The 55,165-nt window shown below is 43.0% G+C and carries 64 protein-coding genes, 4 tRNA genes and 3 pseudogenes (2 of these 71 cut by a window edge); 23 read left to right on the forward strand and 48 right to left on the reverse strand.

The features are described from left to right. From walK to dnaB, 9 genes are all read right to left on the reverse strand, one after another. Positions 1-1,698 carry the 5' portion of a cell wall metabolism sensor histidine kinase WalK gene (gene walK, locus ACQXR1_RS15170; RefSeq protein ID WP_014666092.1) on the reverse strand. Its footprint begins 138 nt before the window's first position, so 1,698 of the gene's 1,836 nt are visible here — the first part of the coding sequence; its start codon is at positions 1,696-1,698; its stop codon lies beyond the left edge, outside the window. Positions 1,699-1,705: 7 nt separating this feature from the next. Further along, a complete protein-coding gene (gene walR / locus ACQXR1_RS15175) occupies positions 1,706-2,413 on the reverse strand; it encodes a cell wall metabolism DNA-binding response regulator WalR (RefSeq protein ID WP_003244363.1) in 708 nt (235 codons plus the stop codon). Positions 2,414-2,796: 383 nt separating this feature from the next. Further along, a tRNA-Phe gene (locus ACQXR1_RS15180) sits at positions 2,797-2,869 on the reverse strand. 35 nt (positions 2,870-2,904) lie between these two features. Then, positions 2,905-2,981, reverse strand: a tRNA-Asp gene (locus ACQXR1_RS15185). Positions 2,982-3,062: 81 nt separating this feature from the next. Continuing rightward, a tRNA-Glu gene (locus tag ACQXR1_RS15190) sits at positions 3,063-3,134 on the reverse strand. Between the two features lie 9 nt (positions 3,135-3,143). Further along, positions 3,144-3,219 (reverse strand) — tRNA-Lys (locus ACQXR1_RS15195). A 224-nt stretch (positions 3,220-3,443) separates the two neighbouring features. Beyond that, positions 3,444-4,736 carry an adenylosuccinate synthase gene (gene purA / locus ACQXR1_RS15200; RefSeq protein ID WP_014666093.1) on the reverse strand — a complete coding sequence of 431 codons (1,293 nt, stop codon included), beginning with the start codon at positions 4,734-4,736 and terminating at the stop codon, positions 3,444-3,446. 205 nt (positions 4,737-4,941) lie between these two features. Then, a complete protein-coding gene (locus tag ACQXR1_RS15205) occupies positions 4,942-5,361 on the reverse strand; it encodes a VOC family protein (RefSeq protein WP_304592354.1) in 420 nt (139 codons plus the stop codon). Between the two features lie 120 nt (positions 5,362-5,481). Next, complete coding sequence (gene dnaB, locus ACQXR1_RS15210) at positions 5,482-6,846, reverse strand: replicative DNA helicase (RefSeq protein ID WP_003226923.1); 1,365 nt, start codon at positions 6,844-6,846, stop codon at positions 5,482-5,484. 169 nt (positions 6,847-7,015) lie between these two features. On the opposite strand from dnaB, the gene ACQXR1_RS15215 reads away from it, so the two are divergent. Next, positions 7,016-7,216 carry a DUF2188 domain-containing protein gene (locus tag ACQXR1_RS15215; RefSeq protein WP_014666095.1) on the forward strand — a complete coding sequence of 67 codons (201 nt, stop codon included), beginning with the start codon at positions 7,016-7,018 and terminating at the stop codon, positions 7,214-7,216. A gap of 47 nt (positions 7,217-7,263) precedes the next feature. On the opposite strand, the gene ACQXR1_RS15220 is transcribed toward ACQXR1_RS15215, so the two are convergent. Next, entirely contained in the window at positions 7,264-7,467 is a 204-nt protein-coding gene (locus ACQXR1_RS15220; RefSeq protein ID WP_014666096.1) for a hypothetical protein, read from the reverse strand. 120 nt (positions 7,468-7,587) lie between these two features. Between ACQXR1_RS15220 and ACQXR1_RS15225 the strand changes: the two genes are divergently transcribed. The 3 genes from ACQXR1_RS15225 (at position 7,588) to ACQXR1_RS15235 (ending at position 11,178) form a co-directional block, all read left to right on the forward strand. Continuing rightward, positions 7,588-7,728, forward strand: coding sequence for a YycC family protein (locus ACQXR1_RS15225; protein WP_003242786.1), 141 nt, complete (start codon positions 7,588-7,590; stop codon positions 7,726-7,728). 72 nt (positions 7,729-7,800) lie between these two features. Continuing rightward, complete coding sequence (locus ACQXR1_RS15230) at positions 7,801-9,009, forward strand: CynX/NimT family MFS transporter (protein WP_147772774.1); 1,209 nt, start codon at positions 7,801-7,803, stop codon at positions 9,007-9,009. 105 nt (positions 9,010-9,114) lie between these two features. Next, positions 9,115-11,178, forward strand: a complete 2,064-nt coding sequence (locus ACQXR1_RS15235; protein ID WP_430772432.1) for a glycosyltransferase family 39 protein — start codon at positions 9,115-9,117, stop codon at positions 11,176-11,178. A 36-nt stretch (positions 11,179-11,214) separates the two neighbouring features. Here ACQXR1_RS15235 and rplI read toward each other — a convergent pair whose 3' ends face one another. The 4 genes from rplI to ACQXR1_RS15255 form a co-directional block, all read right to left on the reverse strand. Continuing rightward, positions 11,215-11,664 (reverse strand): 50S ribosomal protein L9, encoded by a 450-nt coding sequence (gene rplI, locus ACQXR1_RS15240; RefSeq protein WP_003226915.1) that lies wholly within the window; start codon positions 11,662-11,664, stop codon positions 11,215-11,217. After that, a complete protein-coding gene (gdpP, locus tag ACQXR1_RS15245; protein WP_040081167.1) occupies positions 11,661-13,640 on the reverse strand; it encodes a cyclic-di-AMP phosphodiesterase GdpP in 1,980 nt (659 codons plus the stop codon). The genes rplI and gdpP overlap by 4 nt, the downstream gene beginning before the upstream one ends. 36 nt (positions 13,641-13,676) lie before the next feature. After that, a complete protein-coding gene (locus tag ACQXR1_RS15250; protein WP_282373873.1) occupies positions 13,677-14,606 on the reverse strand; it encodes a YybS family protein in 930 nt (309 codons plus the stop codon). Between the two features lie 225 nt (positions 14,607-14,831). Continuing rightward, the gene (locus ACQXR1_RS15255; protein ID WP_014666103.1) at positions 14,832-14,981 is read right to left on the reverse strand and encodes a hypothetical protein; all 150 of its coding nucleotides are present in this window, start codon (positions 14,979-14,981) and stop codon (positions 14,832-14,834) included. A 145-nt stretch (positions 14,982-15,126) separates the two neighbouring features. On the opposite strand from ACQXR1_RS15255, the gene cotF reads away from it, so the two are divergent. Next, positions 15,127-15,609, forward strand: coding sequence for a spore coat protein CotF (gene cotF / locus ACQXR1_RS15260; RefSeq protein WP_071581807.1), 483 nt, complete (start codon positions 15,127-15,129; stop codon positions 15,607-15,609). A gap of 28 nt (positions 15,610-15,637) precedes the next feature. Here the strand turns inward: cotF and hypR are convergent, their stop codons facing one another. Then, positions 15,638-16,015, reverse strand: a complete 378-nt coding sequence (hypR, locus tag ACQXR1_RS15265) for a transcriptional regulator HypR (RefSeq protein ID WP_069838303.1) — start codon at positions 16,013-16,015, stop codon at positions 15,638-15,640. 204 nt (positions 16,016-16,219) lie between these two features. Between hypR and ACQXR1_RS15270 the strand changes: the two genes are divergently transcribed. Continuing rightward, a complete protein-coding gene (locus ACQXR1_RS15270) occupies positions 16,220-17,149 on the forward strand; it encodes a manganese-dependent inorganic pyrophosphatase (RefSeq protein ID WP_151257451.1) in 930 nt (309 codons plus the stop codon). Positions 17,150-17,181: 32 nt separating this feature from the next. Here ACQXR1_RS15270 and ACQXR1_RS15275 read toward each other — a convergent pair whose 3' ends face one another. Next, positions 17,182-17,628, reverse strand: coding sequence for a DUF6376 family protein (locus tag ACQXR1_RS15275; RefSeq protein WP_069838302.1), 447 nt, complete (start codon positions 17,626-17,628; stop codon positions 17,182-17,184). 11 nt (positions 17,629-17,639) lie between these two features. Then, positions 17,640-17,960: a hypothetical protein gene (locus ACQXR1_RS15280; RefSeq protein ID WP_069838301.1), complete on the reverse strand. Its 321-nt coding sequence runs from the start codon at positions 17,958-17,960 to the stop codon at positions 17,640-17,642. A 100-nt stretch (positions 17,961-18,060) separates the two neighbouring features. On the opposite strand from ACQXR1_RS15280, the gene ACQXR1_RS15285 reads away from it, so the two are divergent. Next, entirely contained in the window at positions 18,061-19,368 is a 1,308-nt protein-coding gene (locus ACQXR1_RS15285; RefSeq protein ID WP_243571761.1) for an MFS transporter, read from the forward strand. A 38-nt stretch (positions 19,369-19,406) separates the two neighbouring features. On the opposite strand, the gene ACQXR1_RS15290 is transcribed toward ACQXR1_RS15285, so the two are convergent. The 7 genes from ACQXR1_RS15290 to ACQXR1_RS15320 all read right to left on the reverse strand — a co-directional run bounded on the left by ACQXR1_RS15290 (position 19,407) and on the right by ACQXR1_RS15320 (position 22,045). Continuing rightward, positions 19,407-19,754 carry a hypothetical protein gene (locus ACQXR1_RS15290; protein ID WP_014666110.1) on the reverse strand — a complete coding sequence of 116 codons (348 nt, stop codon included), beginning with the start codon at positions 19,752-19,754 and terminating at the stop codon, positions 19,407-19,409. A 1-nt stretch (position 19,755) separates the two neighbouring features. Continuing rightward, a complete protein-coding gene (locus ACQXR1_RS15295) occupies positions 19,756-20,100 on the reverse strand; it encodes a hypothetical protein (RefSeq protein WP_071581811.1) in 345 nt (114 codons plus the stop codon). A 15-nt stretch (positions 20,101-20,115) separates the two neighbouring features. Further along, the gene (locus ACQXR1_RS15300; protein WP_071581812.1) at positions 20,116-20,301 is read right to left on the reverse strand and encodes a hypothetical protein; all 186 of its coding nucleotides are present in this window, start codon (positions 20,299-20,301) and stop codon (positions 20,116-20,118) included. Continuing rightward, complete coding sequence (locus ACQXR1_RS15305; RefSeq protein ID WP_069838298.1) at positions 20,301-20,693, reverse strand: Hsp20/alpha crystallin family protein; 393 nt, start codon at positions 20,691-20,693, stop codon at positions 20,301-20,303. The genes ACQXR1_RS15300 and ACQXR1_RS15305 overlap by 1 nt, the downstream gene beginning before the upstream one ends. A gap of 97 nt (positions 20,694-20,790) precedes the next feature. Next, complete coding sequence (locus ACQXR1_RS15310) at positions 20,791-21,036, reverse strand: hypothetical protein (RefSeq protein ID WP_014666114.1); 246 nt, start codon at positions 21,034-21,036, stop codon at positions 20,791-20,793. A 35-nt stretch (positions 21,037-21,071) separates the two neighbouring features. Beyond that, on the reverse strand, positions 21,072-21,542 hold the full coding sequence (locus ACQXR1_RS15315) for a hypothetical protein (protein ID WP_040081157.1): 471 nt from the start codon (positions 21,540-21,542) through the stop codon (positions 21,072-21,074). Positions 21,543-21,655: 113 nt separating this feature from the next. Further along, a complete protein-coding gene (locus ACQXR1_RS15320; protein ID WP_040081156.1) occupies positions 21,656-22,045 on the reverse strand; it encodes a YybH family protein in 390 nt (129 codons plus the stop codon). 146 nt (positions 22,046-22,191) lie between these two features. Between ACQXR1_RS15320 and ACQXR1_RS15325 the strand changes: the two genes are divergently transcribed. After that, positions 22,192-23,031, forward strand: coding sequence for a pentapeptide repeat-containing protein (locus ACQXR1_RS15325; RefSeq protein WP_069838297.1), 840 nt, complete (start codon positions 22,192-22,194; stop codon positions 23,029-23,031). 35 nt (positions 23,032-23,066) lie between these two features. On the opposite strand, the gene ACQXR1_RS15330 is transcribed toward ACQXR1_RS15325, so the two are convergent. Beyond that, positions 23,067-24,281, reverse strand: coding sequence for an MFS transporter (locus ACQXR1_RS15330; protein WP_430772433.1), 1,215 nt, complete (start codon positions 24,279-24,281; stop codon positions 23,067-23,069). Positions 24,282-24,467: 186 nt separating this feature from the next. Between ACQXR1_RS15330 and ACQXR1_RS15335 the strand changes: the two genes are divergently transcribed. From ACQXR1_RS15335 to ACQXR1_RS15345, 3 genes are all read left to right on the forward strand, one after another. After that, a complete protein-coding gene (locus ACQXR1_RS15335; RefSeq protein WP_014666119.1) occupies positions 24,468-25,346 on the forward strand; it encodes a LysR family transcriptional regulator in 879 nt (292 codons plus the stop codon). Between the two features lie 14 nt (positions 25,347-25,360). Beyond that, positions 25,361-25,804, forward strand: coding sequence for a GNAT family N-acetyltransferase (locus ACQXR1_RS15340; protein ID WP_430772434.1), 444 nt, complete (start codon positions 25,361-25,363; stop codon positions 25,802-25,804). A gap of 82 nt (positions 25,805-25,886) precedes the next feature. Next, positions 25,887-26,366 (forward strand): DUF2798 domain-containing protein, encoded by a 480-nt coding sequence (locus ACQXR1_RS15345; protein WP_069150704.1) that lies wholly within the window; start codon positions 25,887-25,889, stop codon positions 26,364-26,366. Between the two features lie 36 nt (positions 26,367-26,402). Here ACQXR1_RS15345 and ACQXR1_RS15350 read toward each other — a convergent pair. From ACQXR1_RS15350 to ACQXR1_RS15360, 3 genes and pseudogenes are all read right to left on the reverse strand, one after another. After that, positions 26,403-26,531: pseudogene (locus ACQXR1_RS15350) on the reverse strand (LysR family transcriptional regulator); the annotation flags it as partial. Positions 26,532-26,547: 16 nt separating this feature from the next. Further along, positions 26,548-27,210, reverse strand: a complete 663-nt coding sequence (locus ACQXR1_RS15355; protein WP_040081149.1) for an MBL fold metallo-hydrolase — start codon at positions 27,208-27,210, stop codon at positions 26,548-26,550. A 166-nt stretch (positions 27,211-27,376) separates the two neighbouring features. Next, the gene (locus ACQXR1_RS15360; protein WP_040081147.1) at positions 27,377-27,829 is read right to left on the reverse strand and encodes a MarR family transcriptional regulator; all 453 of its coding nucleotides are present in this window, start codon (positions 27,827-27,829) and stop codon (positions 27,377-27,379) included. A gap of 117 nt (positions 27,830-27,946) precedes the next feature. Here ACQXR1_RS15360 and ACQXR1_RS15365 point away from each other — a divergent pair, with 117 nt between their 5' ends. Together ACQXR1_RS15365 and ACQXR1_RS15370 are read left to right on the forward strand one after the other, a co-directional pair. After that, on the forward strand, positions 27,947-28,393 hold the full coding sequence (locus tag ACQXR1_RS15365; RefSeq protein WP_103031346.1) for a GNAT family N-acetyltransferase: 447 nt from the start codon (positions 27,947-27,949) through the stop codon (positions 28,391-28,393). Beyond that, positions 28,390-28,995 (forward strand): YczE/YyaS/YitT family protein, encoded by a 606-nt coding sequence (locus ACQXR1_RS15370; RefSeq protein ID WP_069838294.1) that lies wholly within the window; start codon positions 28,390-28,392, stop codon positions 28,993-28,995. The genes ACQXR1_RS15365 and ACQXR1_RS15370 overlap by 4 nt, the downstream gene beginning before the upstream one ends. Positions 28,996-29,090: 95 nt before the next feature. Here the strand turns inward: ACQXR1_RS15370 and satA are convergent, their stop codons facing one another. Further along, positions 29,091-29,612 (reverse strand): streptothricin N-acetyltransferase SatA, encoded by a 522-nt coding sequence (gene satA / locus ACQXR1_RS15375; protein WP_069838293.1) that lies wholly within the window; start codon positions 29,610-29,612, stop codon positions 29,091-29,093. Between the two features lie 406 nt (positions 29,613-30,018). Between satA and ACQXR1_RS15380 the strand changes: the two genes are divergently transcribed. From ACQXR1_RS15380 to ACQXR1_RS15390, 3 genes and pseudogenes are all read left to right on the forward strand, one after another. Then, positions 30,019-30,375: an MmcQ/YjbR family DNA-binding protein gene (locus ACQXR1_RS15380; RefSeq protein ID WP_014666127.1), complete on the forward strand. Its 357-nt coding sequence runs from the start codon at positions 30,019-30,021 to the stop codon at positions 30,373-30,375. 159 nt (positions 30,376-30,534) lie between these two features. Then, positions 30,535-31,101, forward strand: a complete 567-nt coding sequence (locus ACQXR1_RS15385) for a dihydrofolate reductase family protein (RefSeq protein ID WP_071581818.1) — start codon at positions 30,535-30,537, stop codon at positions 31,099-31,101. A gap of 276 nt (positions 31,102-31,377) precedes the next feature. Further along, positions 31,378-31,598: pseudogene (locus tag ACQXR1_RS15390) on the forward strand (DUF255 domain-containing protein). Positions 31,599-31,620: 22 nt separating this feature from the next. Here ACQXR1_RS15390 and tet(L) read toward each other — a convergent pair. After that, positions 31,621-32,997 (reverse strand): tetracycline efflux MFS transporter Tet(L), encoded by a 1,377-nt coding sequence (gene tet(L), locus ACQXR1_RS15395; protein WP_430772435.1) that lies wholly within the window; start codon positions 32,995-32,997, stop codon positions 31,621-31,623. A 33-nt stretch (positions 32,998-33,030) separates the two neighbouring features. Beyond that, the gene (locus ACQXR1_RS15400) at positions 33,031-33,093 is read right to left on the reverse strand and encodes a tetracycline resistance efflux system leader peptide (RefSeq protein ID WP_350249318.1); all 63 of its coding nucleotides are present in this window, start codon (positions 33,091-33,093) and stop codon (positions 33,031-33,033) included. Between the two features lie 243 nt (positions 33,094-33,336). Here ACQXR1_RS15400 and ACQXR1_RS15405 point away from each other — a divergent pair. From ACQXR1_RS15405 to ACQXR1_RS15420, 4 genes and pseudogenes are all read left to right on the forward strand, one after another. Beyond that, positions 33,337-33,502: pseudogene (locus ACQXR1_RS15405) on the forward strand (DUF255 domain-containing protein); the annotation flags it as partial. A gap of 215 nt (positions 33,503-33,717) precedes the next feature. After that, positions 33,718-34,131 carry a MerR family transcriptional regulator gene (locus ACQXR1_RS15410; RefSeq protein ID WP_429765818.1) on the forward strand — a complete coding sequence of 138 codons (414 nt, stop codon included), beginning with the start codon at positions 33,718-33,720 and terminating at the stop codon, positions 34,129-34,131. Further along, positions 34,128-35,045 (forward strand): DMT family transporter, encoded by a 918-nt coding sequence (locus ACQXR1_RS15415; RefSeq protein WP_430772436.1) that lies wholly within the window; start codon positions 34,128-34,130, stop codon positions 35,043-35,045. The genes ACQXR1_RS15410 and ACQXR1_RS15415 overlap by 4 nt, the downstream gene beginning before the upstream one ends. Positions 35,046-35,116: 71 nt before the next feature. Next, complete coding sequence (locus tag ACQXR1_RS15420) at positions 35,117-37,186, forward strand: thioredoxin domain-containing protein (RefSeq protein WP_430772437.1); 2,070 nt, start codon at positions 35,117-35,119, stop codon at positions 37,184-37,186. On the opposite strand, the gene ACQXR1_RS15425 is transcribed toward ACQXR1_RS15420, so the two are convergent. Continuing rightward, positions 37,183-38,082, reverse strand: a complete 900-nt coding sequence (locus ACQXR1_RS15425) for a lysostaphin resistance A-like protein (RefSeq protein WP_430772438.1) — start codon at positions 38,080-38,082, stop codon at positions 37,183-37,185. The genes ACQXR1_RS15420 and ACQXR1_RS15425 overlap by 4 nt on opposite strands. 227 nt (positions 38,083-38,309) lie before the next feature. Between ACQXR1_RS15425 and ACQXR1_RS15430 the strand changes: the two genes are divergently transcribed. After that, positions 38,310-39,665: an MFS transporter gene (locus ACQXR1_RS15430; RefSeq protein WP_430772439.1), complete on the forward strand. Its 1,356-nt coding sequence runs from the start codon at positions 38,310-38,312 to the stop codon at positions 39,663-39,665. 33 nt (positions 39,666-39,698) lie between these two features. Here the strand turns inward: ACQXR1_RS15430 and ACQXR1_RS15435 are convergent, their stop codons facing one another. The 11 genes from ACQXR1_RS15435 to ACQXR1_RS15485 all read right to left on the reverse strand — a co-directional run bounded on the left by ACQXR1_RS15435 (position 39,699) and on the right by ACQXR1_RS15485 (position 48,358). After that, positions 39,699-40,253, reverse strand: a complete 555-nt coding sequence (locus tag ACQXR1_RS15435) for a sugar O-acetyltransferase (RefSeq protein WP_430772440.1) — start codon at positions 40,251-40,253, stop codon at positions 39,699-39,701. A 17-nt stretch (positions 40,254-40,270) separates the two neighbouring features. Continuing rightward, positions 40,271-40,651, reverse strand: a complete 381-nt coding sequence (locus ACQXR1_RS15440) for a VOC family protein (RefSeq protein WP_306289267.1) — start codon at positions 40,649-40,651, stop codon at positions 40,271-40,273. Positions 40,652-40,705: 54 nt separating this feature from the next. Then, complete coding sequence (locus tag ACQXR1_RS15445) at positions 40,706-41,641, reverse strand: LacI family DNA-binding transcriptional regulator (protein WP_430772441.1); 936 nt, start codon at positions 41,639-41,641, stop codon at positions 40,706-40,708. 60 nt (positions 41,642-41,701) lie between these two features. Beyond that, on the reverse strand, positions 41,702-42,460 hold the full coding sequence (gene xth, locus ACQXR1_RS15450; RefSeq protein ID WP_418656722.1) for an exodeoxyribonuclease III: 759 nt from the start codon (positions 42,458-42,460) through the stop codon (positions 41,702-41,704). Between the two features lie 60 nt (positions 42,461-42,520). Further along, a complete protein-coding gene (gene rpsR, locus ACQXR1_RS15455; RefSeq protein ID WP_003219224.1) occupies positions 42,521-42,760 on the reverse strand; it encodes a 30S ribosomal protein S18 in 240 nt (79 codons plus the stop codon). 43 nt (positions 42,761-42,803) lie between these two features. Then, positions 42,804-43,322, reverse strand: a complete 519-nt coding sequence (gene ssbA, locus ACQXR1_RS15460) for a single-stranded DNA-binding protein SsbA (protein WP_003219228.1) — start codon at positions 43,320-43,322, stop codon at positions 42,804-42,806. A 40-nt stretch (positions 43,323-43,362) separates the two neighbouring features. Then, positions 43,363-43,650, reverse strand: a complete 288-nt coding sequence (rpsF, locus tag ACQXR1_RS15465) for a 30S ribosomal protein S6 (RefSeq protein ID WP_014115888.1) — start codon at positions 43,648-43,650, stop codon at positions 43,363-43,365. 110 nt (positions 43,651-43,760) lie between these two features. After that, entirely contained in the window at positions 43,761-44,861 is a 1,101-nt protein-coding gene (gene ychF / locus ACQXR1_RS15470; protein ID WP_243571775.1) for a redox-regulated ATPase YchF, read from the reverse strand. A gap of 126 nt (positions 44,862-44,987) precedes the next feature. Then, positions 44,988-46,991, reverse strand: a complete 2,004-nt coding sequence (locus ACQXR1_RS15475; protein WP_069838282.1) for a molybdopterin-dependent oxidoreductase — start codon at positions 46,989-46,991, stop codon at positions 44,988-44,990. A 50-nt stretch (positions 46,992-47,041) separates the two neighbouring features. Continuing rightward, positions 47,042-47,248: a DUF951 domain-containing protein gene (locus ACQXR1_RS15480; protein WP_003226838.1), complete on the reverse strand. Its 207-nt coding sequence runs from the start codon at positions 47,246-47,248 to the stop codon at positions 47,042-47,044. 93 nt (positions 47,249-47,341) lie between these two features. Further along, positions 47,342-48,358, reverse strand: coding sequence for a YkvI family membrane protein (locus tag ACQXR1_RS15485; protein ID WP_430772442.1), 1,017 nt, complete (start codon positions 48,356-48,358; stop codon positions 47,342-47,344). A gap of 442 nt (positions 48,359-48,800) precedes the next feature. Between ACQXR1_RS15485 and yyaC the strand changes: the two genes are divergently transcribed. Beyond that, on the forward strand, positions 48,801-49,418 hold the full coding sequence (gene yyaC / locus ACQXR1_RS15490) for a spore protease YyaC (protein ID WP_069838281.1): 618 nt from the start codon (positions 48,801-48,803) through the stop codon (positions 49,416-49,418). A gap of 38 nt (positions 49,419-49,456) precedes the next feature. Here yyaC and spo0J read toward each other — a convergent pair whose 3' ends face one another. Continuing rightward, positions 49,457-50,305 (reverse strand): stage 0 sporulation protein Spo0J, encoded by an 849-nt coding sequence (gene spo0J, locus ACQXR1_RS15495; RefSeq protein ID WP_014666145.1) that lies wholly within the window; start codon positions 50,303-50,305, stop codon positions 49,457-49,459. Next, complete coding sequence (soj, locus tag ACQXR1_RS15500) at positions 50,298-51,059, reverse strand: sporulation initiation inhibitor protein Soj (protein ID WP_003219244.1); 762 nt, start codon at positions 51,057-51,059, stop codon at positions 50,298-50,300. Before soj ends, spo0J begins: the two co-directional genes overlap by 8 nt. A gap of 248 nt (positions 51,060-51,307) precedes the next feature. Between soj and ACQXR1_RS15505 the strand changes: the two genes are divergently transcribed. Then, entirely contained in the window at positions 51,308-51,748 is a 441-nt protein-coding gene (locus ACQXR1_RS15505) for a PH domain-containing protein (protein ID WP_430772443.1), read from the forward strand. Positions 51,749-51,797: 49 nt separating this feature from the next. Here ACQXR1_RS15505 and noc read toward each other — a convergent pair whose 3' ends face one another. The 3 genes from noc to mnmG form a co-directional block, all read right to left on the reverse strand. Then, on the reverse strand, positions 51,798-52,649 hold the full coding sequence (gene noc / locus ACQXR1_RS15510; RefSeq protein WP_014666147.1) for a nucleoid occlusion protein: 852 nt from the start codon (positions 52,647-52,649) through the stop codon (positions 51,798-51,800). 121 nt (positions 52,650-52,770) lie between these two features. Continuing rightward, positions 52,771-53,490 carry a 16S rRNA (guanine(527)-N(7))-methyltransferase RsmG gene (rsmG, locus tag ACQXR1_RS15515; RefSeq protein WP_014666148.1) on the reverse strand — a complete coding sequence of 240 codons (720 nt, stop codon included), beginning with the start codon at positions 53,488-53,490 and terminating at the stop codon, positions 52,771-52,773. Between the two features lie 13 nt (positions 53,491-53,503). Then, positions 53,504-55,165: the 3' portion of a tRNA uridine-5-carboxymethylaminomethyl(34) synthesis enzyme MnmG gene (gene mnmG / locus ACQXR1_RS15520; protein WP_040081120.1), read on the reverse strand. 225 nt of this gene lie beyond the right edge of the window; only the last 1,662 of its 1,887 coding nucleotides appear in the window; its start codon lies beyond the right edge, outside the window — the gene reads right to left on this strand; its stop codon occupies positions 53,504-53,506.

Here is a 55,165-nt window from a genome sequence, read left to right on the forward strand (position 1 = left end):
CAGGCCGGTGCCGCCGAGCTTTCTCGTTCTCGCTTTATCCACCCTGTAGAAGCGGTCAAAGACTTTTTCGACATCTTTTTTCGGAATGCCGATCCCTTCATCCTTCACGCTGATATAGAGCAGTTCTTCCTCTTCATTGACATCAATCGAGAACGTGACATGTCCGCCTTCGGGTGAGTATTTTAATGCGTTAGAAATAATATTATCGAGCACCTGCGTAATTTTATCCTGGTCAATCTCGACGTACAGATTTCTGTCCGGCAGATTGCGGATAAACTCCACATGCTGCTCTTTTGTCATTTCAAAACGGTCAATAATAAGCGACATAAACCGGACAATCTGAATCCATTCCCGGTTAAATTGATAATCCTTACTGTCAAATTTCGACAGCTGAAGCAAATCATTGACAAGCCGGATCATACGCTCTGTTTCATTTTGCGTCACCATCAAGAAGCGCGGAGCAATGTCTTTATTTTCCCACGCGCCTTCAGCTAACGCTTCTAAATAGCTGCGCATTGTCGTGAGGGGCGTCCGCAGCTCATGTGATACATTCGCAACGAATTCTCTGCGTTCCTGATCCATTTTCTCTTGTTCGGTTACATCATAAATGACAGCGATTAAACCATCAATTTTGCCGTGTTCCCTTTGAATCACAGAGAAATTCACGCGAAGCACCGTTAATTGATCATCGCGCTCAATTTCAAGCAGCATAGAATCCTGCTGCTCCACCAAATCTTCAAAAGTATAATTCTCTTGAAGCCCCAGCAAACTCGTAATCGGCATTTCTAAGGCTGTTTCACGTGAAACGTTCAACAGCTCCAGCGCCGGGCTGTTTAAGAGAATAATCGCTCCGTTTCGATTTGTGGCGATAACGCCGTCTGTCATATAGGCAATAACAGAGGCTAGCTTTCTTCGTTCCCCTTCAGTCATCGCCTGAGCATCTTCAAGTTCTCTCGTTAAGTGGTTAAACGTTGTGGCGAGCTGACCAATTTCATCATGCCCGTACTTTTTAACCTTCCTCGAGAAATTCCCCTTCGCAAGCTCCATCGCCTGCTTTCGCATATCTGAAAGCGGGTGGGTAATGGTTCTTGCCAGAAAAATACCGAGAAGAGCCGTCAAAACGAGTGCCAAACCTGTGCCGGACGCTAGTATCGTGTTGATTGTCTTCATTTGATTAAAGACATCTTCCATACTCGCGACAACATAGATCGCGCCGACAACCTCTTGGTTTTCAGTCATGACGGGCTTCGCGGAAATAAGAACTCTGATTTTGCTTTTCGGATCATAATATTTTCTTAAATACGACTGTTTGGTGGAAAAAATCCTCTTAAAAATCAGATCGGTCGTTTGTTTCCCTGCCACTTCTTCACCATACGGCTTTGAAGAACCGACCACTTCATAGCTTTTATCTACAAAACTAATTTCCCGAACCTCATCACTTTTCGTGAAATCACTCAGGATACGGCTGACGTCATCCTTTATGACAGTGCTGTCGTTATCGCTCTTATATTCTTGTTCGATATAATAAGAAAGGTTGTCGATTCGCTGATTCAGCGATTGTTCATAAGAGCTGATCAGCGACTTCTCTACCTGATTGACAAAATACACACCAATGATTTGCATAGCAATGATGATCAAAAGCACATAAATCAAGGTAATCTTAAATTGGATCGACCGAAAAAAACCAACCTTATTCATATGGGCATTAGTCCTGTTCTGGGTTTCTCAAGTAATAACCTACACCGCGGCGTGTGACGATCCAATTTGGATGGCTCGGGTTGTCCTCAATTTTTTCACGAAGCCGGCGGACTGTTACGTCAACCGTTCTGACATCGCCGAAGTAATCATAGCCCCAAACGGTTTGAAGCAAGTGTTCACGGGTCATCACTTGTCCGATATGTTTTGCTAAATAATGAAGCAATTCGAACTCACGATGAGTCAATTCGATTGTTTCATCTCGTTTTGATACAACGTACGCGTCAGGGAAGATGACGAGAGAGCCGATATGAATCTCGTTAGAGGAAGGCTCTTCCTCCGCAGGCGCTGTTGTCAGCTGGCGGCGCAGATTCGCTTTTACACGCGCCAGAAGCTCGCGTGTGCTGAATGGTTTTGTGACATAGTCATCAGCACCGATTTCGAGTCCGATAACCTTGTCAATTTCTGAATCCTTAGCCGTCAGCATAATGATTGGCATATCGTATTTCTTTCTGACTTCACGGCATACTTCAACGCCGTCTTTATTAGGTAGCATAATATCTAAAAGAATTAAATCAGGCTGAAGCTCTTCTACCATTTCAACGGCTTCGTTTCCGTCGTGGGCACAGTGCACCTCATAGCCTTCTTTTCTTAAGTTAAATTCCAATATATCTGCAATCGGTTTTTCATCATCTACTACAAGGATCTTTTTATCCATCATTTTGATTTTCCTCCTGCCGAATGACTTCATTTCATCTATATCACATTCGTTTCATCACTTAAGGCCCATGTAAAGAATGGGTCCTTGTCTATTATAACGGTTTAAGGTCAAAAGATAAAAAAAATAAAGGTTTAGAAAAAAAACACACATTTCACCTTTATCGCCCATTGTTTATCTTTTGTCATGCTGGTCAACTTTTTTTAAAAAAGATAACTTTATTGAAACCTCCCCTCACCGGAGTGCGTCTTTATCAATGACGTCTTCTTCTTTGAACCGGCCGCAGGGCCGGTTCTCCCTTTTTCTTCTATTATAACATTCCTCATGTTTGCCTTTTTCCTAAAAGAAAAAACGCACCTACGATTGCAGATGCGTTTGGTAAGTGGCTCGGGACGGAATCGAACCGCCGACACACGGATTTTCAGTCCGTTGCTCTACCAACTGAGCTACCGAGCCAAATGTTTTATTTTTCTCTACTAAGTAAAGTAAAATGGCGGTCCGGACGGGACTCGAACCCGCGACCTCCTGCGTGACAGGCAGGCATTCTAACCAACTGAACTACCGGACCTTACAGTAATTGCCCGGAGAGCTGTCGTGTCAGCTCTCACAGACAAATAAGGAATTTAGCAATAACGCTAAAGTAAATCAATGACCCGTACGGGATTCGAACCCGTGTTACCGCCGTGAAAGGGCGGTGTCTTAACCGCTTGACCAACGGGCCTTCACGAAATGGTGAGCCATGAAGGACTCGAACCTTCGACCCTCTGATTAAAAGTCAGATGCTCTACCAACTGAGCTAATGGCTCTTAAAGATGTCAGAATTTCTATAGAGCAAACGACTTAGATCTAGTTCTTATCTCGTACTCTATTGAAGCAGTTTCCGTAACAACGAGATTTATAATATCACGAACAAATAGAAGTGGCAATAACTTTTTTGGTTTTTTTTCATATTTTTTTCTCAGACCAACTTATATGCGGGTTTCAAACAAAAAACAAGCCCCTGATATAGGGGCTTGCAGGCATATTCTATTTAGTTCGCACGGTATACACTGCGAAGGACATTTGTTTGTGAACGGTCTGGACCGACAGAGAAAATAGAAAGCGGAATGCCTGTTAGCTGAGACACACGCTCAAGATAATGGCGCGCATTTTCCGGAAGCTCGCTCAAGCTCTTCGCACCTGTAATATCCTCAGTCCAGCCTGGCATTTCTTCATAAACCGGCTCACATTCAGCAAGTGCTTTAAGACTTGCTGGGAATTCTTCAATGATTTCGCCTTTGTAGCGGTACGCCACACAGATTTTCAACGTTTCAATTCCTGTTAAGACGTCAATTGAGTTCAGAGAAAGATCTGTAATTCCGCTCACACGGCGGGCGTGGCGGACAACGACGCTGTCAAACCAGCCGACGCGGCGCGGGCGGCCTGTTGTTGTTCCATATTCGCGTCCGACTTCACGGATTTGATCACCGATTTCATCTTTCAGCTCAGTCGGGAAAGGACCGTCTCCGACACGAGTCGTATATGCTTTTGATACACCGACAACGTGCTGAATTTTGGTCGGGCCGACACCAGAACCGATCGTGACACCGCCGGCAACCGGGTTAGATGACGTAACAAACGGGTATGTTCCTTGGTCGATATCAAGCATAACCCCTTGTGCGCCTTCAAATAATACACGGCGCCCTTCATCAAGAGCATCGTTTAAAACAACAGATGTATCGCAAACGTATTGTTTGATCTGCTGGCCGTACTCATAATATTCGTCTAAGATATCCTCAATTTTAAACCCTTCTGTCTCGTACATTTTCTCAAGCAGACGGTTTTTTTCTTCGAGATTGCGTTCAAGCTTTTCCGCAAACGCGTCACGGTCTAACAGATCCGCGATGCGAATTCCGATGCGGGCTGCTTTATCCATGTAAGCAGGGCCGATTCCTTTTTTCGTTGTACCGATCTTGTTAGCCCCTTTACGCTCTTCTTCCACTTCATCCAATTTCAAATGATACGGCAGAATGACGTGAGCTCTGTTGCTGATTCTCAGGTTATCTGTACTGACGTTGCGTTCATGAAGATACGCAAGCTCTGTGACTAATGCTTTCGGATCTACAACCATTCCGTTTCCGATGACACACGTTTTATCCTTATAAAAAATTCCAGAAGGGATTAAGTGAAGTTTGTATGTGATTCCGTCAAACTTGATTGTATGCCCTGCGTTATTTCCGCCTTGATAACGGGCGATCACTTCTGCATTTTCTGATAGGAAATCTGTGATTTTACCTTTTCCTTCATCGCCCCATTGCGTACCTACTACAACTACTGAAGACATGTCCGTGCACCTCCGTTAACCTTTCAAAACGATTCTATTCAAACAAATCAAGTTTATCAGTGAAGAAACAGAAAGTCAATTGCAAATCCGAACATTAAATTATTGTAAATCTATATTCGTTCGCTTTCATTCGTTTTATAAGCGTTTTCTCACCATTTTGTCATAAAAAGCTTGTGAAACTTTCATCCTTTAGCATGAAAAAGAATTACTTGCCTGATATTCCTTTTGAATTCATAAAAACAACCCGCCAGCCGTCCGGGTCCTCTATCGTCACGCCCCCATTGCTCCAGTACGGATTCTCTGATTCAACCTCTCGATAGCCCATGTGTTTTAGCTTTGAAGTGACCGCTGCCAGTTCCTCTGCATTCGGCACATAAAAAACAAGGAGGCTGTCGGGATGGGGAACGGGGGCATTGCTTTCCCCTTCATACTGAGTGAATTCCAAATGATAATCGGCATGAGGAAGGCCGAACATGACACCGTCATACCCGTTATGCTGTGAAAATTCTCCTATTCGTTTCAAACCCAGTCCCTCTTCGTAAAAACGAACAATCTCATCAAGCTGGCCCGTAGGACGCGCAATTCGGATTTGTGCTGCGTGAAAAGATGAAAAACGGTTTCCCATATTGATACCATCTCCTTTTTGCACCATTTTATTAAAACGCTTTCAAATTTTCATCCGCTGAGCGGACGGTATTTCTTCCGTCTTTCGAACGAAAAAAACCCCAAGAGCAGCTCTTGGGGTTTATGCGCCGGGCGGAACGCCTGCGTCATCAAAACGTCGTTCCAGGTTGACGAATTTGTTGTATTCTTTTACGAACGCAAGAGACACGGTTCCTACCGGGCCGTTACGCTGTTTAGCGATAATGATTTCGATGATATTTTTATTCTCGGTTTCTTTGTCATAGTAGTCATCACGATAAAGGAACGCGACAATATCCGCGTCCTGCTCGATACTTCCTGATTCCCGGATATCAGACATCATCGGACGTTTATCCTGACGCTGCTCAACACCCCGGGAAAGCTGAGAAAGCGCGATAACAGGGACTTGCAGCTCCCTGGCAATCGACTTCAGTTCACGGGAAATTTCTGATACTTCCTGCTGACGGTTGTCCTTTGAACGGCCGCTTCCCTGAATCAATTGCAGGTAATCGATCAAAATCATGCCAAGCCCGCTTTCCTGCTTCAAGCGGCGGCACTTGGCGCGGATTTCACTTACCCGAATCCCCGGTGTATCATCGATGTAAATTCCGCTGTTCGACAGGCTTCCCATTGCCATCGTCAGCTTGCCCCAATCCTCTTCAGTCAGGTTCCCGGTACGGAGATTCTGGGCATTGATATTTCCCTCGGCACAGAGCATACGCATAACGAGCTGCTCTGCACCCATCTCAAGACTGAAAATCGCTACGCTCTCATCGGTCTTGGTCGCCACGTTTTGTGCGATGTTCAGGGCAAAGGCTGTTTTCCCCACTGACGGACGGGCAGCCACAATGATCAAGTCGTTGCGCTGGAAACCCGCAGTCATCCGGTCAAGCTCCGTAAAACCTGTTGGAATCCCTGTGATATCCCCTTTTCGATTGTGAAGCTGTTCGATATTATCATAGGTTTGGACAAGGACGTCCTTAATGTTTTGGAAGGCACTCGTATTTTTGCGCTGTGCCACTTCCATAATCGTTTTTTCCGCTTCACTGAGTAAATCCTCGACCTCATCTTCACGGGTATACCCGTCTTGAGCAATCGTTGTCGCGGTTCTGATTAATCGGCGAAGAATCGATTTTTCCTCAACGATTTTCGCGTAATATTCTATGTTAGCCGCTGTCGGCACCGAGTTTGCGATATCTGTCAGATATGAAATGCCGCCTACTTCTTCCAGCAGGTCTGTGTTCGCAAGCTCTGAAGTTACCGTCACCAGATCAACCGGCTCACCTCGGTCACCGAGCACCAGCATCGCATTATAGATTTTTTGGTGGGACATTCTATAAAAATCATCTGGAATCAATACTTCTGAAGCCAGTGTTAAAGCAGACGGCTGTAAAAAAATAGCGCCTAACACGGCTTGTTCGGCTTCTATATTTTGCGGAGGAAGCCGATCATTCAGAAGGTCTGTCATGCTAAGCACCGTCCTCTCATTAAAAAATCTCCAACCTCCATTCTACCATTTCTACAGAAAAAAAATAGAAAAATTGTCTGTTTCCTGTTTTTTTCAGTTAGCAGATTGAATCGTTTTGGACAGTAACAAGGCGGGAAAAATGCAATAAAACATAAGGGAGGAATGAAAAATGATTAAAAAATACGCGATTACACCGAATGTTGATGCGGATGGCTGGTTTATTGAGGTGGAGAATGTGGCGCCGACAGCTTTGTATACGTCTAAAGACGCCGCTATTGAAAAGGCCAAACAGGTGGCTAAGGAAAACAGTCCGGCAAAGCTTGTCATTTATGACCAGTTTAAAAATGTGGAAGAGGAACTCTCATTTTAGTGAATGAAAGCCTTCGCTGCAGCGAGGGTTTTTTAGCGGTTATCGGTTTATTTCATCCATTGGATGCCTATGTCCATCATCAAATCTGCCGCTTTTTGATACAGATCCCACTCCTCGAGCGAAGCAAATTTTCCCATCAGCTCCTGAAGCTTTAGCCTCACTGCTAAGTATTCTTCGAATGTGACAGCTTTTTCAGTGTCTATTTGGTGTTCCTTCAGCATTTGTTTTAATAAGGACAACGGTGCGTGCATAAGAGCCCTCCTTACCTCATTTATAACGGGCATTTTTCGATTGCTCTATTCCTTTGTTACATCTTCTTACATTTCACATTTGATTCTTGTACAATGGACAGAAGAGAGGAGGGATCTTTTGTGAGACCTTTGCAAATTTCTGCTGAAACTGCACAAAAGCTTGCAGAGTCCTTGAATCTGCCGCTTGAACAGATCATGCATATGCCTCAGCATATTCTGCTGGCCAAAATGGCTGAATTGCAAAAAGAGGACAAATCATAGCCTTCATTCACATACTTGCTTACCTGTTTCGGGATAATATGATGTATATGTTAGAAAAAAGGAGTAACTGCTTTGCCACATCCACAAAATAAAAAAATCCAATCATTTTGGCTGATCGCCGGCATTATCTTTATCGCCTTTAACTTACGGCCCGCGATCACTTCAGTCGGTCCGGTCATCAGCTCTATCCGGGCAGAGCTGCACATGTCAAATGGGGCAGCCGGGTTTTTGACCGCACTGCCGCTGCTTTCATTTGCAGTTCTTTCTCCGCTTGCGCCTAAGCTCGGACAGCGCCTCGGAAATGAGCGAACCTTATGGCTAGGTCTCGTGGTACTGTTGATCGGTGTTTTGACTCGTTCTACCGGCTATACTGCCGCTTTGTTTTTTGGAACGGCATTAATCGGAGTCGGGATTGCGATTGGAAATGTACTTTTGCCAAGCTTAATCAAACATAAATACCCTGAAAAGCCAGGGCTCATGATCAGCCTGTATACGACATCAATGAATATATTCGCTGCGTTGGCATCAGGTGTCAGTGTTCCTTTAGCGACCCAGATGGATGGCGGATGGAAACAAGCCTTTCTCTTATGGGGCGGGCTGGCTTTACTTGCATTGCTGATCTGGATACCCCAGCTGCGCCATCGGGATACAGCAAACAAGGCAGTGAAGCTTCAAAACAGTTCCATTTGGGCTTCCAAAATGGCATGGTATGTCACCATCTTTATGGGACTGCAATCGTTTTTATTTTACAGCAGCATCGCTTGGTTTCCTGAAATTCTCCGTTCACACGGGATTGATACGGCAACAGCCGGGTGGATGGTATCACTCATGCAATTTGCGAGTCTGCCTTCCACTTTTCTGACACCGGTTTTAGCTGATCGTGTGAAACAGCAGCGCGGTATCGTTGCAGCGCTGGCCTCAGTTTATTTGATCGGCCTCTGCGGATTATTAGCGGGCGGCAGCCATACATTGCTTGCCATCTGGATGATCATTATCGGTATCGGGCAAGGCTCCAGCATTAGTCTGGCGCTCACTTTGATTGGCCTCCGCAGTGAAAATGCCCAGCAGGCCGCTGCGCTTTCAGGCATGTCTCAGTCATTCGGCTACCTGCTGGCAGCAGTCGGGCCAATCTTTGTCGGCTATCTCTTTGACCAGACGCATTCATGGACGATGCCGATCGTGCTTCTCATTGCTGCCCTGATCATAATGGGGGCAGCCGGACAGGGAGCCGGACGAGATCGATACATTTTTCAGTCAGCAAAACAAAGAAATTCAGCATAAAAGCGGGGAAGATATCCCCGCTTTTTTCTTTGAATATTTATGATTTATTCACAGGTTTTTCATATTTGTTTTTTACAATGAGACACTATAAAGAGGTGAAAAACGATGAAAACCAAACGATTCGACGCAGCTCTTATTCTTATTTTGCTTACAGCAGCTTTTCTGAATATGTATAACATTTGGCAGGATGACACAGCGAACCAGTACTATTTGGCTGCTGTGAAAAGCATGACGCAAAGCTTCCACAATTTCTTCTATGCGTCATTTGACCCTTCCGGATTTGTCACAGTGGATAAGCCGCCTGTTGTGTTATGGGTTCAAACGATTTTCGCACTGATTTTCGGCGTTCACACGTGGAGTGTGATCCTTCCTCAGGCTCTCGCCGGAGTTGGATCCGTGTTCCTTCTCTACAGAATGATTAAGCCGACTTTTGGAGTTGGAGCGGCCCGCATTGCCGCACTTGTCATGGCACTGACCCCTATCGCAGCAGCTGTCAGCCGGACAAACAATATTGACAGCATGCTTGTCTTTACCTTATTGCTCGGTTCAGCTTGCCTGCTTAAGGCAGTAAAACAAGGCAAGCTGGTTTGGCTGCTGACGGCATTTGCCCTAATTGGGCTCGCCTTTAATATGAAGATGATGCAAGCATTTATGGTCTTGCCTGCATTTGTGATATTCTACCTGATTGCTTCCCGGGTTGCTCTGAAGAAAAAAATTGGGTCTCTGATTCTATCTCTTGTCCTTCTCACAGGCCTCTCACTCTCATGGGCGGTTGCAGTGGATTCGACCTCACCCTCCAGCCGGCCTTATGTCGGGAGCAGCCAGACCAACTCCGTGTTAGAACTGGCCTTTGGCTACAACGGCACCGAGCGACTGCTTGGACAAACTACGGGCCTGGCAAAGGGTGATATGAATGCTGCTGGCGGAGGGAACATGCAGAATCAAGACAACATGCAAGCGCCAAATGGCAACGGTTCATCTTTTTCTCAGAACGGAAATCAATCATTCGGAAACCACTCACAGGCGCCTCAGCCGCCTAACGGACAAACCGGCGCTTCCAATGGAGGCGGAGGCACACCTCCCCCAGGCGGCAACGGACCTGGAAATGGAGGGCACGGCGGTGGCGGCGGAAAAAGCATGAATATGTTCGGCACCGGTGATGCTGGACCGCTCCGTCTCTTCCAATCGGCACTTTCCGGTCAAATCAGCTGGATGCTTCCATTCGCATTGATCGGATTGCTAGGCGGAATCGTCAGCTGGTATCGTAATCGCCGCGGACAGGCTGCTGAAATGAAAGAAACGCTATTCTGGACGGCATGGCTCGTTCCTGTGGCTGGTTTCTTCAGCATCGCGGGATTCTTTCACCAGTATTACTTGATTATGCTGGCACCGCCGATTGCCGCGCTTTCTGGCATCGGCTGGCATTCGATGTACCGCTTATACCAAAACAATAAAGACTGGTCCAGCTATCTTCTGCCAGCAGCCGTTCTGATCACAGCCGCGTTCCAGGTGTATATCCTGAGTGCTTATACAAGCCAAATCGGCAGTGTATGGATGTACGTACTGGGACTCTTAGGACTCGGGATCACCCTTGCACTTCTGATGCTTAAACGCAATCATCCGTTCAGTAAGCAGCTGACCATCCTCAGCTTGTGCATTCTGCTGCTCACACCAGTCTATTGGTCAGCAACGCCGCTTCTATACGGAGGCAACAGCGTCCTTCCTGAATCCGGCCCGCAGCTCAAAAGCTCGGCAAACGGCGGGAACATGTTCTCTTCAGAGGTCGACAGCGGGCTCCTGTCCTATCTGAGAAAGCACAATACTGGCGAAGAATATTTATTTGCCACTTTGACAACCGTAACAGCTGCACCATACATCATTAACGAAAATGAGTCTGTTATGGCAATGGGTGGGTTTAATGGCACGGATCCCATTCTGACTGTGTCCGAACTGAAAAAACTAATCAAAGAAGGCAAAGTGAAATACTTTCTTCTCTCAGAAAACAACTCAGGCAACAGCGAACTTGTTTCCTGGATTAAGAAAAACGGAAAAGAAATATCGTCTGAAGAGTACAGCAGTTCCTCCAACAGCACAAACAGCACTCAGCAAGGCATGATGAGAGGAGGACCTGGCGGAGAAAGCCAGCAAACTCTTTATCTCGTGGAATAAAAAAGAGGCTTGGATCAATCCAAGCCTCTTTTTCTATTAAGCTTCTTCTTTTACATGTACCTTTAACACTGCCTGCACCTCAGGATGCAGCTTCACAGGCACGTTTGTGTATCCTAATGCACGAATGCCGTCCGGCAGTTCAAGCTTCCGCTTATCTACTTTAATGTTATGGTCTTTTTGCAGCTGTTCAGTGATTTGCTTGCTTGTCACTGAACCAAATAAACGGCCGCCTTCACCTGATTTTGCGCTAAGTTCAACAGTCAGTTTTTCTAATGTCTCTTTCAAGCTCTTAGCCTGCTCAAGCTCGGCAATGGCTTCTTTTTTCTCTTTCTGCTTTTGTCCGTTTAGCGCGCTGATGTTTGACGCGTTCGCTTCAACCGCGAGGCCTTTTTTAATGAGAAAGTTATGCGCATAACCGTCTGCTACGTTTTTGACTTCACCTTTTTTTCCTTTTCCTTTTACATCTTGTAAGAAAATAACCTTCATCTCTGTACGCCTCCCTCAAAATACTCATCTATGGCGTGCTTCAGCCGTTCCAGCGCTTCAGAAACTGAAATGCCGGACAACTGGGTCGCCGCATTTGTTAAATGCCCTCCGCCTTCCAGCGCCTCCATGATGATCTGCACATTTACCTCGCCAAGTGACCGCGCACTGATACAAACCGTTTGTTCATCCCGTCTCGCCACCGCAAATGAAGCCTCAACCTCACTCATCGACAGCAGCGAATCGGCAGCCTGCGCAATCAGGACTTGATCGAAGTATTCCTCTTCATTTTCAGGAAGAGAAGCAATCGCAATGTTATCTTTATAGAGGACCGTATGCTGGATCAGCTTCGCCCGTTTAATATAGGAATCAACGGTTTCTTTCAGGAACTTCTGCACCAGCACCGTATCGGCGCCTTTTGCCCTTAAATAAGAAGCCGCATCAAAAGTCCTCGAGCCCGTGCGGAGAGAAAAGCTCTTTGTATCCACTATTATACCAGCTAATAGGGCTGTTGCTTCAATCATATTGATTTTTAAGCGCTTCGGCTGATATTCAAGCAGCTCTGTCACCAATTCCGCTGTGGAAGAAGCGTATGGTTCCATATAAACGAGCAGCGGGTCTCTGATAAACTCCTCACCCCTGCGGTGATGGTCGATGACCACGATATGTTCAATTTTATTGACCAGCCGTTCCTCCATAACAAGCGACGGCTTATGTGTATCAACGATCACAAGTAGCGTGTCATCATTAGAAATTTCCATTGCTTCTTCAGGGGTAATAAATCTTGACCACAGCTCTTCATATTTTTTGATTTCCTCAATCAAACGCTGCACGCTTGATCCGATTTGATTTGGGTCAATCACAATAAAGCCATCTTTGTTATTTGCCTGTGCCACCTTTAAAATCCCGATCGCTGCGCCGATAGAATCCATGTCGGGGAATTTATGCCCCATGATAATCACATTGCTGCTTTCAGAGACGATTTCCTTTAAGGCATGAGAAATGACGCGGGCCCGCACCCTTGTTCGTTTCTCCATTGGGTTTGTTTTACCGCCGTAAAACTTCACCTTGCCGTTTGGCAGCTTAATGGCTACCTGGTCTCCGCCGCGTCCCAGTGCTAAGTCCAAGCTGGATTGCGCCAAATCGCCAAGTTCTTTCAAGGAAGAGACTGAAGCCCCGACACCGACGCTTAACGTCAGCGCTACACCGTCAAATGAGGTTTTTTCCCGCACTTCATCAAGAATCGAAAACTTCGAATTTTCGAGTTCAGTTAAGATGTGTTCATTAAGCACAGCGATAAAGCGTTCTGAAGACGTCCGTTTCAAGAAGATCCCGTACTCCTGCGCCCAAGCGTTCAGCAGAGATGTCACCTGGCTGTTCATCGTGCTTCTCGTCTGGTCATCCAATCCTTGTGTCACATCATCATAGTTATCAAGGAAAATATAGGCCAGCACGGTTCTTTCGTTTTCATATAGCTTTTCAATCTGGATTTGTTCTGTAACATCAAAGAAGTATAAGAGACGCTCATCCCGTTTGATGACAACCCTAAACTTGCGGTCATTCAATGAAACCGTTTCCGATTCCACCTCTTGTTTGATCAGCGGCACCACCGATTCACAAGTATCGTAAAGTGATCTCCCCACTAAAGTGCTTTCATTAAAGCAAGAGGAAAGAAACGGATTTGCCCATTCTATATAATATTGGTCATTAAAAAGCATGATTCCGATCGGCATTTCCATCAATGCCTCTTCACCGACTTTTTTCAACCTGTAGGATAACGTTGAAATATAAGCATCTATCTCTTTTCGAATAAGAGAATCAGCACGTTTAATAAAAAACAAAATAACTGCCAGCAGCAGCACTTCGACGGCTCCTAATATCCAGTTAAAATAAAAGCTGATGAGGATTGTAATGATTGACAGAGCAATCAATGCGTAGATGGGATACCGAAACAGCGGTTTTTCATAAAAGCTTGGCATTTCTATCACTCCCCACCATGTGAGTAAAACTCATGTTCACTTCACCTTATTCCTTATATGAAAGCCTATATCTAAGACGCCTAAAATGCGAATGACTGCCATGAATACCGGATGCACAAACCCGAGTACGACAGCAATCACAGCCGCAGCCTTCGGATATTGTTTCTTATGGCAATAGAAAAAGATAAATGATAAACCTTGGATAAAAATCAGAAACCCGAGTATAAACTCCCCATTTAAAGCGATAGAGTACAGCATTTGGCCTTTTTCTAAAGGCAAAAATGAAAGCATAACAATGATCAAATACAGCACTACAACACTTTGCGGAAACTTCAACTCTCTAAAAGGCTTTAGATTAGGAATATCGGGGGAGAATCGCCTTAAGAGCGGCTTAGCGATAAGGTAACTGAGGAAAGCATATATTACCCCCAGCATCACAATAGCTGTTGGGAATAGGTATTGAGCTGTGTCTAATTGATCTCTCATTATACTCAAGTTTTTATTAATTTCTTCTGAATGAACTGAATTTCTCATCATATCCTCTGCAGAATCAATCGCTTCCTGTGATTGTGTTAAGGCCCTATCGATGATATTAATATCCATAAATAAAACACTTAACACAAAAAACATCATAATACATAGCACTGAAACAAAAGAACCAGATAAAATCGCAATTGCAGGATCCTTCTTCTTAAGAAAAAAACCTAAAGCAACACCTGTAAATGCGGATATAATCGCTAAAAAGACCCCAGTAATTGAACTAGTTATAAAAATAACGGGAAGACTTACAATACTCATCCAAAAACCTAATTTTGCCCCATATCTCAATGTGTATAAAATCAAAGGTAGAGGTAAAACCAACCAAAACAGTATTCCAATCACAGGAACATAAACGACCAAAAGCGTGATGATCGCAAACAGACTGATTAAAATAGCACCTTCCATTAATGCTCTCGTTTGTTTCACTTAGTCACCTCGTATCATCTTGAACATACGAATAGAAAAGAGCAGCATAAACGACTGCTCTTTTTTCATCGCTGCAAACGCTTTGCACCGAATGTTTTTATATCATCTCTAAATTTTACTTTTATATTTTAACATAAGTCCAAATCGCAAGTAAAATGACGCTAATGTTTCATGTGAAACATAAAAAAAGGAAAAGACATTCTTGGAAAAGAATGCCCATCACCATTAATGTTTATCATCCATAAAGCCAGAAGATTCTTTGTTTTTCTTTTTCGTTTTTCTGACATACATAAAAATTAAGATCACCAGTAAAATAGTTGTTGCTTGCAGAACGCCGCTGCTAAACAAGAAAAAGTTCTTTATCATGTCCCACATTGAATTTCACCTCTTTGTGCATGTTCTAAACCCGTAGCCTATATAAGGTGAATTTCCCTTTTTAAAAACTTCAAAACATCATGAACAACATTGAGCGTTGGGCATATGCTGATATGGAATCTGATTGATAAAGGAGAATTTTCACATGGATGAACGCAGAACATTGGCTTGGCATGAAACACTAGAAATGCACGAGCTGGTTGCTTTTCAATCAAACGGACTTATTAAACTGAAGAAAATGGTAAGAGAAGTAAAAGACCCTCAGCTCAAACAGCTTTATAACGTGTCTATTCAGGCCGTTGAGCAAAATGTAAGAGAGCTTCTTCCGTTCTTTCCACAGGCTCCGCATAGAGAGGATGAGGAAGAAGAACGCGCAGATAACCCATTTTACAGCGGTGACCTGCTCGGTTTTGCTAAAACATCTGTCCGCAACTATGCCATCGCCATTACAGAAACAGCCACACCTCAATTAAGAAACGTACTGGTCAAACAGCTGAATGCTGCCATCCAGCTGCACGGCCAAGTTTATCGATACATGTATCAGCATGGATACTATCCGTCTTACAACCTTTCTGAACTGTTGAAAAATGACGTCAGAAACGCCAACAGAGCCCTTTCAATGAAATAAAACAAGCAGCAAAGGAGTTCCTTTGCTGCTATTTTTGCTGATCCTTCAGCAAACCGTTCGAACGATAAGATTCCAGCACGTCTCTGTTGGATTCTCCCCATTCTTTCATTTGCAAAACAATCGGTTCAAGTGTTCGCCCGAATTCTGTCAGAGAATACTCAACCTTCGGCGGCACCTGTTGATAAACCTCACGATGCACGATACCGTCCGCTTCCAGCTCCCGCAGCTGAAGAGTAAGCATTCTTTGAGTAATATTCGGGCAAATTCGCCGAAACTCATTAAACCGTTTCTTGCCCTCTATCATGTGATAAAAAAGAATTCCTTTCCACTTTCCGCCAATGACATCTAGCGTAAATTCAACTGGACAGCCTTCTTTGTTCGGGTATATATTCTTTTTTTCACTCATTTATGCCCCTCCAATAGTACCTTTTTTGATACTACATTACATTTTGCAACTAAGCTACCCAGTATTTTACACAGCTTTTCTCCTCAGCTCAAAGAAAATGCTTCTTATTCACATCAATTTTTAAGGGTTTGCATGATTACACCTGCAGCAAGACGTGTTAAACTATATAAAGATGACACTACTTAAAAAAGGATAGGAGCTATCATGGAAAAGATACTTATTTTCGGACACCAAAACCCAGACACAGATACGATTTGTTCTGCGATTGCTTATGCTGATTTGAAAAACAAACTCGGCTTCAATGCTGAGCCTGTCCGTCTTGGACAAGTCAACGGCGAAACACAATACGCGCTTGACTATTTCAAACAAGAAAGCCCGCGCCTTGTTGAAACAGCTGCAAACGAAGTAAACGGCGTTATCCTGGTTGACCATAACGAACGGCAGCAAAGCATCAAAGACATTGAAGATGTTCAGGTTTTAGAGGTTATCGACCATCACCGCATCGCTAACTTTGAAACAGCTGAGCCGCTTTACTATCGTGCTGAGCCTGTAGGCTGTACAGCTACGATCTTAAACAAAATGTACAAAGAAAATAACGTGAAAATCGAGAAGGAAATTGCCGGCCTGATGCTGTCTGCGATCATTTCTGACTCACTGTTATTCAAATCCCCAACTTGCACGGACCAAGACGTAGCAGCAGCAAAAGAGCTTGCGGAGATCGCTGGCGTAGATGCTGAAGAATACGGCTTGAACATGCTCAAAGCAGGCGCTGATCTAAGCAAGAAAACAGTGGAAGAGCTCATTTCTCTTGATGCGAAAGAATTTACACTCGGCAGCAAGAAAGTCGAAATCGCACAAGTAAACACAGTGGACATTGAAGATGTGAAAAAACGCCAAGCTGAATTAGAAGCTGCGATCTCAAAGGTTGTGGCTGAGAAGAATCTTGATCTGTTCCTTCTTGTTATCACAGATATCTTAGAAAATGATTCACTTGCTCTTGCAATCGGTAACGAAGCAGCAAAAGTGGAAAAAGCGTTCAACGTGACATTAGAAAACAACACAGCTCTCTTAAAAGGCGTTGTGTCCCGTAAAAAACAAGTCGTTCCTGTCTTAACTGACGCAATGGCTGAATAATCAAAAAGCATCCCGTGTCGGGATGCTTTTTCTTATTCACCCAGCTTTTCAATCTGTCCCATCACATCAGTGATTTGCTTTGCGTTTTGGACCAGATCTGACTGCTCCAAATCTTCAAGCGATACATTGCCTTCCTCCACTTGTTTCAACACCTCTTCAGCGCTTTTCTGCAAGGTTTCGTTATGCTCCTGAATGGTTTGATGAATCTCCGTTGCAGCATCAGGCGGTGTTAATTCATTAAAATCAGCGGCAGCCTTCTGAATCGACTCAAGCTGCGCTTCAAGGTTTTCTTTCGCCTCGGTGTCATTTACAGCTTTCTCAGCCAATTCAGGCGCTTCCTCTGCAAATGTCTTCACCTTCTCCACATACCCCGCTGCCTCACCCGTATAGTTCAATCCGTCGTTCACCTGATCAAGCATGCCGCAGCCGCCTGCACTCAAAAGACCCACTCCGGCAAGTACTGTCAAAATAATCTTCATTGTCAGCCTCCTCATCGTTTCTTCTTCATTTTTTCTTTTAAGATCGGAATCAATTTCTCTTTCGCTAACGGCAGCCCTTTCCTCACCAGTTCACGCTTCAGCCACTTTTTCAACGTAGACATCCTGACGCTCCTCTCCCTTTTTGATAAAAATGAAAAAAACTCCACCAATTTGGTGAAGTTCCGAAACAAAAAGACCTTCACCAAATCAGATTTGGCAAAGGTCTCGCTAACAATTAGATTGCCAGCAAAGCCGAGGACATCTTGTCCCGTAATGACGACTTTACTGTGAAAGCTACTCCCCTTTGGAGTGTTCATTTTTATTACTTTCATTCTAAAGCACCCATCTGTTCCAGTCAAATTCCTTCCGTTTACATAAAAGCGCGCTGTGGTATTTAAAATTTGAATGGTTTTTCCACCAGGAGATCATGCTATGAAAGAGGAGGTTTTCATCATGAGTCAAGAGCGCGTGAAACGGCCGGGGCATACCAGATGGTACATATCTTCGTTACTTAGCGGCATTATTATTCTTAATTATTTTGACCGAGTGGCCATCTCTGTAGCGGCACCTGCGATACAAGATTCGTTTCACCTTACTGCAACTGAACTCGGCATCGTATTTTCCATTTACACCTATTCCTACACACTGATGCAGCTGCCTGTCGGAAGTTTGCTGGACCGATTTGGGGTGGCATGGGTCACAAGGGTTGGAATGACAATATGGAGCTTTTTAACGATCCTTCTTGCTTTTTTACAGGGGAAATTGCTGCTGTATCTGTTCCGGTTTCTCATTGGGCTGACGAGCGCCTCTGCGTTCCCTGCTGCCTCTAAGGCAACCGCTCTATGGTTTCCTCCAAGTGAGCGGGGATTGGCAAATTCACTGTTCGATTCAGCCGCCAAGTTTTCAAACGTCATCGGAGCGCCATTGGTCGCCTTTCTTGTCACAACGTTTGACTGGCGTGTCGCCTTTTTGACGATTGGATGCATCAATGTGCTGTTTACGATCTTTTTCTGGCAGTATTATGAACAGCCTGAACGGCACAAACGCATTTCCAAAAGTGAACTCAACTATATTCAAAAACACAACACCATTAATACAGAGCAAATCCCTTACAAAACGGGTCCGCTTTTAAAAAAGCTTTTCACCAACCGCAAAGTATGGGGCTTAATGATCGGATTTACAGGGTACGGGTATACATTCAATCTGCTGCTTACCTGGCTTCCGACTTTCTTTAAACATACATACGGGATGGATCTCATGTCGTCCGGTTTATTTACAGCTGTGCCGTGGCTGATCTCAACCATTTCTGGAATCGCTGTCGGCGGCTGGCTCGTCGATTATTTTATTAAGAAAGGCTATCCAAACACCAAGGTGTATCGAACCGTAATCATAGTCGGGATGAGCTTCGGCTTTTTCTTTTTAGGCTCCATTCTGACGAACAATATTACCATAGCGATTATTTGTATTTCCATCGGGCTCGCTGGAATTTCTGCTACCGCTCCGGTTGGCTGGTCCATCTCCGCTGAGCTCGCGCCGATCGGTTCCGTATCCATGCTGAGCTCGATGGTAAACCTCGCAAACAACCTGTTCGGAGGCATTATTGCTGCATCACTGACAGGGTATTTGTTTGATGTGACAGGCTCCTTTACGCTTAGCTTTCTGGTAGCCGGTTTTGTGCTGTTGCTGGGCTTGGTTTTTTATGTGTTTGTATTAGGGGATGTAAAACGAATTAAACTATAGAACATGAAAAAGAGAGCTGCCAGTTGGCAGCTCTCCCTTTACATCAAAGAATCCGGCCCGTCCCCATTTACCTTCTCCTCGTCCTGTTCCTCTATATCAAGCCCCGAAGCTAGCATTTCCTGCTCTATCTGTTCGAGCACCTGCTCGTTTTTTCCTTGAAGACCACCTTCATAATGAAAAGCATCCTGTGTGCCGTTTTCCTCTATTGTCGCTAAAATATCGTGGATATCATTATGGTCTCCTGAAATGGAGCCGAATCCTTGGTTTTGTTTTTTATAATTCACAAAACCGCTGGGGAGGTTGTTTCCGAGGTTTACACATGATGCGCCTTCAACCGTACCAATGGAAATGGAGCCAATAAAAAAAGAGGGAGAAAACCGTTTCACGTTAAACATCCTTTCCCTGATTGATGGTATACGGTACTGGTTTTCCATCTATTTTGACCTCAATATCATCTTTTTTTGCTTTCTTTAATCGAGACTGCGATGTGGATTTCGGATGAACATGAGGAGAGAATACGTTGCCAAGATTCAGCATCCCGCTTAGCTCCTGTACATCCAGGTGATCGAGATGAAACGCTAAATCGTCTAAATGCAGCTTCTCTACATTCAATTCCTGTACATCCATCTTCACAAAAACAGAAGGGGTGCGTTTCTCTTGGGAGGATTGTTCAAGCGTATGGACTTTTCCGGCTAATTCTTCAAGCTTTTTTAGGACCTCATCTATGCTCATATACGCCATCCCTTTTTAAAAACTTTTCTCCACAGCTCCCGCATTTCCTTTGATTTTATTATGTTTCCCCTTTATGGCGCCAAAACCTTCATTGATAAAGGTTTCACTTTTTCTGCCTTTTTGGATATTTGTTCCGACAAAGAGGCCAGAAGAATTTCTCAGATGGTTAACCCGCAAAGAACCGTATTTGATAGAGGTCATCACTCTTCTCCTTTTTCATTAGTGCGGTGCGGAACGGTAACCGTTACTATTCCGCTTTCAAATTTCGCATGAATCTGACGCAGATCATACTCTTCGGGAATGGCGATCTCCCGTTTGAAAGGGCCGTAAAACCGTTCTCTGGCGATCCACTCTTGTTCCTCTTCCATCGGCTGGGGGGTAATCTTTCCTTCAATGATGAGTGTGCGATTCTTTTGGCTGATTGACATATCCTCTACACGTGCACCAGCTGCATCAATGGTTATCGTCAATCTGTGGTTTGTTTTTATGAGATCGGCTCTCGGTTCGACAAAGGGAGCAATTTCGCGCAGCAGCTCAGCGAAATCCTTTCCCATCATTTCTTTCACATGGGGATAAAAATGAGATTTTGGCATAAATAAAAACCCCCTGCACATAGCCATACATCTTTAGAATCTATAACTATGCTTATGTGCTTTTTTTGGAGGTATGCTAAAAGAAAACTATTCACCGTTAAAGAGTTTGATTTTGTACACTTGGCGATATATTTTGGTTATTCATGACACCGTCTATGCCATCAGGGTCAATAACCGTTGAAACATTCCCCTGGTTCAAGACATTTCCTGCGAAGAAGCCGATTCCGTTATTTACCTTACGATGCGCAGCCCATCCGGGTAACTGATTTTCTCCAATCGCGATGGCTGTATTTGTCTGCTGGGAATTCACATTGATTGCACCGAGTGTAAAACCGATAGCCAAACAAATCCTCCTCCTTTTCAAACCAAGGCAGCCTCTTAAAAGTAATCATTTATTTGACAGTCATTTTCGTCGTTATCTATCACGAATGACGAGTTTTGAGTGTTTTGAATCGTGCCTAATAACCTTCCCTGGCCGGACGTTCGTTTACTATGTGAACTCCAGCCGGTAAGTTCGTTTTCGCCAACTGAAATGGCGGCACATGTATCCAGAACGTTAATATTCATTTCTCCAACATCAATATCATTCTGGTTTTCTCCCGAGTTCCCTTCAAAGGAAATCCTGTTTTCATGATGAATCGGCGTATCTACCTCATCGTTATCCATCACATAGCTAAAATTGTGAGACACCTGGGAGTTGGTCATTGATCCGAGTCCGTAATTGTTTTTCCGATGCGAAGACCAATTATGCGCATAATTGGTTCCAATAAATATTCCTGAGGAGGTATCAATTGAAATCACGCTAATGTTGCTGACTTGAACCTGGTTTACTGCTTGTCGATGATTCAATCTTATTCAGTCCTTGATATGTCTTTTCAGTCCATTACTTTACAATATGTTTTACATCGATTATTGGTTCGGGTTCTTTTTCAAGCAGTAGCTGACTTAAACACGTCCGTAAGCTAAAGACCAATTAAATCCGTACCATATGAATTATCGATTACGCAAAGCCACTCGCCTTGCGCATTCTTCTTAAAGACATAGGTCGCCCTTCTTTCCATCGCATACTCGGAGTCCTTTTTATCCGAATCAAGCAGTGTCTGAGAAAGAACGAGGACAGTGTCACCTGCTTCCAGCATGATCATTTCTCCTTGTGTCGGCACAATATGATGATTAAAATAGTTCGCGATCGTGATAAACGCTTTTTTGATTTCTTCTTTGCCTCGCGCGATCATGCCAGGCTTCACAACTAAAATGGCATCTTCCGAGTAGTAATTCATCAGTGTATCAAAATCTTCATTTTGGATTGCCACATCACATGCAGAGATGATGTCTTTCAATTGCTGTTCCAAATGAATTCCCCCAATCATCATGATTGGATATATTATACAATGTTTGACACGCTGAAACCGTAAAAACAAAATGAAAAGGATCCCTATTTCCTATATAATCAAATAGATATATTTAACAAAGTACCCAAGTGAAGGGGTGGACAATTTTGTCTGCGGAAGTAACATTACATGACCATATACATCATGATTTAAGCGCGGATTGCCAGCATTGTTTTGGCTTGTGCTGTGTCGCCTTGCCTTATGCGAAGTCGGCAGATTTTGCTTTTGACAAAGACGGAGGCACGCCTTGCCGCAACTTACAATCAAACTATCAATGTTCGATCCATAAAAATCTCAGAGAAAAAGGATTTCGAGGCTGCTCTGCATATGAATGCTTTGGCGCCGGCCAAAAGGTATCCCAAATCACTTATGAGGGAAAGGATTGGCGAAACAGCCCGGGAACGGCCAACGAGATGTTTGGCGTTTTTCCTATCATGCAGCAGCTGCATGAAATGCTCTGGTATTTACATGAAGCTCTTTCTATAGATATAGCAAAGCCGATTCACCCTGAACTGAGAACCAGTTTTGAAAAAATAGAAAGCCTCACCAGACTCAGCAAAGAACGCTTGCTGACACTGCAGGTGGACGAGCATCGAGCTGAGGTCAATAAATGGCTGTTAAAAACGAGTGAGCTGGTGCGTGCCCAAGCCCGCAATCCAAAACTCCCGAAAAAAGTCAGCCGGGGAAGTGTCCTGATCGGCGCAAAACTAAAAGAGCTTGATTTGCGAGGAGCAAATCTAAGAGGGGCGCTGCTCATAGCCGCAGATCTGAGAAATGCCGATTTGAGAATGACAGACTTTATCGGTGCAGATATGAGAGACGCTGATCTCAGCGGCGCCGACCTGACCGGATGCATCTTTCTGACACAGGCACAGGTGAACGCCGCCAACGGTGATTCGAACACAAAGCTGCCGCCGTCTTTACGAATCCCTGCCCATTGGAAATAAAAAAGGACCCGCTTACGGTCCTTTTTTTACTGTCATCAATTCAATCCTTTTTCGTTCCTTTTATCCGGCATTTTCATACTTTTTGCCAAGTATCCCGACAGCCATAACGCAGCCAGCAGCATGAAGGTGATCATACCGACGACGCCCAGCCAGTGATAAGCAGACCAGAATAGCCCTCCGACTGTTCCGCAAACGCTTGAACCGGCGTAATAGAAAAACAAATACAGCGATGAAGCCTGTGCTTTGTTGTAAAGAGCTCTCCTGCCCACCCAGCTGCTGGCAACTGAATGCCCTCCGAAAAAACCGAATGTAAAGAGGGCAATCCCCAGTATTTTCACTGCCAGCATACTGTTTATCGTGAATAAAGCACCTGCAATGACAATGAAAATATTCATCACTAGTATTTTTGGATAGCCATACCGATCAACCATTCTTCCAATGAAAGATGAGCTGAAAATACCTATAATCATCACAATAAAGATCCAGCTGGCAAATGCTTTATTAAGCGAGTACGGCGGGCCCAGCAGCACATACACAATGTAATTAAACAATGCAACATTGCTTCCGAGCAGCAAAAAACCAATGAGAAACAAGCTGAATAGTTTGCGGTCTCTCAAGTGGCCGATCAGAGACATTCCCAACTTCCCGAGCTTCAATTTTCTTGGCGTAAAATGCCTGGATGGAGGCAAATTTATAAAAAATATAACACTAGCAATCAAACTAATGACACCAATTGATCCCATCGCCATATGCCAATTCACGTACTCGCTCAGAAGCCCGGAAACGATCCTTCCAAAAACGGCGCCGATTGCATTTCCGCTGATATACAGTCCCATCGCTGATCCGAGACTTCCAGGTTCAATTTCTTCTCCGAGATAAGCCATCGCAATTGACGGAAGGCCTGCGAGCGCAACGCCTTGAATGGTTCGCAATACGAGGAGCGTATGAAAGTTCGGACTGAAGGCCGATGCCAGACAGAGAACCGATGCGGCCAGCATGGAAATACCCATAATCGGCTTGCGCCCCCACACCTCTGATAATGAGCCAAAGACAAGCATGCTCACTGCTAACAGCATTGTGGTAACGGATAAAGAGAGACTCGCCGCAGTAGGCGTCACATGAAATTCCCGCGTGAATTCCTCCATGAGCGGCTGTACGCAATAAAGAATCGCAAATGTATTGAAGCCTGCGGCGAAGAAAGCAAACGTAATTTTACGAAAAACCGGTGTGCCTTTTTGAATGTATGTCATTGGGGTTTTATCTGCCCCTCCGCATGTTGTTGAGCACTGCAATTCATATAAAACCATCCTTTATTCTTCCGATTTCAAACATCCTCGAGTCTGTTTATACTTTTATCTTAGCACCGTCGATATATGATGTATAATGCATATAAAATATCCTTTTGATGCTTATATGTAATAAGGGAGGAATAATGATTGGAATGGGAACAACTTGAATATTTTCAAACCCTGGCCCGGATGCAGCACGTGACGAAAGCCGCAAAAAGCCTCTCCATCACACAGCCTGCACTTTCACGCTCTATCGCCAGGCTGGAGAATCATTTAGGCGTCCCGCTTTTTGACAGGCAAGGACGATCCATTACCTTAAATCAATACGGACACATTTTTTTGCGGCGGGTGCAGGCGATGATGAAGGAGTACACCGAAGGAAAAGAAGAAATCCAAGCTTTATTAAAGCCAGACCAAGGCGTAGTCTCTCTCGGTTTTTTGCATACATTAGGCACTACGCTCGTGCCCGATCTCATCGGCTCCTTTCAGCAGGAATACCCCAACATTGCCTTCCAGCTGAAGCAAAACCACTCTTATTGGCTGCTTGAACGATTAAAATCCGGTGATCTCGACCTCTGTCTGCTCGCTTCGATTAAGCCTGAAAATCCGATCCAATGGATCAAGCTATGGAGTGAAGAGCTCTTTTTATTTGTGCCAATTGATCACCCATTAGCCAATCGTGAGAGCATTACCCTGACCGAGATTGCCGGGGAACGGTTCATTTTATTGAAAAAAGGCTACGCGCTTCGAATGACGGTCGATGAGCTGTTTGAGAAGGCTGATATACAGCCGAACATTATGTTTGAAGGAGAAGAAGCCGCCACTGCCGCAGGTTTTGTGGCAGCCGGACTGGGCATATCTATTCTGCCAGACCTGAAAGGCTTAGACCAAAGCAAAATCGCCAAAATCCGCGTCAGCTGGCCGGAATGTCAGCGTGTCATAGGGATTGCCTGGATAAAAGGCAGATTTTTATCACCGGTTGCTGAGACCTTTAAACAATATGTCATCAGCCATTTTTCGGAGTAAGGGAGGATTCAAGCATGAAGGTCAAAAACATCACGTCAGAACAAGATTTACATAAAGCGTTTGAAATCAGAAAGGCAGTATTTGTAGAGGAGCAAGGCTGTCCCATTTCGGATGAATTCGATGAGTTCGATACACTCCACGGTGACTGCCGGCACATTCTGGCTTATCATCAGAATGTACCCGTTGGCACTGCACGCGTCCGTATCGTTGACCACGCGGGAAAACTGGAACGAATCTGCATTCTGAAGCCTTACCGCAAATTCGGTCTGGGAAAAGTAATCGTCGGTGCATTAGAACGTATCGTGAAAGAACAAAGCATATCTGCCTTCAAACTGCACGGCCAGACACAGGCGGCAGGCTTTTATGAAAAGCTAGGCTATCAGACTGCATCAGAAGAATTTATGCTGGATGGCATTCCGCATGTGCTGATGACAAAACAGGACGATTCTGCGCTATAGATTATTCACAAATTTGTCACTTATGAGCATGAACGGTTCATTGGTATACTAATCACCGATTATAGAGAGAAGGAATGATTGTATGCCAGCAAATAAAAAAGAAGGCCTTATATTTGGCGTGATGATGTGCTTTGGAATGGTCTGCGTCATGTCGATTTACAACGCCATCATCAACGGAGCCATTCAGGATTTTTCAATGATGACCGTTTTTGAAATGGCCATCGGTTTTATGGTCGCCCTCCTGTTAGATTTACTGTTAGTGGGCCCCCTCGCCAAGAAGATTGCATTCAGCATGCCGTTCGACAAGACTAAAAAAATATATGTCATCCTTGCCATGTCAACTTGTATGGTGATCGGCATGGTGCTTTGTATGTCTGTGTTAGGTTTAGTGACAGCGGTTCTGGCAAATGGGCTGAACGGAGACAGCCTCTTCAGCACCTATCTTATGATTGTGTTAAAAAATTTCATCCTGGCCTATCCATTGCAATTACTGATTATGGGCCCATTAGTCAGAGGGATTTTCATGAAATTTGTAAAACCAAAGCTCACAGCTGCAGTTTAACTAGAAAAGGGGTGAGCCTGACGCTCACTCCTTTTTCTAACGAATCAAATGTAAAACAAGCTCCGCAAAAGCCTCTGCGGCAGGCAGCTGCCATTTTTTCTTTTTGAGTAACAGGTGTGAGTAAATCGGATCGAGGGCTTCACCATGCTGAAGAATTTTCAGCTTAAGTTTTTCACTTCCATTAATCCCTATACCTTACCACATAGTTTTTATACAATTCTTCGTTATAAAGAATTTCTGCGCCATGTGAAGAGCAAATGAGCGTTGGTTTGATTTGATCTATGATTGAGCCGCTATCGATGTTCTCATTTATATCAACACTGAATCTTCTTATAGGTGGGTGTAAATCCTCCTTACTCGTGATAAAAAGGTCGCCCGTTAATAGAGTACGATCGATTTTATGATAATACACGACATGCCCCGGGGAATGTCCGGGTGTTAAATCATATTGCAGAGGCAAGTGAGCAAGCGTTTGCTCTGTCAGCGGCTGAACAATATGGGCTACCCCTGTGTTCTCTGCTTCATTTTTGTTCGGATAAGGCGCTTCTCCATTGATATATATAAGTTCTTTCTGGTGGGCATAAATCGGAAGATCAAATCTCTCTAACCATTTTGATGCACCTCCGATATGATCACTGTGGCCATGGGTAAGCAAAATGGCTTTTGGATTGCCGATCGCTAACGCTGCCCTAATTTGAGCATCAGCAAAACGTTCTATCCCCGTATCAACAATATAAACATCATCGCCATCTTTAATAAACCAAGTATGAACCGGGACACGAAGGGGAACATCAAGCTCAAATTCACATTGAAAGACATGTTCTGATAGTTGTCTCAAGTTCATCAAAACCACTCCCTTTGGAAATTTCTTGCTATCATTACTGTAATACAAATCAATTCAATATGTAACTACGCACATTTTTGTAACTTGCATTGTGAAATGATCGAAACAGGAAATTGGCCCTTCCCGGACTCATATTTGGTTCTGTCGATAAGGTACATTTTGTACATTAATAATCCCTTTTGTTCCCCTTCTTCACATACTCCCAATCACGTTCTACATTTTTCCTCACTCTATGAAGGAGTGCAGAAATGGTTTCCTTTTCCTCATGTGTAAAACCGGACAAAGCGACTTCCGTAGAATGTTCTCCTTCTCTTCTTAACAAGGGATACACCTTTTTCCCTTTCTCAGTCGGAAACAATTTTTTTATTTTTTTATTTTGCTCATCTGGCAGTTTTTGAATAAATCCCTGCATTTCCAGCTTCTTAATGGCCCGCGCGGCCGTTGTCCGGTCCACTTTTATCATTTCCGCCAATTTTTCTTGAATAATTCCCGGATTTTCGTATATGCGTACGAGATAGAGATACTGCCCTCTTGTTAAGTCCAAATCTTTAAATTCGATATTGCTTATGGAATCCAACGCTCTTGCTATCATGCCGATTTCACGCAAAATATCATTCATTCTAAAACCCCTCGCGTATTTTTGTTGTAATTACAACAAAACTGTTTTAACCTTACTATTATAAGACCACATGCATGCTGGACAGTCCAGACTAATATCAGAAAAGGATTGATTTAGATGAGTATAAAAAGAATAACAACTGAAGCGGATTTACATGAAGCTTTAAAGATTAGAAGAGGCGTTTTCATTGAGGAGCAACATGTGTCTGAAGCCGATGAGTTCGATGAATTTGATACGCTTCAGGAACAATGCCAGCATATCTTGGTATATCATGAGAATCAGCCTGTCGGCACCGGACGCGCGCGCATCGTTGGCCATACAGCAAAGCTGGAAAGAATCTGCATCCTAAAACCTTACCGTAAGTACGGATTGGGGAAGATCATCTTAAGCGGGTTAGAGGAAATCATGAAAGAAAAAGGACTGACTTCATATAAGCTGCATGGTCAAACACAAGCGGCAGGCTTTTATCAAAAACTGGGCTACCAGATTTCTTCACAGGAATTTATGGAGGACGGCATCCCTCACGTCTTGATGACAAAAGAAATATCGCGGAATATAACATGAAATATATGTATTACGGAATAGGCATACTCATATTAAGTTTGGGCATTTCCTTAACCATACAATCAGGACTGGGCACATCACCCTTCGATGCCCTTTTGGTTGGTCTGTCAAAAGAAATCGGTCTTACCGTAGGAAGCTGGGAGGTCCTTATTTCTATGATTCTCTTAATCTGCAACGCTATATTAACGAGAAAAAAACCTATTTTGCTGGGCTTGATTACAGCATTCATTACTGGAATAGGCATTGACCTATGGTTGTTTGTTGTAAAAAACACCATCTATCTAAACGCGTTGTTAAGCAAATTGAATTGTTTTGGAATTGGTTTGGTGCTCATCGGTCTTGGAACAGCCATCTATCTTCAGACGAAGTTTGCATCAACGCCCATCGATCATTTGACACTTATTATCCGAGATCTCACCAAAAGAACAATCTTGTTTTCAAGAACATTGGTATACGCTCTTTTCTTAGTATTAGCCATCATCTTTAAAGGCCCTATCGGCATCGGAACCCTATTAACCGTCTGTTTGGGAGGAATGCTCCTTCACGTTTTTATGCCTATTGTGGAAAGACATTTCTTATCAAAGAATAGAAGAGGTTATTAAGAAACCTCTTCTCGATCCAAAAATCGAAACGCAAAACAAGCCCCGTTTCGTTCGTCAATTCTTTATCTCTGGTACTGTTGAGATTTTATAATCAATTAAAATTTATAGTACCAAAAAATCGCAATTTCATTTGCTGTTGGAAAGTTGGAATAAAGCATCGTATCAACCGCACCTATTATAAAGTGATGTTTGGCATAAAAATGACAAGCTGAAATATTAATATCTTGGGTTTCAAGCATAAGACCACAAAAATGATTCTCCTTTGCCCACTCAATCGCTTTATGTAATAATGCTGTTCCAACACCTTTTTTTCTATAGTCTTTTGCCACGGCAATGTCCTCTATTAGTGCATACCCATTCCAGTTAGAACGGATCTTAATCCGGCCAATGCAGTTGTTTTCAAGATAATATAAAAAAGCGGCTTTCCCCTCTTCTTCAACATAACTAACATCCATGTCATCATCTTCAAATTGTTTAAAATAAGGTTTAGAAAATCGTTCCTCAGTATATGTCCAAACACCGTTTTCAAAAGCAGGTATCATTCTCCCAAAAACAACGAAAGGTTCGTTTGGTTTATTAAAATCTTTCATATTCAAATGAGTCATTTTCATGATCATATCAATCTCCGCCAATCGAGAAATATTTAGAAAAATCGTTTCGACACTATTCAATAACAGCTTCCAAAAGTGCACTCTTTAACATTACCTTTTATATAGCGATTTTTCTATTTCACTATCATAATGAGGTATTTCACCAGAGAGGCTTGTGGTACAGTAAAAAGGAACAGAAACAAGAAAAAAGAAGATGATCCCATGCCCACTAATAATAAAACTCGCCCACACCCCTGTTGACTAGTACCCATGGAAATAGGAAGCTTCGCCAAAGCAAAAAAACTTATATTAGTAAGGATGAGAAACAGCTTCTGCCATTGGGGACATCTCTATTGAAGCATCCAAAGGCAACCAAGGATCGCTCTTTGATTTTTCCAAGAAGAAAGTAGAGTGAATAAAGGAGTGATTGAGTATCTTAACAAGAGAAGATATCTTTAAACACGTCAAAGAAAAATACGGTACATCGCCTGATTATCCGTGGGAGAAATACCCAAACTATGCTTCTTTGAGACATGAATCAAACAAAAAATGGTACGGTCTTATCATGAATGTTCACCCGGAAAAATTAGGCTTGGAAGGACATGACGAAATAGATATTCTGAATCTAAAATGTCCCCCTGAAATAAGCGATAGCTTAAGAAATGGGGAAAATATCTTACCCGGATATCATATGGATAAGGAACATTGGATTTCACTTGTTTTGGAACGTATAGATCTAGAAGGAGAAATTTATAACTTAATCGAGCAGAGCTTTCATTTAACCAAGTAAAGATAAAGAGTGTTCCTGCTAATCAAGCTGCGAAGAGTAGTGGGCACTTTCATTTTAGGATATTGTTCTTCACTCTGTCCATAAACGCAACTTAGTCTATCTGGTGCGAGAGTGGGAGAAGAATTTCTACCAACTTCTTATGGAAAAGGATGAATAGTTATGACAAATAACTTAAAACAGAGAAGAATCATTTTAGATTTAGCAGTTACTTTAGATGGTTTTATTGAAGGGAAAAATGGAGAAGTTGATTGGTGCATTATGGAACCTGATATGGGGTTTACTGATTTCTTAAATCAAATTGATACTATTTTATATGGTAGAAAAAGCTACGATTTATGGGGACAATATATTCCAAAAAATGAAGACCCTGATACAGAAAAGGAACTTTGGAAATTGGTTCATAGTAAAAAGAAATATGTTTTTTCCAGAACACAAAATGAGATTGATAATCAAGCCATATTTATAAATGATAATATCCTTGAAGAAGTAAATAAATTGAAGGAAAATCCTGGTAAAGACATCTGGCTATATGGTGGAGCGAGTCTCATTACAACTTTTATAAATTTGGGGCTTGTTGATGAATTTAGATTATCTATTCACCCTGTTGTTTTGGGAGAAGGAAAACCGTTGTTTATTGATGTAAAACAGAGGATAAATTTAAAAATGGTGAATACAAGAACATTTTCCTCTGGCGTTGTGCAAATCGTTTATCATTGGAATGGCTAAAAAAAATCTTTCCCTCCAAAATATACATAGTAAGGTAACACTCGACAGTTATTTTTCTTATTGAACTAAAGAGGAATCCTAAATAATGGGTTCCCCTTAATACTATGGAATTATCAACATCGAATTTTAACAGAGCCCAAAATATCTTTTCCTGTAATAAAAGAAAAGAAGACTGAAAAGGACAAATTAACATAATTAAACATTATAGTATATTTTATTCTCCCTCTTTTAAGTAATAAGTTTTGTATTTATAAAAAAACGAAAGAAGATGATCCCATGCCCACTAACAATAAGCCCAATAGATTAATCGCTGAGAAGTCTACTTATTTTACTTCACATGCTCACAATCCTGTTGACTGGTTCCATGGGGAGAAGAAGCCTTCGAAAAAGCGAAACGCGAAAACAACCCGGTTGTGGTCAGCACTGGTTATTCAACATGCCATTGGAGACAGGTTTATTCATTTTACAAAAAAAGGATCAACCTTGAATTACTTTAACAAGATTGATCCTTTAACTCATTTAGCCATGTCTCCGCGAACGTTTATATACATTCAAGATTACCAGCCAACAAATAACAATGATTCCTGCAAAAAGTATGAGCATATTACTATACAAATAGGTGGAGTGATCAACGTCAATAGGCAGCAGCCTATGATCTAGGAACCCGATAGATAATAAACCGCCTACAATCGCAATACCCGTTCCCTCTGATAAAAAGCTCGTGAAATTAAGCAAACTCATTCCAGCGCCGGCTTCCTTTTCTTTCAAACTGCTAGACACAATAGTAGATATAACTGTTTTTGTGAACGATAGCCCCCCAAAAACAAAAACTACTATAATTGTCATGATCCATGGTGCTGCATCTATAAAAAAGGCACCGATTAAAAAGCCGAAAGAAAGCAATGCACTTCCAATCGTTAGTACATACAAGGAACCTTTCCGATCAACAAGCAATCCTCCAATGTAACCGAAGATGATGACACTCATTGTTCCAGGGAAAATAATGCCGCTTCCAATTGCTGCAGTACTTAAATGGTGAACATCTTTCATCATATAAGGAACCATAGAGACAAATCCTGCTGCTGTACCAAATATTAGTCCTCCGCAAAGGACTCCAATCACGAAAAATATATTTTTCCCTAGATCAGGGTCAACAAAAGGGTCTTGAGCTTTCCTAATATGTTTTACAAATACGAAGAAAGCAAGAATACTGATGATCAGAAAAGAAAGTCTGTAAGATGTTGTAAACAGCATAAAAAACACGATGCCCGCAGACATCAATATAATCCCTGCCATATCAAAGTGTCCTCTGATTCTCTCTTCCTTTTTCAACAGTTTTATAAGGAATGGAACAGTGATAGTTGTTGCAGTTGGAATAAGCAGCAAATACGACCAATGGATATAATGAGCAACCATTCCCCCAATAGCTGGTCCAACACCTTCTCCCATTGCTACTAAGGACCCGATCAAGCCAAATGCTTTCCCCCTGTTCTCTTTTGGAATATAGCGCGCAACTACAACCATTACGAGAGCTGGGAATGCGGCTGCACCAATTCCTTGAATAAATCGGGCTAGAATGAGAATAGGAAAGAACGAGTGTCCAACAAATCCAATGATCGACCCTAAGCCATTTACCATAATCCCAAATAGAAGCAGATTTTTGATGCCCATCTGGTCTGAGAGCTTTCCATATAGAGCTGTTCCAATGGAGAAGGTTAACATAAAGGCAGTATTCACCCAGTTTGCACTCGCTGGCAGTTTATTAAAATCGTTGGAGATATCAGGTAATGAGACGTTCAGAACCATTTCATTTAATACGCTGAAAAATGATAGAACACAAAGCCAAATCAAAACTTGATTGTGCCGTAACGTTGACTGTGAATAAGACGTATTCACAATTTCCCCTCCATTAATGAGGGCAGACGCAGTTTATAGGGCCACTGATACGCTCCCCTCTTTTAATTGTACCCTGTTCATTTTAGTGCACTTCATAATAACTCCCCCTACATTTGATTGATATGATCTTATTATATATAGACTAAGGTTTAAACTTTTACTTTTTTTATGAAAATTTGACCAGATTGCGAAACAAGGAAATACGTTATTCGCATTTATCTCAAGTGGCAAAATGAAACATTAGATTTTCACATTACAATTATCGATAAGCAGTCAGTTATTGTATTTGTTTAGGATAACTGTGGTAACCTGAACATAACCAACTTAAAAGGTGATCCCATGCCAAATAAAAGTAAACCCAATAGATTAATCGCTGAGAAGTCTCCATATTTACTTTAACATGCCCACAACCCCGTTGACTGGTTCCCGTGGGGAGAAGAAGCTTTCGAAAAAGCAAAACGCGAAAACAAACCGGTTCGTCAGCATCGATTATTCGACTTGCCATTCGTGGCCTGGGATAATCAACTCGTGCGGAACCCATTAACAGAAGCCATTTTAAACGATAATACCATGTGTTCTAATAATACAGTTTATCTTTTATGTCATTCATTATCTAAAACCTGTAATCCGTAACCATGCGGTAGCAGGTTTTTTTATTTGCTTGACTTAGAGTTAACTCTAAGTTGTAAACTAACTCTAATCAAAAGAGAGGGATGATGTTTGTTGTATTCCATTAGTAAAGCTGCTGAGAAGACTAGTATTAGCTCGTATACATTAAGATATTACGAAAAGATTGGGTTACTTCCCCCACCAAAACGAAAAAACAGTGGAAGGCGTTTTTATACAGAGACTGATATTCAGTTCATGACATTCCTGAAAAGTTTAAAGGAAACAGGTATGTCTTTGGAGGATATTAATGAGTTTGTCAAAGACGGCTGCATTTTGGAAAAAATCAATTCAGATGTTAAATCAGCACAACTCTCCCCATCTATAAATAAACGTATTGAGATTTTAACCAAGCACTTAGAGAAAATGGAGATTAAAAAAAGGGAGCTGGAAGAAGTAATTTCTACTACAAAAGGAAAACTGGATACATATTATTTAATTTTGAAAGAGGAAGTGGAAAACAAATGAAACATTTAAATATATATCTGATGTTAATTGGCTTCTCTATTTTTACAGGAGCTACTTTTAATCTTGCAAAATATACGGTTGGATATTTTTCTCCATCGTCCTCTGCGGCATGGCGTTTCGGTTTAGCGGCTGCGGTGATGCTCCTCATTTTGATTTTTACTGAAGGTATAAAGAAGAGTCAATTACGGAAAAACGCCGTTTCATACATTGTTCTTGGAATTATAGGAATCTTTGGATTTAATGCCTTGTTTTTTGTTGGTTTAAAATATACATCCCCCGTTAACGGAGCATTAATAATGGGGCTGAATCCTTTATTAACAGCAATTCTCGCTCGAATTATCTTAAAGGACAACATGACAAAAAAACAAGTGCTCGGCATATTCTTTGCATTCATCGGTGTATTGCTAGTCATTACACAAGGTTCTATCGAAACCATTAAAACCTTATCAATTTCAGGCGGAGATTTAATAATCTTTACAGGTAACGTTTGTTGGGCACTTTATGGTGTACTTGGACGGCGGTTTGTAAAAGATGGCACTCCGCTATCTACAACCACTTATACGATGGTTATCGGTGCTGTTAGTTTAATAGTCGTTTCATTATTTACATCTAAACCTGTTTCTTTATCGAACATCCCGATTGGAGTTTGGGGGGCAATTGCCTTTATGGCTTTCTTTACAAGCGTTTTGGGTTACCTATGGTGGAATCAGGGGATTAAGGAGATTGGGGCAGGTAAAACATCTTTATTTTTCAACCTTGTTCCCGTTGTAACGATGATTATTTCATTTGCCGTTGGCACACCGATAAAGGTATTTCAAGTTATTGGGGCCGTGTTAGTTATATTAGGCGTTTTAACTGCTTCAGGGGTAATACGTTTTCCTAAGCACAATACTAGAGAACAGTCAGCTGTATAAAGAAGCAGGGATTATTTTTGAGAAAATGTGTTAAGTTAAATATAAACTAATTACAGAAAGCAGGTGATCCCATGCCAAACAAAAGTAAACCCAATAGATTAATCGCTGAGAAGTCTCCTTATTTACTTCAACATGCTCATAACCCTGTGAATTGGTTCCCTTGGGGAGAAGAAGCCTTCGAAAAAGCAAAACGCGAAAACAAGCCGGTTCTTGTCAGCATCGGTTATTCAACTTGCCATTGGTGCCATGTCATGGCCCACGAAAGCTTTGAAGATGAAGAAATCGCGCGTCTTCTCAATGAACGGTTTGTGGCGATTAAGGTCGACAGGGAAGAACGGCCTGATGTGGATTCTGTTTATATGCGAATCTGCCAGCTGATGACCGGGCAAGGCGGCTGGCCGTTGAATGTATTTATTACGCCTGATCAAAAGCCGTTTTACGCGGGTACATATTTTCCAAAGACGAGTAAATTCAATCGTCCTGGTTTTGTTGATGTACTTGAGCATCTGTCTGAGACGTTTGCGAACGACCGCGAGCATGTCGAGGATATTGCGGAGAACGCCGCTAAACATTTACAGACCAAAACAGCTGCAAAAACTGGTGAGGGCCTTAGCGAGTCAGCAATTCACCGGACATTCCAGCAGCTTGCCAGCGGGTTTGACACGATCTACGGCGGTTTCGGGCAAGCACCGAAATTTCCGATGCCTCATATGCTGATGTATTTGCTGCGTTATTATCACAATACAGGGCAGGAGAACGCTCTATACAACGTGACGAAAACGCTGGACAGCATGGCGAATGGCGGCATTTACGATCATATCGGCTATGGGTTCGCCCGCTATTCAACCGATGACGAGTGGCTCGTTCCCCACTTTGAAAAAATGCTCTACGACAATGCGCTACTGCTGACCGCTTATACCGAAGCCTATCAGGTCACGCAAAATAGCCGCTATAAAGAGATTTGTGAGCAGATCATTACGTTCGTTCAGCGGGAAATGACCCATAAAGACGGAAGCTTTTTCTCCGCTTTAGATGCGGACACAGAAGGTGAAGAAGGAAAGTACTACGTATGGTCAAGAGAAGAAATTCTAAAAACGCTTGGAGACGAACTCGGAACTTTGTATTGCCAAGTGTATGACATCACTGAAGAAGGAAACTTTGAAGGCAAAAATATTCCGAACCTCATTCACACAAAGCGAGAACAAATCCAAGCGGATGCCGGGTTAACTGAAGAAGAGCTCCGCCTCAAGCTTGAGGACGCAAGACAGCGGCTCTTGAAGACACGCGAAGAAAGAACCTATCCGCATGTCGATGATAAAGTGCTGACCTCATGGAACGCGCTGATGATCGCGGGTCTCGCCAAAGCGGCAAAGGTATACGAGGAACCGAAATATCTCAGCTTAGCGCAAGACGCCATTACATTTATTGAAAACCATTTAATCATCGACGGCCGTGTGATGGTCCGGTATCGAGACGGCGAAGTGAAAAACAAAGGCTTTATCGACGATTACGCTTTTCTCCTATGGGCCTATCTCGATCTCTATGAAGCTTCGTTTGATCTTTCTTATTTACAAAAAGCGAAGAAACTGACAGATGATATGATCGGCTTATTTTGGGATGAGGAGCATGGCGGATTCTATTTTTCCGGGCATGATGCAGAAGCCTTAATCGTACGGGAAAAAGAAGTGTACGACGGCGCCGTGCCTTCCGGAAACAGTGTGGCAGCCGTTCAGCTGCTTCGTCTTGGACAAGTCACAGGCGACTTATCCCTGATTGAAAAAGCAGAAACGATGTTTTCCGTGTTCAAGCCGGACATCGACGCGTATCCGAGCGGCCATGCTTTCTTTATGCAAAGTGTGTTAAGGCATCTGATGCCTAAAAAAGAAATCGTGATTTTTGGCAGTGCAGACGATCCAGCCAGAAAACAAATCATAACGAAGCTCCAAAAAGCCTTTAAGCCCAACGACTCCATTCTGGTGGCAGAGCAGCCCGAGCAATGCAAAGACATTGCGCCATTTGCAGCAGACTACCGCATCATAGACGGCAAAACAACCGTGTATATTTGTGAAAACTTTGCCTGCCAGCAGCCGACAACGAATATCGAAGAAGCCATCCAAACGTTAATAAGCAGCAAGGATTAAGACCCTTGCTGCTTACTTTTTGATTTCTTATGGTACCATAAAGCGATCCCCGCAAACACAAGGTTGACCGCAATCGTCAAGAAAGCCTCCCACATTGGGTTCCCCCGCGTAACCGTAAATAGAGAAGGAATTCCTCCATACACACTGTTTTTTTCTGTGATAAACATACACAAAAACATATTATTCGCAGCGTGGGCGCCAAGTGAGATTTCAATACTGCCAGTTTTAATCGTGTAATAGGTCCACACAAAACCAAATGTTAAGTACTCAATTCCTGCCCAAACAGCACCGTTGTTCATTTCTGGATTCGCAAAATGTAATACGCCAAACAATCCCCCGACAATCAATGTCAAGATAAGATGATTTTTCGTCAATCTCCCGAAGGCTTGAAGCAAAAATCCCCTGAAAAACAATTCCTCGGCTGATGTCTGAAACGGAACCAAAATGAGGGCCGCTGCTAGCAGCCAGATAAACCGTGTGGCATCAAAGGCTTGCATTGAATAATTCTCTGGATGAATCGCAAAATCAATCAATTGTACGGCGATCATCAGCAAGAAATAAGCCATAAAACCAAAGGAAATTCTCCGCCAATTCATCTTTGAATTCGGTGTAATCACCGTTCGGAATGGCCGCTTCAAAATAAAGCGCACAGCCAGCCAAACTCCAGGAATGGCGAATAAATAAATCACATGGGACAAATAAAGATCAACGAGAGGATCACTCAGCACAGCTTCATCCAAATCAAACGTGATATCGGGATTCACAATAACCGTGAACAATATAGCGAAAAGGTAAGCTATATTCCCAAATACATATAACCCTACCATCACCAAAAAAGCGAAAAAGTATCTCCACAGCGTATTGTTTCCTTCTATAGGACGGATAAATGAATTCATTCCTTCTATGTCTCTTCCTTTCAATGAGAATATCACTATATATTTGCATAAATTGGTCTATGAATCTACTGTTTTGGAAATCTTTTAAGCAAAATGCACGGAAAAAGTGCGAATTTAGTTCTCCCATCTAGTGATTTGAACTCTGTCGCCAATGAACCAAGATACTTATAATATTCCCAAGAGGGGAATTATCAGTCTTTTCTTACTACTTTAAAAGGGGGTTTTTTATGAATACGATCTTCAATCAGAAGAATGCACATCCTTTCTCAAACGCAGCGAATCGTTTAGACCGCCTTCCGATTTCACGCGTTCATTTCCAAGTGTTAACCGCTCTCGGCATTGTTTATTTCTTTGATCTCGCAGATTTATTTACCCTCAGCAATGTAGCACCGGCACTGATCGAGCATTGGGGCATTCCGCTTTCAACCATTGCCAACGTGACGGCGGCTTCATTTTTAGGCATGTTTTTAGGCGCTTCGCTGGGCGGACGGCTGTCCGATCGAATCGGCCGCAAAAAAGCCTTAAATCTATTTGTCTTTGTTTTCTCAATCGCATCGCTGTGCAATGCCGCGGCATGGGACATTCCATCTTTATTGACATTTCGTTTTCTCACCGGATTTGGCGTCGCAGCAGCCATGGTCATTACGAATAGCTATTTGGCGGAGTTTTTCCCTTCAAGTGTACGTGGAAAATATATTTCTTTTTGTGCCATGATTGGATTGATCGGCGTCCCGATCACCAATATTGTGTCTGCCTTTGTCATTCCCCTCGGTTCATGGGGATGGAGGCTTGTATTTGTATGGGGTGCCGTCGGCCTTATTTATTTTTTCTTCATCCGCCGTCTGGAAGAGTCACCTCGCTGGCATGAAAATCGTGGTGAATATGCGAAGGCTGATGCGATCCTCAATCGAATTGAGACGCAGGTTGAACATGAGAAAGGCCCGCTTCCGGCACCGGCTCAGCCTAAAGAAAACAGTTCTGTTCAACAGCATGCCGGTTACGCAGGATTATTGAAAGGCAGAAACCTCAAAATCACCATTATTTTATCTGCTGTATGGATTTTTGAAACATTTGGGTTTTACGGATTTGCCTCATGGGTTCCAAGCCTGCTAAAAAGCAATGGCGTCACCATGGAAAATACATTGTGGTATAACGTATTGCATTCTGTCGGCGCTCCGCTGGGCGCACTGCTCGGCTCCATGATTTCTGAGAGATTTCAAAGAAAATGGATTTTAGCTGCCAGCGCGTTTCTGACGGCCATCGCCGGGCTCTTATATGGCATGACTTTTATTCCCATCATGATTATTGTGTTTGGTTTTATCGTGAATATCACAGAACGGGTTTTCACCTCAAACTTATACGCCTATACATCTGAACCTTATCCGACTGAATACCGCTCGTCCGGCAGCGGATTAGCCTACGGTCTGGGCCGTTTTTCAAACATTTTCGGCTCATTGCTTGTCGGATTTATTGCCGTTCAGCTCGGCTATGTCAGCGTCTTCTTGTTTATAGGCGGCTGCTGGCTCGCATGCTCCTTGCTGTTAATCTGCTTCGGCCCTAATACCAATGCGAAACAAATTTAAAAAAGTCAGTGCGGAGCTGCCGCACTGATCTCTTTACAATTCCTTCAATATCCTCGCAGGGTTTCCGCCTACAACAGTGTTAGCGGACACATCCTTAGTCACAACAGATCCTGAAGCAATCACCGCATTATCACCAATTGTCACTCCTGGGTTAATCACTGCCCGGCCTCCGATCCAAACTTGATCTCCAATTGTCACAGGCTTACCGAACTCCTTCCCGGACTTTCTTTCAATCGGATCGAGAGGATGGCCGGCCGTGTAGATATGTACACCTGGCGCAATCAAACAATGACGGCCGATACGCACCTCACACACATCTAAAATGACACAGTCAAAATTAACAAATGTGTGATCTCCGATATGAATATGATAGCCATAATCACAGCGAAATGTCGGCAGAATCGTGACTTGTTCACCAACCGAACCGAGCAGCTCCTTCAAAATCTCTGTCCGCACTGCATCATCCTCTGGTGTTTCATTATATTGTCTAATCAGCTGTCTCGCATGCTTGCGTTCTAGTAATAGTTGTTGATCTTCCGGATTGTATAATTCGCCGGCTGCCATTTTTTCTTTTTCTGTCCTCAGCATTCAAGTCACTCCAGATGTTAAATTGTAATTTCAATTAAATTTCCTTCATCATCTTCAATCACACTTTCATAGTAGCCGTCTCCCGTTGTCCTTGGGCCGTTTACTACTGCGAAACCGTCCTTCTTCAATCGAACAGTCAGTTCATCAACCTTCTCCCGGCTTCCTACGGAAAAGGCAATGTGTGCCCAGCCTGTCATTGTTTGTGAAGGCGGATCGGTCACATTCCCTTTTTTCATAATCTCCAGCCTTGCTCCGGAATCAAACGTAATAAAATAAGATTTAAAATCCTTTTTCTCATTATGATACAAATCATTCGCTTTGCCATTAAAATACGTTTCATAAAAAGACTTCATTCGCTCTAAATCATTGACCCAGACCGCTGTATGTTCAATCCGCATGTCTTCTCCTCCTTTACCTTCAATGAAGTTATAACGTATGAAATGCATTTCAGTTCAAGCTTTTTTCTCAAAGTTATGCTGAATTTTGATATCAACGGGTTCATCCTGCAAAAAAAGAGAAAATGCGGCGATGCCAAGCTGCTCAAGATTCAAATCGAGCGATGGAAATCCAAGAACACGGCTGATAGAAGTATTTCCCTCACCTATGATTTCAACATCCCAATTATTCTTCCGGGCAAATAGATGAATTCCAGCTGCCACTTCATCACTGTTTGCATAAATAGCAGTAGGAACCCGTTCGCTCGTATAAAAGTGCTCAGCTGCCCGCTCACCGTCATTCATATCATTACATCCAGACAGCATATGGCGGTCTTCCAGCCTCCCGCAAACAGATTGATAGGCCGCAGCTTTATCAGCCGTGCTTGGGCTCCTGTCGGCTTCTCTGACGCATGTAAAAGCGATATTCTCATGTCCGCGGCTTTTTAGATAGCGAAAGCTTTCTGCATAAGCAGCTTTTCTGTCGTTATACGCACATCGGACATCAATGTCACCGGTTTCCTCACAAGCGATGATTGGCCCATATTCCTGATAAGCTAAAATCTTGTCCCAATGATTGGCGCGGGAAGTAATAATGAGGCCGTCAATTTTCTTTGTTTTTAACAGCTCTAAATATTTGATTTCAATAGCGGGGTTATAATTGGTGGGGAGGAGCGTCGTTGCATACTCATGCTGAAAAGCAGCCTTGGTGATTCCGTTCACGATTTTATCAAAGCAGGGATGATCGCTATAAGGCAGAATCACACCAACCGTATGGGTTTTCCCGCGAATGAGATCGATTGCGGTTCGATTTGGTGTATAATTCAATTCCTTCATGACTTGATGGACAAGCTTTCTCTTTTCTACAGACACATACGGATGATGATTCAATACACGCGAAACAGTTGAAACAGATACATTTGCCAGTCTTGCAATCTCTTTTATATTTGCCATCCTCTTTCTCCTTTTTCATATAAAAAAAGCAGTAAGTGTAAAATCCTTACTGCTATCTCATCATATATTGATGATAAGTTCAACAGGACAATGGTCGGAACCCATGACATCCTTTGATATGCCGGCATCTTCAATCTGTTCCTTAAGGCTTTCAGAAACAACAAAATAATCAATGCGCCAGCCGATATTTCTATCCCGGGCGCCTGCACGATACGACCACCAGGAATAAGCGCCTTCAAGATCAGGATAAACATGACGGAAGGAGTCAACAAAGCCAGCCTCTAATAAACGAGTGAATGCCCCTCTTTCTTGATCTGAAAAACCAGCGTTCTTCCGGTTCGCCTTTGCATTTTTCAAATCAATCTCCTGATGGGCTACATTCAAATCACCGCATAAAATGACTGGTTTTTTCTCATCTAATTCAAGAATATAAGACAACAGAGCCTCTTCCCATTGCATGCGGTAATCGATTCGCTCTAATCCCCTTCTGGAATTGGGCGTGTAAACGGTCATCACAAACACGTTTTCAAATTCCAGCGTAATCACTCTGCCTTCTTGGTCATGCTCTTCTATTCCGATACCGTACATGACACGCAGCGGCTCTTGCTTAGAAAAAACAGCTGTGCCGGAATATCCTTTTTTCACTGCATAATTCCAATACACATGATAGCCCTCAGGCTGGAGATCAACCTGTCCGTCCTGTATCTTTGTTTCCTGAAGACATATGATATCTGCATCCTCTTCTTTCAGATAAGAGAGGAAATCCATTTTTCTCATCACAGCCCGCAGGCCGTTTACATTCCATGAAATCAGCTTCATGTTTCATCCCCCTATAAAAAAGAGCAAGAACCCAAAGGTCCTTGCTCTTTACGTATCAGCTTACTCACCGCTTACGTATGGAAGTAAAGCCATTTGACGTGCGCGTTTGATCGCTGCAGTCAATTTACGTTGGTATTTAGCGTTTGTTCCAGTTACACGACGTGGTAAAATTTTACCGCGCTCAGAAACAAACTTTTTAAGAAGATCTACATCTTTGTAGTCGATGTGCGTGATGCCGTTAGAAGTGAAATAACACACTTTACGGCGTTTCGCACGACCGCCTCTGCGTCCTCCTGCCATTGTCATTTCCCTCCTTTCTTTTTCATTTTAGGCGATAATCACATTAGAATGGAAGATCATCATCCGAGATGTCAATCGGTTTGCCATCGTTGGCAAATGGGTCATCATTAAAGCTGTTCCCCTGATTGCGTCTCTGGTTGTTTTGATTTCCCCCGAATGGATTATCATTTTGGCCTCCGCCAAAGTACTGGCCTCCGCCGCTGTTTCCTTCGTTGTATCCACCTGAACCAGAACCGCCGCCGTTTTTCGGCTCAAGAAATTGAACACTTTCAGCTTGGACCTCTGTCACGAAGACACGCTGTCCTTGCTGGTTTTCATAGTTTCTTGTTTGTAAACGGCCATCTACGCCTGCAAGGCTTCCTTTTTTCAAGAAATTTGCAACGTTTTCGGCTTGTCTTCTCCAAGTGACACAATTAATGAAATCGGCCTCACGTTCTCCGGACTGGTTCGTAAATGTACGATTCACAGCAAGAGTAAACGTAGCAACAGCCGCACCGTTTGGCGTATAACGAAGCTCTGGGTCTTTTGTCAGTCTTCCGACTAATACAACTCGGTTAAGCATAAGAAAGACCACCTTTTACCATTATATATTTCAAAATTGCTTATTCTTCTTCTTTAACAACAATGTGGCGAATGATATCGTCACTGATCTTAGCTAGACGGTCAAATTCTTGAACTGCCGCAGCATCAGCTTGAACGTTTAAGATTTGGTAGAAACCGTCGCGGAAATCGTTGATTTCGTAAGCAAGACGACGTTTACCCCAATCCTTTGTTCCAGTGATCTCCGCACCGTTAGAAGTCAGAACGTTGTTGAAACGCTCGATAACTGCTTTTTTAGACTCATCGTCAATGTTTGGGCGGATAATGTACATAACTTCGTACTTTCTCATCTGTTTGCACCTCCTTTTGGACTAAGCGGCCCATAATGGGCAAGGAGCAATAATTCTATTACTCACAATTTTATATTATACCAAAGCTCTTGTCCCTTTACAACTGCATCCTAAACATTAAATCGGAAATGAATAACATCTCCGTCTTGGACAACATATTCTTTCCCTTCGAGACGGACTTTTCCTGCTTCTTTGGCTCCTGCCATACCGCCGCCCGCAAGAAGATCCTCATAGGCTACTGTCTCAGCACGAATGAAGCCTCGCTCAAAGTCACTATGAATAATTCCTGCACACTCAGGGGCTTTCATGCCTTTTTTGAATGTCCAAGCTCTGACTTCCTGTTCTCCCGCCGTGAAGTATGTTGCAAGGCCAAGAAGAGAGTAAGACGCTTTGATCAGCTGATCAAGACCTGATTCTTGAATGCCCAGCTCTTCCAAGAACATTTGCTTTTCTTCGCCTTCAAGCTCAGCAATCTCGGATTCGATTTTCGCACACACAACGATTACTTCTGCGTTTTCGCCGGCAGCGTACTCGCGAATCTTCACTACATTTTCATTGCCAGATGGATCAGCCACTTCATCTTCACTTACATTGGCCACATACAAAATAGGCTTCGAAGTCAGTAAATGGAGCTGCTTCACAAGCTTTTGCTGCTCTTCAGTGAATTCTACAGAGCGAGCAGGCTTTTCACTCTCAAACGCTTCTTTCAGTTTAGATAAAATCTCAAACTCATATACAGCGTCTTTATCTTTTTGTTTCGCAAGTTTGCTGACGCGTGTAATCCGCTTTTCAACCGTTTCCATATCGGCGAGGATCAGCTCAAGGTTGATCGTTTCAATGTCATCAATCGGATCAACTTTTCCGGAAACGTGTGTAATGTTGTCATCGGAAAAAGCACGGACAACGTGGCAAATCGCGTCAACTTGGCGAATATGGGATAGGAATTTGTTACCGAGTCCTTCTCCTTTAGATGCGCCTTTTACAATCCCTGCAATATCAGTAAATTCAAATGCAGTCGGCACAGTCTTCTTCGGGTTGACCAGCTCAGTCAGCTTTTGCAGACGATCATCAGGTACTTCTACAATCCCCACGTTCGGATCAATCGTACAGAACGGGTAGTTCGCTGATTCGGCACCGGCCTGTGTAATTGCGTTAAATAGTGTTGATTTCCCGACGTTCGGCAAACCAACAATTCCAGCTGTTAAAGCCATTCTTTCATCTCCTCTATATAAAACCGTCATTGTATGAACGTATTTTGAACCTAGAGCAATTATAAGGAGGTTCACTGGAAAAGACAAGCTGACAAAAAAGCATTTTCAGCCTGCCAATCCCTTTGATTATGCTTTTTTCAAGCCTACTAAACAGTCAAAAAGCGTACTTCCCATTCCATTATCAGAATTTGTATCATTTGTCAGTGCATTGACTGAACCTCCAAAAGCCGCCCACATGCCTTCATCTATATTAATCGTCTTCGCATGAGCCTGCTTCATCACTTTCACCGTTCCCTTCAAGCGTCCGCGGTCATTAAAGATGACAACCTCGTCTCCATCCTGAAGATCCTGCTCAGCCGCTATATCTGGAGAAATATCGACCTGAACGTGCTGAAGCTTTTCAATAAACGGCACATGCTGTGAATGGTTGGAACGCTGCGGATGAATGGACAACAGCGTATAAGGATACTTCCCAGCTAACGCCTCATTATGGAAAACAGACTCTTCGGGCACGTTTAATTGAAGCAAGCCGCTAAATCCTTTTTCTTCAGCTAACGACGAAGTAAATTCAAATTTTCCGCTCGGCGTCAAAAACTCATAGTCATCCCACGGAACCTGCTTGACCGGAAGAGGGAGGTGGCCTTTTTCTTTTAAACGCTCGAGTGTCACACCTTCTGCTTCCAATGAAGAAAGCCCCATCTCTAGAAATTCTTCAGTACTGTGCTCAAAAAGCTCGCCAAACCCAAGGCGTTTTGCAAGCTCTGACCAGATCCAGCTGTCCGACTTCGCTTCACCCTGGGGCTCCACAAGTTTTTTTCCGTACTGAACATAGTGGTGATACATACTGGAATAGTAGATATCCTCTTCTTCAAAAACAGTGGCAGTCGGCAAAACATAATCACACAGCTTTGCGGTATCCGTCATAATGGAATCAATCGCGACTGTCATCGGAACCTTTTCAAAAGCTTGTCTGACTTTGTTTGTATTCGGCACCTGAGTCAGCGGATTTCCGCACGTCACAATCATCATCTCAATCGCAGGATCAGCAGCGGTCAACACTTCTTCAGCCTGCGTCATCATTGAGAATGAACGTGATGCTGTTTTTAATTCCGGCAGCGTCAGCTTTGTTTTAGCAAAGCTCTCGCCAATCTGGACATTTCCGAAATTCGCGCCGCCGCCCTTAATTCCGACATTTCCGCTTGCCGCAACAAGTGCATCAATCCAGCGAATCGTTCCGCCGCCGTTTTTATATCGCTGCATGCCTAGCCCCATAAAAGTAGACACCGGACCATCTGCATACAAACCGGCCAAATACTCCAGCTCCTCCATAGAAGTTTCTGTTTTCACAATAAACTCTTCCAGAGAAACAGTTTTCAATAGCTCTTTCACATCATCAAAACCGACAGAGTGCTCAGAAATAAACGTTTCATCCATTCTCCCCGTCTCAATCAGAACCTTCAAAACGGCTGCCGCAAGCCAGCCATCCATTCCCGGCTTAACAGAGATATAGCGGTCGGCAAGCTTAGCAGTCGGATTGAAGATCGGATCAATCACCGTAATCGTGGCGCCCTTCTTTTTCACCTGCTGCAAGTGATGGTATAAGTGCATATTTGTTCTGGATACATTTCTTCCCCACACAACAACATGCTTGCTGTTGTAAATATCAAGCGGGCCGTGACCGTACGAACGGCCAAAATCCCAGCTTTGCGCCTCGATGCCGGAGCCCCAGCATATGCTTCCGACGATTTCAGTCACGCCTCCATATCCATTAAAAAAACGCTGATCAAGCGCTTTTAACAGACCGTTATTCGCATAATCATGGCTGTGCAAAACAGCAGTCGTCTCCGACGTTTCCTTGATTTCCCGAAGTTTATCGGCAATTTCATCAAGTGCCTGCTCCCAAGAAATCCGCACAAACTCGCCATTTTGTTTTTTCATTGGATAGCGAAGCCGATCAGGAGAATTTGTTTTTGTCTCAAGCATTCTGCCGCGGCCGCAGATTTTACCTTCCGTAATCGGATGGTTTGGATCTCCGTCCACTTTTGTTACCTTTCCATCATCAACAGTCACCAAAAAGCCGCAGCTGTCCCAACAATTCAGCGGACATGCCGACTGATGCACTTTGCTCATCGCCGTCTTCTCCTTACCTTCTATATGAAAAAGCATGAGTGTCGGCCTATTTATGAAGTAGGCTCCTCATGCTTGACTAGTACTTTTTTTAGTTTTCTTTCAAATTCTCTTCTCGGAATCATAACACTGTGAGAGCATCCCTCACACTTAATTCGAATATCCATTCCCATGCGTATAATTTTCCAGCTGTTCGCTCCGCATGGATGCGGTTTTTTCATTTCTACGATATCATTCAGGCCAAAGTCTTTATCCGCCAAGACCCTTCACCTCTTTTCATAAACTGCTGTATCTATTGTACAAAAAAACTGATCATAAGAGCAATCAAGATACTTGAAAAGAAATACTTCCTCTTATTTCCATTTACTTAAAATAGGATATAAGAGAAGACAAACTAACAAATACAAATTTAACATCCCGTATATCGGATACAAAAACGCGATCAAATCAGAAAATCCGAAAGAAGTAAAAGGTACCATTAACACTAACAAAATCAACACAATCAACCATCTCGGCATATGAACAAACCCCATCAGCCGGCTGGACAGCCCCAGCAATCCCGCTACCGTCGTCGTGTAAATGGCCAGACACAGCACCCCCGTCATACATAAAAAAAGGACATAAGGCGCACCCTCCAAAACGGCAAACAGCGGTATTTCAAACTGAGAAAGGGAGCCCGCCAGCTCCACTAACGTTTCATTATAAACAAATGAGATCACGCCAAAAATGAGACCGCTTGCCACACTTGCGATTTTCGCTTCTCCGAGTCCTTTCATCTCTTTCCCAACAGAGGATAAAATCGCAACAACTGAAAGGATGTTTAAAGAAGTAAACGTTATGCTCGCAGGCCAGTTATACTGCTGAGACAAATCAATCGTCCACGTATGGTGATGTGTGCTCTGAAAAGAGATCAGCGCATATAAAAGCCCCGCTACTAACACAGGAATCAAAATACTATTTATAGATAATATTCCTTTCACATCCCACAAAAACAAACACACTGTCACGGTGCAAATCAGTGCGATTCCCCACCAGAAAGGAAGCTTGTACATCTGCAGGGTCACACCGCCTCCGGCAATCATCACCATAGTCGTCGAAAATAAATAAAAAATGATGAGAACATCATAAATTTTCGCCAGCCACGGCCCCATTAAATGCTCCAGAACCGGCAGAAAATGAGTGGATTGAACCTTAAAACTGATTTTCATCACAATATAAGACGAGAAAATGAACATGATTGTAAACAGCAAAATAGCAAGTCCGCTTTCCGCCCCAAAAAACTGCCAAATCTCCTGACCGCTCGCATATCCGGCCCCGATCAGGCTCCCTAATATGAGCAGCATCCACTTCATTCCGGCTCTCCACAACATCATCACCTCATAGACAAAGATCAGCTTGTTTCCGTTATTGTTACTATATAAATAAAAGAAGGTAAAAATGCCATATTTTCATAGACATTTGAACACAAGCTGAAATTACCATCCGAAATACTCATAATAAAAGACTGCTGATGCAGGCAGTCTAAAAAAATATCAATTTGTCCGCGGAATGTAGGAATGAACCTCATTAACCATGCCTATCTATAAAGTGTTTTGTAAGCAGACCATAGCTTGAACATGATCGAGGCAATGGGGGACAATACTTGTAATTCACCACTAACCATTCATATCATAACCTCTACTTTTTAAAAATCTCCGGTGTCATACACAAAGCATAAAAAACCGTACTGCTGGATATACTGTAAACAACCTTACATTACGAAACACACACCATAGCAATTCTGTTACCTACTATAACAAGGAAGTGAAACCTATGAATCGAAAAGGCGGGCTTTTTTCCTCTCAGGAACGAGTAAAACAATACGTTTCACATACAGATGCAGCTGCAGCAAAGCAAATCCAAACCATTCTTTCTTCATCCTTACGTAAAGCTGCCGGCAAACCAATTGTCGTGGTTTGTATCGGAACAGACCGTTCAACCGGTGATTCGTTGGGCCCGCTCGTAGGAATGAAACTCAAACAGATGCAGCTCACTAGATTCCATGTCTACGGAACCTTATCTGACCCCGTCCATGCTGTGAACATGAAGGACAAAATCAGTGACATTCATAAATTACATAAAAACCCATTTATTATAGCGGTCGATGCATGCTTAGGCCGCGTTAAGAGTGTGGGTTCATTTCAAATCGGAGACGGGCCATTAAAGCCTGGAGCCGGTGTGCAAAAAGACCTTCCTGAAGTGGGAGATCTTCATATTAACGGAATCGTGAATGTGAGCGGTTTCATGGAGTATTTTGTATTGCAAAACACAAGACTCAACCTGGTCATGAATATGGCCAATGTTCTCGCGGAAGGATTGAGTTTAACAGATCGGACAGAGTGGAGGCAAGAACGCCTGAACCCGCTGCAAAGGCTCACTGGGCGCATATAAAACAAAAACCATCTTCGTTTGAAAGATGGTTTTTTCATTTATGATTCTCGTTCAGATAAAAGCTCTAAAATCCGGTCAAGGTCTTCATTAGAGAAAAATTCAATTTCGATTTTGCCTTTTTTCTTCTGTCTTTTAATATGAACTGTTGTTCCAAAATAATTTTGGAGATAGGATTCCCGTTCTTTTAGAACCGCGTCTTTCACAGGTTCTTTTTTCTTTGTTTCACGTGGAACATTCTGATTTAACTGCTGAATCAGCTGCTCAAGCTGGCGGACATTAAGCTGCTCCGCAATCACTTTTTGAACAAGCGGTTCAAGCTTATTTTTGTTTTTCAAGCCAAGAAGCGTGCGTCCATGTCCCATAGAAAGCGTACCTTCAGCAATAAGCTGCTGAATATTTTCTGGCAGTGTCAGCAGTCTTAAATGATTCGCAATATGCGGTCTGCTTTTTCCAAGACGTTTGGCAAGCTGTTCTTGCGTGAGATCTAAGTGTTTCAGCAAAGAGTCATATGCCTGTGCCTCTTCAAGCGGAGATAAATCTTCGCGCTGAAGGTTTTCTAATAAAGCAATTTCCCTCATTAACGCCTCTGATAATTCACGGACAATCGCGGGAACTGTCTCTAACCCCGCCAGCTTCGCTGCCCGAAAACGCCGTTCCCCCGCAACAATATCATAGCCTTTTAAAGATTTTCTGACGATAAGCGGCTGAAGAATGCCATGCTGCAGCACTGATTCTTTAAGTTCAGCTAATGCCTCGTCATCAAAGTGTTTTCTTGGCTGATAAGGATTAGGGCGTAAATCGGCAATTTTAATTTCTTCAACTGTCTCTTCAGACAAATCGACCTGATTAAATAACGCATTAATCCCTTTTCCAAGGCCTTTAGCCATTCGCAGCCACTTCCTTTGCTAAATCTAAATATACTTCCGCACCTCTTGACCGCGGATCGTATAAAATGATGGGTTTTCCGTGACTCGGTGCCTCACTCAGACGGACATTACGCGGAATAACTGTCTTATATACTTTATCTCTAAAATACTTTTTAACCTCTTCAATCACTTGAATGCCGAGGTTTGTCCGAGCATCAAGCATTGTCAGCAATACACCTTCAATCATTAAATCCGTATTCAAATGCTTTTGCACAAGACGTACTGTATTTAATAACTGGCTGAGCCCCTCCAAGGCATAATATTCGCACTGTACAGGAATCACAACGGAATCCGAGGCAGTAAGGGCATTAATCGTCAGCAGCCCTAGTGACGGCGGACAATCAATGATAATGTAATCATAATTTTGCTTTACTGCTTCAAGTGCTCTCTTCAATCTCACTTCTCTTGAAATTGTAGGAACCAGCTCGATCTCAGCCCCGGCAAGCTGAATCGTCGCAGGGATCACGTCCAAGTTCTCGACTGTCGTTGCTTTAATAATATCTATAACATCTGCATCATCTACTAAAATATCGTACACACACTGCTCTACATCGGCTTTTTCAATCCCTAATCCGCTTGTCGCATTTCCCTGCGGATCAATATCTACCAGCAGAACCCTTTTCCCTATGTAAGCCAAACATGCCCCAAGGTTGACAGACGTCGTTGTTTTGCCGACCCCGCCTTTTTGGTTCGTAATTGCTATGATTTTTCCCACGATGTCACCTACTTTCACATGAACATGTACTATCTTGCTTCTATTCTATCAAAAAAAGATTAAAGCGTTTCATTTTTTTCATTATTTTGTTCCGAATCAGAAGGGAAATAATTGAAAATTCAAGCACGCTTTATGCTTTCTCTTATAAATTCTACAATTTCTATGTTTTTTTGACTTAAAAAAGGAATTTCTTAAAGAAAAAAAGAAGAAGTCACAGTAACAGAACGCGGAAACAGGACGGTGAGAGAATGGTTTATCAAACAAAGAGAGATGTACCCGTTACGCTGATGATTGTGTTTCTCATATTACTGATACAAGCAGATGCCATTGTTCCTTTTGTGCTGGGAAATATGAGAGTTTCGGGCTGGGTCATTTTTATTCTGCTGACCCTTTTAAATGGACTCATCATATGGAGCTTTATTGATCTGAAATATGTATTGAAGGAGCACCATCTGATCATTAAAGCCGGACTGATCAAACATCAAATTCCTTACGAAACAATCGATAAAGTGATCCAAAAAAAGAATCTGTGGTCAGGTTTCCGTTTAATCGGCTCTCGTCATGCCATCACGGTCTACTATCAGGGAGGATGGGGACATGCGGTGATTTCACCGCAAAATACTGAAGAATTTATCCACAAGCTCAAAGAAAAGAATTCTAATATAATGATTTTCACTAAAAGTAATTAATTGCCTTTTCGACAAGTGTAAAAAGCTCTCCTGCTTTTCAGGAGAGCTTTTATTTTGGTATGCGAATCGTTAATTGAATATATTCTTCAAATTCTTCTTCTTCCGTATTCAATTTTACACCACTGTCCTCCACCATTGATAGTGACTGGCGAATCGTGTTCATCGCAATTCTTGTATCTCTGCTGAACGCTTTGCGTCTCGGCTTTGGCTTTCTCTGGCCTTGCTCCAGCATTTTCACCACGCGGTCTTCCGTCTGCTTTACATTTAAACTTTTCTCAATAATCTCTGTGAGCAGTGTGACTTGGAGCTCAGGCTGTTTCAGCGGAATCAGCGCTCTGGCATGACGCTCGGTGATTTTCTTCTCCATAATCGCGTCTTGGACTGGCTGAGGCAGCTTTAATAACCGGAGCTTATTTGCAATTGTAGACTGTCCTTTTCCTAAACGCTGTGCGAGTGCCTCCTGTGTTAAATCATGCAGCTCAAGCAGCCTAGCATAAGCATGGGCTTCCTCAATAGAAGACAATTCTTCCCGCTGCAAGTTTTCAATTAACGCCACAGAAGCGGTTTCCGTGTCGGAAAAATCCTTAATAATCGCCGGAATCTTTTCCCACTCAAGCGATTGCACCGCTCTCCAGCGTCTTTCACCTGCAATGAGTTCGTATTGGCCTTCTTCTTCTGTATGCCTAACAACAATCGGCTGAATAATGCCGTGTGTATGAATGGTCATTGCTAACTCTTTGATTTTTTCATCTGAGAAAATGGTGCGTGGCTGAAAACGGTTGGGAACGATAGCATTTACCGGTATTTCCAGAATCTCTTCTTTGTTTGTATCATGTTCAGCAATCTCCGGCTCCTGTTCCTTCTCACCAAGCCCGAAGAAACGAGAGAATGAATGCTTCATGTACCTACACCACCTTTAAAAACTGCCATTTTTATAATTCTATTTTCTCATGGTTTTTCCTGCTATACATCCATCAATTTTGATGAAAATATGATGGTATTGTCATATCAGGCTGTCTAAATTACCCTTCAATTGGCGATTTATTAGGAGTTCCCGGTTTTCTTGGATACTTCTTAGGTGTATTTTTTATCTTGCGTATCACCATAATATTACGATCGCTTTCTTCAATAGGCAGCTTAAAGGAATGGACATTCTCAAGTTCTCCTCCAAGCGTCGTGATTGCTTTTTTGCCTGCATTCAGTTCTTCCTCAGCTGATGCCGCTTTTAAAGCAACAAATAAACCGTTTTTCTTCACCAGAGGCAAGCAAAGCTCACTCAAAACAGATAATCTTGCAACTGCTCGCGCCGTCACAATATCATAGCTTTCCCGCACGTCTTTCCGTTGTCCGAACGTTTCAGCTCTGTCATGGCAGAATGTTGTATTCTCCAATTGCAAAGCTTCAGATAACTTTTCTAAAAACGTAATCCGTTTGTTCAATGAATCCACGATTGTGACATTGAGGTGCGGAAAACATATTTTTATCGGCAGACTTGGAAAACCCGCTCCCGCTCCGACATCACAAATCGTGTTCACTTGATTGAAGTCGACATAGAAAGCAGCTGTAATGGAGTCATAAAAATGCTTCAGATACACTTCTTTTTTCTCTGTAATTGAAGTCAGATTGATTTTTTCGTTCCATTCAACCAGCATGTCGTAATACAGCTCAAATTGCTCCAGCTGACGGGGAGAAAGGGAGATCCCTTTTTCCGCCAAACCGGAAGTGAATTCTTCAATATTCATGCCGTCATCCTTTCTACTCGGCTATCTTCGCAATGCGTCCCTGCTCTAAATACACCAATAGAATTGAAATGTCCGCCGGGTTTACACCGGAAATGCGGGAAGCTTGGGCAACAGACAGAGGGCGCACATTTTTCAGCTTTTGACGCGCCTCAGTCGCGATCCCTTTGATTGCATCATAATCAATTCGATCCGGAATTTTTTTATTTTCCATCTTCTTCAGTTTTTCCACTTGCTGAAGAGATTTTTCAATATATCCTTCATATTTCACTTGGATTTCCACTTGTTCTGCCACGTCTTGAGGAACCGGCACTTCTGGCGGTGCCAGTTTTGTGACTGTTTCATAGTTCATTTCAGGACGTTTCATCAAGTCTGTGCCGCGAACTCCATCTTTCAATTCGCTTCCGCCAAGAGAACGGATATATTCTTGGTTTTCTGGAGACGGCTTGATAATTACAGAATACAGACGTTTTTTCTCCGCTTCGATCGCCGCTTTTTTCTTCTCAAAAGCTGCATACCGCTCATCAGAAATCAATCCAATGCGGTGCCCGATTTCTGTCAGGCGCAAATCAGCATTATCATGGCGAAGAAGCAATCTGTATTCAGCACGTGAGGTCAAAAGACGATAAGGCTCATTAGTCCCTTTTGTTACAAGGTCATCAATCAGAACACCAATGTAGGCGTCAGAACGGCTTAGAATCACTTCTTCTTTTCCAAGCGCTTTTCGTCCTGCATTGATTCCCGCCATAATTCCTTGTCCCGCGGCTTCTTCATAACCGGATGTTCCGTTAATTTGGCCTGCAGTGTAAAGGTTGGTGATTTTTTTCGTTTCAAGTGTCGGCCAGAGCTGTGTCGGTACGATCGCATCATACTCGATCGCATAGCCGGCTCTCATCATTTGCACGTTTTCAAGTCCAGGAATCGTTGCAAGCATTCTTTGCTGTACGTCTTCTGGAAGACTTGTAGATAAACCTTGGACATAGACTTCCTGTGTATTTCTGCCTTCCGGCTCAAGGAAGATCTGGTGACGCGGTTTATCATTAAATCGTACAACTTTATCTTCAATGGACGGGCAATATCTTGGGCCAGTACCTTTGATCATACCGGAATACATCGGTGAACGGTGCAGGTTGCTGTCAATAATCTCATGTGTCTCAGGGCTTGTATATGTCAGCCAGCAAGGGAGCTGATCTGTGATATATTCCACTGTTTCATATGAAAAAGCGCGAGGCACTTCGTCACCAGGCTGAATTTCCGTTTTGCTGTAATCAATTGTGTCGCTTTTAACGCGAGGCGGCGTACCTGTTTTAAAACGAACAAGGTCAAAACCCAGTTCCTCCAAATGCTCAGAAAGCTTAATAGAAGGCTGCTGGTTGTTCGGGCCGCTTGAGTAAGACAGATCGCCAAGAATGATTCGTCCTCTTAGATAGGTCCCTGTCGTCATGACAACTGCTTTCGCACGATAATGTGCGCCGGTTTGTGTAACCACACCTCGGCATTCGCCGTCTTCAACGATCAGCCGCTCCACAATTCCTTGCAGCAATGTTAAGTTTGGTTCTTTTTCAAGTGTATTTTTCATTTCGTGCTGATATTGGAATTTGTCTGCTTGTGCACGCAATGCACGAACCGCAGGACCTTTTCCTGTATTCAGCATTCTCATTTGAATATGCGTTTTATC

The sequence above is a fragment of the Bacillus sp. ATD genome, assembly GCF_050585765.1.
In the GTDB taxonomy this organism is placed as follows: domain Bacteria; phylum Bacillota; class Bacilli; order Bacillales; family Bacillaceae; genus Bacillus; species Bacillus stercoris.

What these genes read in the sequence shown, in the direction of transcription:
- yyaC (WP_069838281.1), top strand. Translation starts at nt 48,801, where the DNA reads ATGAATCGAAAAGGCGGGCTTTTTTCCTCTCAGGAACGAGTAAAACAA.
- rpsF (WP_014115888.1), bottom strand. Translation starts at nt 43,650, where the DNA reads ATGAGAAAGTACGAAGTTATGTACATTATCCGCCCAAACATTGACGAT.
- ACQXR1_RS15345 (WP_069150704.1), top strand. Translation starts at nt 25,887, where the DNA reads ATGCCAGCAAATAAAAAAGAAGGCCTTATATTTGGCGTGATGATGTGC.
- ACQXR1_RS15435 (WP_430772440.1), bottom strand. Translation starts at nt 40,253, where the DNA reads ATGCTGAGGACAGAAAAAGAAAAAATGGCAGCCGGCGAATTATACAAT.
- ACQXR1_RS15475 (WP_069838282.1), bottom strand. Translation starts at nt 46,991, where the DNA reads ATGAGCAAAGTGCATCAGTCGGCATGTCCGCTGAATTGTTGGGACAGC.
- ACQXR1_RS15355 (WP_040081149.1), bottom strand. Translation starts at nt 27,210, where the DNA reads ATGAACTTGAGACAACTATCAGAACATGTCTTTCAATGTGAATTTGAG.
- ACQXR1_RS15235 (WP_430772432.1), top strand. Translation starts at nt 9,115, where the DNA reads ATGAAAACCAAACGATTCGACGCAGCTCTTATTCTTATTTTGCTTACA.
- ACQXR1_RS15220 (WP_014666096.1), bottom strand. Translation starts at nt 7,467, where the DNA reads ATGCACGCACCGTTGTCCTTATTAAAACAAATGCTGAAGGAACACCAA.
- ychF (WP_243571775.1), bottom strand. Translation starts at nt 44,861, where the DNA reads ATGGCTTTAACAGCTGGAATTGTTGGTTTGCCGAACGTCGGGAAATCA.
- spo0J (WP_014666145.1), bottom strand. Translation starts at nt 50,305, where the DNA reads ATGGCTAAAGGCCTTGGAAAAGGGATTAATGCGTTATTTAATCAGGTC.
- ACQXR1_RS15340 (WP_430772434.1), top strand. Translation starts at nt 25,361, where the DNA reads ATGAAGGTCAAAAACATCACGTCAGAACAAGATTTACATAAAGCGTTT.
- hypR (WP_069838303.1), bottom strand. Translation starts at nt 16,015, where the DNA reads ATGAGTGAAAAAAAGAATATATACCCGAACAAAGAAGGCTGTCCAGTT.
- ACQXR1_RS15365 (WP_103031346.1), top strand. Translation starts at nt 27,947, where the DNA reads ATGAGTATAAAAAGAATAACAACTGAAGCGGATTTACATGAAGCTTTA.
- ssbA (WP_003219228.1), bottom strand. Translation starts at nt 43,322, where the DNA reads ATGCTTAACCGAGTTGTATTAGTCGGAAGACTGACAAAAGACCCAGAG.
- ACQXR1_RS15360 (WP_040081147.1), bottom strand. Translation starts at nt 27,829, where the DNA reads ATGAATGATATTTTGCGTGAAATCGGCATGATAGCAAGAGCGTTGGAT.
- ACQXR1_RS15285 (WP_243571761.1), top strand. Translation starts at nt 18,061, where the DNA reads ATGAAAGAGGAGGTTTTCATCATGAGTCAAGAGCGCGTGAAACGGCCG.
- ACQXR1_RS15485 (WP_430772442.1), bottom strand. Translation starts at nt 48,358, where the DNA reads ATGTTGTGGAGAGCCGGAATGAAGTGGATGCTGCTCATATTAGGGAGC.
- walR (WP_003244363.1), bottom strand. Translation starts at nt 2,413, where the DNA reads ATGGATAAAAAGATCCTTGTAGTAGATGATGAAAAACCGATTGCAGAT.
- rpsR (WP_003219224.1), bottom strand. Translation starts at nt 42,760, where the DNA reads ATGGCAGGAGGACGCAGAGGCGGTCGTGCGAAACGCCGTAAAGTGTGT.
- ACQXR1_RS15255 (WP_014666103.1), bottom strand. Translation starts at nt 14,981, where the DNA reads ATGTGGGACATGATAAAGAACTTTTTCTTGTTTAGCAGCGGCGTTCTG.
- ACQXR1_RS15440 (WP_306289267.1), bottom strand. Translation starts at nt 40,651, where the DNA reads ATGCGGATTGAACATACAGCGGTCTGGGTCAATGATTTAGAGCGAATG.
- ACQXR1_RS15295 (WP_071581811.1), bottom strand. Translation starts at nt 20,100, where the DNA reads ATGAGCATAGATGAGGTCCTAAAAAAGCTTGAAGAATTAGCCGGAAAA.
- satA (WP_069838293.1), bottom strand. Translation starts at nt 29,612, where the DNA reads ATGATCATGAAAATGACTCATTTGAATATGAAAGATTTTAATAAACCA.
- ACQXR1_RS15280 (WP_069838301.1), bottom strand. Translation starts at nt 17,960, where the DNA reads ATGAAAGTAATAAAAATGAACACTCCAAAGGGGAGTAGCTTTCACAGT.
- ACQXR1_RS15430 (WP_430772439.1), top strand. Translation starts at nt 38,310, where the DNA reads ATGAATACGATCTTCAATCAGAAGAATGCACATCCTTTCTCAAACGCA.
- gdpP (WP_040081167.1), bottom strand. Translation starts at nt 13,640, where the DNA reads ATGCCAAGCTTTTATGAAAAACCGCTGTTTCGGTATCCCATCTACGCA.
- cotF (WP_071581807.1), top strand. Translation starts at nt 15,127, where the DNA reads ATGGATGAACGCAGAACATTGGCTTGGCATGAAACACTAGAAATGCAC.
- ACQXR1_RS15415 (WP_430772436.1), top strand. Translation starts at nt 34,128, where the DNA reads ATGAAACATTTAAATATATATCTGATGTTAATTGGCTTCTCTATTTTT.
- ACQXR1_RS15505 (WP_430772443.1), top strand. Translation starts at nt 51,308, where the DNA reads ATGGTTTATCAAACAAAGAGAGATGTACCCGTTACGCTGATGATTGTG.
- ACQXR1_RS15445 (WP_430772441.1), bottom strand. Translation starts at nt 41,641, where the DNA reads ATGGCAAATATAAAAGAGATTGCAAGACTGGCAAATGTATCTGTTTCA.
- xth (WP_418656722.1), bottom strand. Translation starts at nt 42,460, where the DNA reads ATGAAGCTGATTTCATGGAATGTAAACGGCCTGCGGGCTGTGATGAGA.
- noc (WP_014666147.1), bottom strand. Translation starts at nt 52,649, where the DNA reads ATGAAGCATTCATTCTCTCGTTTCTTCGGGCTTGGTGAGAAGGAACAG.
- dnaB (WP_003226923.1), bottom strand. Translation starts at nt 6,846, where the DNA reads ATGACAGACCTTCTGAATGATCGGCTTCCTCCGCAAAATATAGAAGCC.
- ACQXR1_RS15300 (WP_071581812.1), bottom strand. Translation starts at nt 20,301, where the DNA reads ATGACCTCTATCAAATACGGTTCTTTGCGGGTTAACCATCTGAGAAAT.
- ACQXR1_RS15275 (WP_069838302.1), bottom strand. Translation starts at nt 17,628, where the DNA reads ATGAAGATTATTTTGACAGTACTTGCCGGAGTGGGTCTTTTGAGTGCA.
- ACQXR1_RS15270 (WP_151257451.1), top strand. Translation starts at nt 16,220, where the DNA reads ATGGAAAAGATACTTATTTTCGGACACCAAAACCCAGACACAGATACG.
- ACQXR1_RS15305 (WP_069838298.1), bottom strand. Translation starts at nt 20,693, where the DNA reads ATGCCAAAATCTCATTTTTATCCCCATGTGAAAGAAATGATGGGAAAG.
- ACQXR1_RS15370 (WP_069838294.1), top strand. Translation starts at nt 28,390, where the DNA reads ATGAAATATATGTATTACGGAATAGGCATACTCATATTAAGTTTGGGC.
- ACQXR1_RS15330 (WP_430772433.1), bottom strand. Translation starts at nt 24,281, where the DNA reads ATGACATACATTCAAAAAGGCACACCGGTTTTTCGTAAAATTACGTTT.
- ACQXR1_RS15425 (WP_430772438.1), bottom strand. Translation starts at nt 38,082, where the DNA reads ATGAATTCATTTATCCGTCCTATAGAAGGAAACAATACGCTGTGGAGA.
- ACQXR1_RS15420 (WP_430772437.1), top strand. Translation starts at nt 35,117, where the DNA reads ATGCCAAACAAAAGTAAACCCAATAGATTAATCGCTGAGAAGTCTCCT.
- ACQXR1_RS15385 (WP_071581818.1), top strand. Translation starts at nt 30,535, where the DNA reads ATGACAAATAACTTAAAACAGAGAAGAATCATTTTAGATTTAGCAGTT.
- rplI (WP_003226915.1), bottom strand. Translation starts at nt 11,664, where the DNA reads ATGAAGGTTATTTTCTTACAAGATGTAAAAGGAAAAGGAAAAAAAGGT.
- purA (WP_014666093.1), bottom strand. Translation starts at nt 4,736, where the DNA reads ATGTCTTCAGTAGTTGTAGTAGGTACGCAATGGGGCGATGAAGGAAAA.
- rsmG (WP_014666148.1), bottom strand. Translation starts at nt 53,490, where the DNA reads ATGAATATTGAAGAATTCACTTCCGGTTTGGCGGAAAAAGGGATCTCC.
- ACQXR1_RS15215 (WP_014666095.1), top strand. Translation starts at nt 7,016, where the DNA reads ATGATTAAAAAATACGCGATTACACCGAATGTTGATGCGGATGGCTGG.
- ACQXR1_RS15205 (WP_304592354.1), bottom strand. Translation starts at nt 5,361, where the DNA reads ATGGGAAACCGTTTTTCATCTTTTCACGCAGCACAAATCCGAATTGCG.